The sequence below is a fragment of the Streptomyces sp. NPDC048142 genome (assembly GCF_043202835.1).
Taxonomy (GTDB): domain Bacteria; phylum Actinomycetota; class Actinomycetes; order Streptomycetales; family Streptomycetaceae; genus Streptomyces.
The window spans coordinates 110448-153752 of the sequence record NZ_JBIDBC010000017.1 but is presented as its reverse complement, the minus strand read 5'-3'; the positions used below and the strand labels follow the sequence as shown (position 1 = coordinate 153752).

General features: G+C 72.6%; 36 protein-coding genes and 1 pseudogene (1 of these 37 cut by a window edge). 13 read left to right on the top strand and 24 right to left on the bottom strand.

Translation table 11 applies throughout. From position 1 onward, the window contains the following. Positions 1-473: 473 nt before the first annotated feature. From proC to ACGF2Y_RS22080, 5 genes are all read right to left on the bottom strand, one after another. Entirely contained in the window at positions 474-1283 is an 810-nt protein-coding gene (proC, locus tag ACGF2Y_RS22100) for a pyrroline-5-carboxylate reductase (RefSeq protein ID WP_392950029.1), read from the bottom strand. A 100-nt stretch (positions 1284-1383) separates the two neighbouring features. Beyond that, positions 1384-2181 (bottom strand): ABC transporter permease, encoded by a 798-nt coding sequence (locus ACGF2Y_RS22095; RefSeq protein ID WP_392950027.1) that lies wholly within the window; start codon positions 2179-2181, stop codon positions 1384-1386. Beyond that, a complete protein-coding gene (locus ACGF2Y_RS22090; RefSeq protein ID WP_392950026.1) occupies positions 2178-3020 on the bottom strand; it encodes an ABC transporter ATP-binding protein in 843 nt (280 codons plus the stop codon). The genes ACGF2Y_RS22095 and ACGF2Y_RS22090 overlap by 4 nt, the downstream gene beginning before the upstream one ends. 437 nt (positions 3021-3457) lie before the next feature. Next, positions 3458-4015: a hypothetical protein gene (locus ACGF2Y_RS22085; RefSeq protein ID WP_392950025.1), complete on the bottom strand. Its 558-nt coding sequence runs from the start codon at positions 4013-4015 to the stop codon at positions 3458-3460. Positions 4016-4465: 450 nt separating this feature from the next. Beyond that, positions 4466-4837, bottom strand: coding sequence for an SH3 domain-containing protein (locus ACGF2Y_RS22080; RefSeq protein WP_392950023.1), 372 nt, complete (start codon positions 4835-4837; stop codon positions 4466-4468). 133 nt (positions 4838-4970) lie between these two features. Between ACGF2Y_RS22080 and ACGF2Y_RS22075 the strand changes: the two genes are divergently transcribed. Next, a complete protein-coding gene (locus ACGF2Y_RS22075; RefSeq protein WP_392950052.1) occupies positions 4971-7139 on the top strand; it encodes a protein kinase in 2169 nt (722 codons plus the stop codon). A gap of 327 nt (positions 7140-7466) precedes the next feature. On the opposite strand, the gene ilvD is transcribed toward ACGF2Y_RS22075, so the two are convergent. The 4 genes from ilvD to ACGF2Y_RS22055 form a co-directional block, all read right to left on the bottom strand. Further along, positions 7467-9317: a dihydroxy-acid dehydratase gene (ilvD, locus tag ACGF2Y_RS22070; RefSeq protein ID WP_392950022.1), complete on the bottom strand. Its 1851-nt coding sequence runs from the start codon at positions 9315-9317 to the stop codon at positions 7467-7469. Positions 9318-9499: 182 nt separating this feature from the next. Next, positions 9500-10117: a TetR family transcriptional regulator gene (locus tag ACGF2Y_RS22065; protein ID WP_392950020.1), complete on the bottom strand. Its 618-nt coding sequence runs from the start codon at positions 10115-10117 to the stop codon at positions 9500-9502. A gap of 64 nt (positions 10118-10181) precedes the next feature. Further along, on the bottom strand, positions 10182-11012 hold the full coding sequence (locus ACGF2Y_RS22060; protein ID WP_392950049.1) for a sugar phosphate isomerase/epimerase family protein: 831 nt from the start codon (positions 11010-11012) through the stop codon (positions 10182-10184). Positions 11013-11148: 136 nt separating this feature from the next. After that, positions 11149-12099, bottom strand: coding sequence for a Ppx/GppA family phosphatase (locus ACGF2Y_RS22055; protein WP_392950017.1), 951 nt, complete (start codon positions 12097-12099; stop codon positions 11149-11151). Positions 12100-12138: 39 nt separating this feature from the next. On the opposite strand from ACGF2Y_RS22055, the gene ACGF2Y_RS22050 reads away from it, so the two are divergent. After that, positions 12139-12999 (top strand): hypothetical protein, encoded by an 861-nt coding sequence (locus tag ACGF2Y_RS22050; RefSeq protein WP_392950014.1) that lies wholly within the window; start codon positions 12139-12141, stop codon positions 12997-12999. A gap of 132 nt (positions 13000-13131) precedes the next feature. Here ACGF2Y_RS22050 and ACGF2Y_RS22045 read toward each other — a convergent pair whose 3' ends face one another. Beyond that, positions 13132-15189, bottom strand: a complete 2058-nt coding sequence (locus ACGF2Y_RS22045; protein ID WP_392950012.1) for a hypothetical protein — start codon at positions 15187-15189, stop codon at positions 13132-13134. A gap of 157 nt (positions 15190-15346) precedes the next feature. Between ACGF2Y_RS22045 and radA the strand changes: the two genes are divergently transcribed. After that, entirely contained in the window at positions 15347-16768 is a 1422-nt protein-coding gene (gene radA / locus ACGF2Y_RS22040) for a DNA repair protein RadA (RefSeq protein WP_392950009.1), read from the top strand. 80 nt (positions 16769-16848) lie between these two features. Continuing rightward, positions 16849-17973: a DNA integrity scanning diadenylate cyclase DisA gene (disA, locus tag ACGF2Y_RS22035; protein ID WP_003968311.1), complete on the top strand. Its 1125-nt coding sequence runs from the start codon at positions 16849-16851 to the stop codon at positions 17971-17973. A 263-nt stretch (positions 17974-18236) separates the two neighbouring features. On the opposite strand, the gene ACGF2Y_RS22030 is transcribed toward disA, so the two are convergent. Continuing rightward, positions 18237-18968 carry a hypothetical protein gene (locus ACGF2Y_RS22030; protein ID WP_392950005.1) on the bottom strand — a complete coding sequence of 244 codons (732 nt, stop codon included), beginning with the start codon at positions 18966-18968 and terminating at the stop codon, positions 18237-18239. A 292-nt stretch (positions 18969-19260) separates the two neighbouring features. Here ACGF2Y_RS22030 and ACGF2Y_RS22025 point away from each other — a divergent pair, with 292 nt between their 5' ends. The 5 genes from ACGF2Y_RS22025 (at position 19261) to cseC (ending at position 24184) form a co-directional block, all read left to right on the top strand. Further along, a complete protein-coding gene (locus ACGF2Y_RS22025; RefSeq protein WP_392950003.1) occupies positions 19261-20175 on the top strand; it encodes an A/G-specific adenine glycosylase in 915 nt (304 codons plus the stop codon). A gap of 216 nt (positions 20176-20391) precedes the next feature. After that, entirely contained in the window at positions 20392-21063 is a 672-nt protein-coding gene (locus tag ACGF2Y_RS22020) for a SigE family RNA polymerase sigma factor (RefSeq protein WP_392950000.1), read from the top strand. Positions 21064-21218: 155 nt separating this feature from the next. Then, complete coding sequence (locus tag ACGF2Y_RS22015) at positions 21219-21887, top strand: hypothetical protein (RefSeq protein WP_392950046.1); 669 nt, start codon at positions 21219-21221, stop codon at positions 21885-21887. Positions 21888-21951: 64 nt separating this feature from the next. After that, on the top strand, positions 21952-22665 hold the full coding sequence (gene cseB / locus ACGF2Y_RS22010; RefSeq protein ID WP_392949997.1) for a two-component system response regulator CseB: 714 nt from the start codon (positions 21952-21954) through the stop codon (positions 22663-22665). A gap of 181 nt (positions 22666-22846) precedes the next feature. Then, complete coding sequence (cseC, locus tag ACGF2Y_RS22005) at positions 22847-24184, top strand: two-component system sensor histidine kinase CseC (protein WP_392949993.1); 1338 nt, start codon at positions 22847-22849, stop codon at positions 24182-24184. 323 nt (positions 24185-24507) lie between these two features. Here the strand turns inward: cseC and ACGF2Y_RS22000 are convergent, their stop codons facing one another. Beyond that, a complete protein-coding gene (locus ACGF2Y_RS22000; RefSeq protein ID WP_392949990.1) occupies positions 24508-25224 on the bottom strand; it encodes a M23 family metallopeptidase in 717 nt (238 codons plus the stop codon). A gap of 456 nt (positions 25225-25680) precedes the next feature. Between ACGF2Y_RS22000 and ACGF2Y_RS21995 the strand changes: the two are divergent. Together ACGF2Y_RS21995 and ACGF2Y_RS21990 are read left to right on the top strand one after the other, a co-directional pair. After that, positions 25681-26040, top strand: a pseudogene (locus tag ACGF2Y_RS21995) (trypco2 family protein); the annotation flags it as partial. 143 nt (positions 26041-26183) lie between these two features. Beyond that, positions 26184-29492 (top strand): NACHT domain-containing protein, encoded by a 3309-nt coding sequence (locus ACGF2Y_RS21990; protein WP_392949987.1) that lies wholly within the window; start codon positions 26184-26186, stop codon positions 29490-29492. A gap of 105 nt (positions 29493-29597) precedes the next feature. Here ACGF2Y_RS21990 and ACGF2Y_RS21985 read toward each other — a convergent pair whose 3' ends face one another. Beyond that, positions 29598-32126, bottom strand: coding sequence for an ATP-dependent Clp protease ATP-binding subunit (locus ACGF2Y_RS21985; protein WP_392949984.1), 2529 nt, complete (start codon positions 32124-32126; stop codon positions 29598-29600). Between the two features lie 450 nt (positions 32127-32576). On the opposite strand from ACGF2Y_RS21985, the gene ACGF2Y_RS21980 reads away from it, so the two are divergent. Continuing rightward, the gene (locus ACGF2Y_RS21980; protein WP_392949981.1) at positions 32577-33179 is read left to right on the top strand and encodes an SCO3374 family protein; all 603 of its coding nucleotides are present in this window, start codon (positions 32577-32579) and stop codon (positions 33177-33179) included. Here ACGF2Y_RS21980 and ACGF2Y_RS21975 read toward each other — a convergent pair. The 10 genes from ACGF2Y_RS21975 to ACGF2Y_RS21930 all read right to left on the bottom strand — a co-directional run bounded on the left by ACGF2Y_RS21975 (position 33158) and on the right by ACGF2Y_RS21930 (position 41762). After that, complete coding sequence (locus ACGF2Y_RS21975) at positions 33158-33493, bottom strand: Lsr2 family protein (RefSeq protein ID WP_003968298.1); 336 nt, start codon at positions 33491-33493, stop codon at positions 33158-33160. The two genes, ACGF2Y_RS21980 and ACGF2Y_RS21975, sit on opposite strands and share 22 nt — an antisense overlap. 144 nt (positions 33494-33637) lie before the next feature. Continuing rightward, positions 33638-34207 carry an amino-acid N-acetyltransferase gene (locus tag ACGF2Y_RS21970; RefSeq protein ID WP_392949979.1) on the bottom strand — a complete coding sequence of 190 codons (570 nt, stop codon included), beginning with the start codon at positions 34205-34207 and terminating at the stop codon, positions 33638-33640. Between the two features lie 9 nt (positions 34208-34216). Then, entirely contained in the window at positions 34217-34699 is a 483-nt protein-coding gene (locus ACGF2Y_RS21965) for a BlaI/MecI/CopY family transcriptional regulator (RefSeq protein ID WP_392949976.1), read from the bottom strand. A gap of 131 nt (positions 34700-34830) precedes the next feature. Next, a complete protein-coding gene (locus ACGF2Y_RS21960) occupies positions 34831-35010 on the bottom strand; it encodes a hypothetical protein (protein ID WP_392949974.1) in 180 nt (59 codons plus the stop codon). An 81-nt stretch (positions 35011-35091) separates the two neighbouring features. Continuing rightward, positions 35092-35676 carry a hypothetical protein gene (locus ACGF2Y_RS21955; protein ID WP_392950044.1) on the bottom strand — a complete coding sequence of 195 codons (585 nt, stop codon included), beginning with the start codon at positions 35674-35676 and terminating at the stop codon, positions 35092-35094. Between the two features lie 159 nt (positions 35677-35835). Continuing rightward, positions 35836-36633 (bottom strand): type III pantothenate kinase, encoded by a 798-nt coding sequence (locus ACGF2Y_RS21950; protein WP_392949972.1) that lies wholly within the window; start codon positions 36631-36633, stop codon positions 35836-35838. Then, complete coding sequence (gene nadC / locus ACGF2Y_RS21945; protein WP_392949969.1) at positions 36633-37712, bottom strand: carboxylating nicotinate-nucleotide diphosphorylase; 1080 nt, start codon at positions 37710-37712, stop codon at positions 36633-36635. Before nadC ends, ACGF2Y_RS21950 begins: the two co-directional genes overlap by 1 nt. Before the next feature lie 153 nt (positions 37713-37865). Further along, positions 37866-39548: an L-aspartate oxidase gene (locus tag ACGF2Y_RS21940; RefSeq protein ID WP_392949966.1), complete on the bottom strand. Its 1683-nt coding sequence runs from the start codon at positions 39546-39548 to the stop codon at positions 37866-37868. Beyond that, positions 39545-40606 carry a pantoate--beta-alanine ligase gene (panC, locus tag ACGF2Y_RS21935; RefSeq protein WP_392949963.1) on the bottom strand — a complete coding sequence of 354 codons (1062 nt, stop codon included), beginning with the start codon at positions 40604-40606 and terminating at the stop codon, positions 39545-39547. The genes ACGF2Y_RS21940 and panC overlap by 4 nt, the downstream gene beginning before the upstream one ends. 205 nt (positions 40607-40811) lie before the next feature. Next, entirely contained in the window at positions 40812-41762 is a 951-nt protein-coding gene (locus tag ACGF2Y_RS21930; RefSeq protein ID WP_392949961.1) for a Rossmann-like and DUF2520 domain-containing protein, read from the bottom strand. A gap of 179 nt (positions 41763-41941) precedes the next feature. Here ACGF2Y_RS21930 and ACGF2Y_RS21925 point away from each other — a divergent pair, with 179 nt between their 5' ends. Beyond that, positions 41942-43099, top strand: coding sequence for a threonine aldolase family protein (locus ACGF2Y_RS21925; protein ID WP_392949958.1), 1158 nt, complete (start codon positions 41942-41944; stop codon positions 43097-43099). A gap of 147 nt (positions 43100-43246) precedes the next feature. Here ACGF2Y_RS21925 and ACGF2Y_RS21920 read toward each other — a convergent pair whose 3' ends face one another. After that, positions 43247-43305 carry the end of a hypothetical protein gene (locus ACGF2Y_RS21920; RefSeq protein WP_392949955.1) on the bottom strand. Its footprint extends 127 nt past the window's final position, so the window shows 59 of its 186 coding nt (coding positions 128-186); the start codon falls outside the window, past its right edge; the stop codon is at positions 43247-43249.

Below are 43305 nucleotides of genomic sequence, written 5' to 3'. Positions count from 1 at the left end.
TGTGTCCTGCTGTCTTGCGTTTCCGACTCTATCAGACTCTTTCGTGTCCGATTCCCGGTCGAAGCGGGTCAAGCAGTTTTCGCTTTCCAGGTCCTTCGCTTTCGCGTTTTCCCTTTCCGGCGAGTCCGACTCTATCAGATCCTTTCGGGCCTGATTCCCAGTCAGCGGGGTTTGTCTTCCCGGCCGTTGGGCCGTTCCGACGAGTGAGACTTTAGCGGATTCCTGCCCCCCGACGCTAATCGGGGTGCGTCCCTTCGAACGCGGATTCCTCATTTCGCGCAGGCACACGAAAAGGCATGCGACACGAGGTCGCGCGTCCTGTCGTGGTTACTGCGGAATGGCTGTCCGGGGACCGACCGGGGTCGGCGCTCACGTCGGACAACTCGGAGCACACTACGGCCGTGTCCGGGGTGTGTCAACCCCCGGCCGGTGGTGTCGGGTGACCGGGGGTCGATGGGGGCCCTGGCTGGGCTTCAGCCGTTGCCGGAGGCCAGTTCGCGGCTGCGGTCGCGGGCCGCCTCCAGGGCTGCGATCAGTGCCGCGCGCACGCCGTGGTTCTCCAGTTCACGGATGGCGCTGATGGTCGTGCCGGCCGGGCTGGTGACGGCCTCGCGGAGCTTGACCGGGTGCTCACCGCTGTCCCGGAGCATGACGGCGGCGCCGATCGCGGCCTGGACGATGAGGTCGTGGGCCTGGGCGCGGGGCAGGCCGAGCAGGATGCCCGCGTCGGTCATCGCCTCGACCAGGAAGTAGAAGTAGGCGGGGCCGGAGCCGGAGAGGGCGGTCGCCGCGTCCTGCTGGGACTCCGGGACGCGCAGGGTCTTGCCGACGCCGCCGAAGATGTCCTCGGCGGTGGCGAGGTGCGCGCCGGTGGCGTGGCTGCCGGCCGAGATGACGGACATGCCCTCGTCGACGAGGACCGGGGTGTTGGGCATGACCCGGACGACCGGGGTGTCCTGGGTGAGCCGGTCCTCGATGAACGCGGTGGTGATGCCCGCCGCGGCACTGATGACGAGGCGGTCGGCGATGACGTGCGGTGCGAGTTCGTCCAGGAGCTTGCCCATGTCCTGCGGCTTGACCGCGAGGATGAGGATGTCGGCGCTCTTGGCCGCCTCCGCGTTGGTGACGGACTCGACCCCGTACCGCGTGTGCAGTTCCTGGGCCCGGTCGCCGCGGCGGGTGGTCACCAGGAGGTCGGCCGGTCGCCAGCCCGCCCGGATCATTCCGCTGAGCAGGGCCTCGCCGATCTTGCCGGTGCCGAGGACTGCGACTGTCTGGGTCATGCGTTCACCCTCCGGGCGGTGCTGGGCTGGGCTGGGCGTTGCTGGGCTGTGAGCCGGCTCTTGGTTCGGGCCGTCTCCCGTCATCCTCGCATCGGGGTTCTCACGGCGTACGGCGGCGGAGGGTGATCGCGCCGAGGCAGAGGACCAGGAGCGCGCTTCCCGCGACCACGGCCACGTCGCGGACGAAGTCGCCGGTGATGTCGGTGTGGTGGAGGACCTCGTTCATACCGTCGACGGCGTACGACATGGGCAGCACGTTCGAGATCGCCTCCAGCACGGGGTGCATCGCCTCGCGCGGGGTGAACAGGCCGCACAGCAGGAGCTGGGGGAAGATCACCGCCGGCATGAACTGGACCGCCTGGAACTCGGACGCGGCGAACGCGGAGACGAACAGGCCGAGCGCGGTGCCGAGCAGGGCGTCGAGCAGGGCGACCAGGAGCAGCAGCCAGGGCGAGCCGATGACGTCCAGGCCCAGCAGCCAGAGGGAGACGGCCGTCGCGAGCACCGACTGGACGACCGCGACCGCGCCGAACGCGAGGGCGTAGCCCGCGATCAGGTCGCCCTTGCCGAGGGGGAGGGCGAGGAGGCGTTCGAGGGTGCCCGAGGTGCGTTCGCGCAGGGTCGCGATCGAGGTCACCAGGAACATCGTGATCAGCGGGAAGATGCCGAGGAGGGAGGCTCCGGTCGCGTCGAAGGTCCCGGCCGCGCCGTCGAAGACGTAACGGAGCAGCGTGATCAGCAGGACCGGGACGATCACCAGGAGCGCGATCGTGCGGGGGTCGTGGGCCAGCTGGCGCAGGACGCGGCCCGCGGTGGCGGTCGTGCGGGACGGGGTGAGCGGGCGGGCCGGGGCGCCTTCGCTCGCGGGCGGGGACGGGGTGGTGGCGGTGGCCGTCATCGGGATGCCTCCGGGTCGGTGGGCGGGGTGGGTGGCGCGGCCTCGTCGACCAGGTGGAGGAACGCGTCCTCGACGGTCTCGGTGCCGGTGCGGCGGCGCAGGGCGTCCGGGGTGTCCTCGGCGAGGATGCGGCCGTCCCGCATCAGGAGGAGGCGGTGGCAGCGTTCGGCCTCGTCCATGACGTGGGAGGAGATGAGGAGGGCGACGCCCCGGTCGGCGGCCAGGCGGTGGAAGAGGTCCCAGAGGTCGCGGCGGAGTACGGGGTCGAGCCCGACGGTCGGTTCGTCCAGGACCAGCAGTTCCGGGGTGCCGAGGAGGGCGACGGCCAGCGAGACGCGGCTGCGCTGGCCGCCGGAGAGCGCTCCGGCGAGGGCGTCGGCGTGGCTGGTGAGGTCGACGTCTCCGATGGCGCGGGTGACGGCGTCGCGGCGGGCGGCCCGGTGGGAGCGGCCGGGGTGCAGGACGGCGGCGAAGTAGTCGAGGTTCTGCCGGACGGTGAGGTCGGTGTAGACGGAGGGCGCCTGGGTGACGTACCCGATCCGGGGGCGCAGGGCCGGGTCTCCGGCGGGGTGCCCCAGGACGTCGAGGGTGCCGGTGACCTTGGCCTGGGTGCCGACCACCGCGCGCATCAGGGTGGTCTTGCCGCAGCCCGAGGGGCCGAGGAGGCCGGTGATGCTGCCGGGGCGGACGGTGAAGTCGAGGGTGCGCAGGACGGTGCGGCTGCCTCGTACGACGGTGAGACCGCGGGCCTCGATCGCCGGAGACGGGTCCTGTGCCGGGGATGTGTCCATGGGGTTTGTGGGGTCGGCCGGCGCCGGCCCGGCCTCGTAATTCATCATGTGATGAATTCTTCGCCCGATGACGCCGTCCGTCAAGGGGGAGAGGGAGGGGAGGCGGACAGACGACTCAGCCCGCCGACGGTGTCGGCGGGCTGAGTCGTCTGTGGGGCGGGCGGCCCAGGGCGGGTCCGCAGCGGGTCCGGCGGATCAGGGCGGACAGGCCGCGGTGTCCGGTCGGCGCGTCGCAGGACGCCGGAACGTCCTCGTCGCCGGAGCGATTCGGGCGTTCTGGAGGCGTCGCGAGGAATGGGGCCTTCCCCTGCCCGAGCGAGCCGAGAGCTTGGGGAAGGGGAAGACGAAGGGAAAGGGGAAGGGGCCGGGCGTCGCGGGTCCGGGCGTGATCTGCCGGACGTGCCCTGGATGGCCTAAGTGCGCCAGGTGCGCTTGGGGTGCCAGGGGTGATTGGTGCGCTTGGGGTGCCAGGGGTGCTCGGTGCGCTAGAGGCGCTTGGGGCGCTTGGGGCCGGAAGACTTGCGAGCCGCCGGGTTGCCGGTGCGGGTCGAGCGGCGCTTCTCGAACTGGACGCGGGCCTTCTCGTACTCGGTGCGGCGCAGCTTCTCGCCCGGGGCCTCGGTGAGCGAGCGGACGAAGTAGGCGAGGAGCGAGCCGATGAAACCGATCGACTTCAGTCCGCGCAGTGCGTCCTCGCGGGCCGGGTCCTTCGGGCGGGCGCCGAAGCCCTCCCAGGTCTTGCGGAACGCGATGGCGCTGCAGATCGAGAACATCGCGATCACCAGCATCCCGATGAGGCTCCCGACCTCCGCGATCTCCAGCCCCTGGTAGGCGAAGCGCAGGACGAAACAGGCGGCCACGGCTGCGGCCAGCGAGCCGACGGCGACGCCGGCGCGCCGGAGCCCGTAGCCGCCGTCGTGGTCGACCCACGTCGTGCCGAAGAAACGGATGGGCTCGGGCTGGGGACCTGGGGCCGTGGGGGCGCCGCCGGAAGGTGTCGCTCCGGCGGGCGGGGTGCCGGGGGCTGCGCTGTTCTCGCTCACGGGGTCGATTATCCCCCGTTACCCCGGGCACCTGGGGAACCCGTACCCCGGATGTCTGGGACCCGTGCTTCTGGACTCCCGGGGACCCGGACCTCCGGCCCCCCCGGCCCCTCGGACACCCGGGCACTCGGACACCCGGGCACCCGGGCACCCGGGCACTCGGACACCCGGGCACCCGGGCACCCGGGCACCCGGGCACCCGGACACCCGGACACCCGGACACCCGGACACCCGGACACCCGGACACCCGGACACCCGGACACCCGGACACCCGGACACCCGGGCACTCGGGCACTCGGGCACTCGGGCACTCGGGAGATCCGTACCGGGCTCCCGGAGTCCCGGAGTCCGTACCCCGGACGCCCTGGGGCACGGGCCCCTGAACGCCCGGACACCCGGGACGTACCCCGGACGCCGGGGGACCAGTTACCCCCGGACGCCCGGGGCCCGTCAGTCGCAGCGCGGTGCGATGTAGCCGTCACGCCCCGTGTAGACGTACGCGTCGGAGACGAACTGGCCGTTGGCGATGTTGTCCCAGAGGTTCGACGTGCCGTACGGGCCGGTGACCCACTCGCCCGGCTTCTGGCAGTAGATCGGGATCTTCTGTCCGTACGGCATCGTCCTGACGATGCGGTAGCTGGTGCCCGGTCCGGTGCGGACGTTGACCCGGTAGCCCGGGGCTATCGGATAGCGGGTGCCGGTCGCGGCGACGGCGGCGGTTTCCGCTGTCGCCATGGCCGTCGCCCCTTCCGCTTCTTCCACCCCGTCCACCCGGTCCACCCCGTCCTGGATGGGCTCCGCGGTGTGCTCTTCAACGCCCATGTGGGCCTCCCCCGTTGAGAAACGCGTACGCGAGATCGCGTACGACGCGCAGGCTAGCAAGCCCCGTGCCTCTCGTACGTACCATCGACTAGGCTCCGTGCGTCGCATGCGCACGAGCACACGGGGGTGGGCGATGCCGCCGCTGCGAGGAGCCGGAGTGCATCCGGAAGCGGAGTTTCCGCAGTACGCCGGCGCCTACCGCCTTGAGGCCTGTCTCGGCTCGGGCGGCATGGGGGTCGTACATCTGGCGCGCTCGGCATCGGGGATGCAGCTCGCGGTGAAGGTGGTGCACGCGCCGTACGCGGCGGATCCCGAGTTCAGGGCGCGGTTCCGGCAGGAAGTGGCGGCCGCGCGGCGGGTCAGCGGGGCGTTCACCGCGCCCGTCGTCGACGCCGACCCGGAGGCCGGGCGGCCCTGGATGGCCACCCTCTACATTCCCGGGCCCACGCTCGCCGAGCAGGTGAAGCGGAACGGTCCGATGTCCCCCGCCGGGCTGCGCAGGCTGACCGCCGGGCTGGCCGAGGCGCTGCGGGACATCCATCGGGCGGGCGTGGTCCACCGCGATCTGAAGCCGAGCAACGTGCTGCTGACCGACGGGGGCCCCAAGGTCATCGACTTCGGGATCTCCCGTCCGTACGACAGCGATCTGCGCACCGAGACGGGCAAACTGATCGGCTCGCCGCCCTACATGGCTCCCGAACAGTTCCAGCGGCCGCGTGAGGTCGGGCCGCCGGCCGATGTGTTCGCTCTGGGGGCCGTGATCGTCCACGCGGCGACCGGCCGGGGGCCCTTCGACTCGGAGAGCCCGTACATCGTGGCGTACCAGGTGGTGCACGACCAGCCGGACCTCGGCGGGGTGCCGGAGGATCTCGCGCCGCTGGTCGCCCGGTGCCTGGCGAAGGACCCGGCCGGGCGGCCCACGCCGGACGAGGTGATGGAGGCGCTGCTGCCCCCGTCGTACGACGCCGACGCGTTCGTTCCGGCGCAGCGGCGCGGGGCGGTGGTCGCGGCGGCGGTGCCGTCGGCTGCGGAGCGGGACGGTTCTGAGGCGGCAACCCACGTGCGTGCCGCGCCCGTGGTCCGGCGCCGGCGGCTGCCGCGCGCCCGGCTGGTCGTGGCGGCGGCGCTGCTGGTGGCGGGCGCGGGGGTGGGGGCGTACGCCGTGTGGGGCGGCGGTACGGGCGTGAGCCGCCCGGAGCCGGGGCGCGCCGCCGAGGGCGGGGAGGGCAAGGACGCCGGGGCCGTCACGCCGTGGCGTACCGGGCTGCGGACGTCCGGCAGCGCCACACCTGTCTGCTCCACCGCCGGGTCGGGGGCCGCGCTGTACTGCTCGGTGGCCGGGACCGGCACGGCCAGGATCGACCCGGCGGACGGGCGCGTGGTGTGGTCGGCGCGGTCGTCCTCGACGCGGGCCGACCACGCTCCGATCGTCTCGGGCGGGGTCGTGCTGTCCACCGGGCCGGACGGGAGGCTGCGCGCGTTCGACCCGGTGAAGGGCACCGCCGTCCGGGACACCACGCTGTCCGCGAGCCCCGGTGGCGCGTTCCCGGCGGGCGACACGCTGCTGGCCGTCGCGGACGACGGCACGGTGACGGCGCTGGACGGCGCGAGCGGGACGCACCGATGGAAGGGCCCGCTGGCAGGGCACACGCGGCCCGGCTTCGCCCTGTACGACGGGGCGTCCGGGCTCGCCTACGCCTTCGAGCACGCGCCCTCGGGCGGGTCGACCCTCGTCACGGCGGTGGACGCCGTGAGCGGCCGGGCGTCCTGGCAGCGGCGGCTGGACGGGGTGCTCACCCCGGTCGGCACGGCCGGCGCCGGGGAGCTGGTGCTGACGGTGATGGACGAGAACTCGGACACCGCCGAGCTCGTCCGGTACGCCCCCGGAACCGGCGCGTCCGCCCGGGTCGCGCTGCCCTTCACGCTGGACGGGCCGCAGGTGGTCCTGGCCGGGGACATCGCGTACCTGCTGGCGCGGGGCGGGTCGCTGCTCGCCGTCGACACCGCGGCGGACGGTGCGAAGGCGGACCTGTGGCGGCTGGAGACGGGGGTCGGGCGGGCTTCCGCTCCGGTGCTCGGGGAGGGCGGGCACCTGTACTTCTCCGCCGCGGACGGGAGGCTGCTGGCCGTCGACACGGTCCGGGGTGCGCTGGTGGGGCAGACCCGGGCGCGGCTGAGCGGCGGGAAGCTCGCCCACGCCTCGGACCTGCCCGCGCCGGTGACTGCGGGGCGGCTGGTGGTGGGGACGGCTCCGGACGGGTCGGTCTTCGCGGTGGACGGGCTGGCGCCGGGGGGCTGGTGAGGTCCGCCCGGGGCATGCCGGGCCGGGGGTGCCCCGGAGGGTGCCCGGGGGCTCTGGGGGGGTGCCCCGGGGCCGGTGGCGTCCCTCCGGGGACGGCCCTGGGGCCGGTGAGAGCGGGGACCGGCCCGAGGCCGGTGAGAGCCGGGCCGACCCGAGGCCGGTGAAGACGGGGCGCCCGAGGCCGGTGAAGGCGGGGCGCCCGAGGCCGGTCAGCGCCAGGCCGGCCCGAGGCCGGTGAGAACGGGGCTGCCCAGGGGCTGCCCCTGGGCAGCCCCGGACCCCCGCTCCTCGAACGCCGGAGGGGCTGGACATGTCGGCCCAGCGATGTCAGCCCAGCTTGGAGACGTCGCGGACCGCGCCCCGGTCCGCGCTCGTCGCCATCGCCGCGTAGGCGCGCAGTGCGGCCGAGACCTTGCGGTCGCGGTTCTTCGGCGCGTACACACCGTTCAGCGCCTCGCGGCGGGTGGCCAGTTCGGCGTCGTCGACGAGCAGCTCGATGGAGCGGTTCGGGATGTCGATCCGGATCCGGTCGCCGTTCTCGACGAGCGCGATGGTGCCGCCGGAGGCCGCCTCGGGCGAGGCGTGGCCGATGGAGAGGCCCGACGTACCGCCGGAGAAGCGGCCGTCGGTGACCAGTGCGCAGACCTTGCCGAGGCCCCGGCCCTTGAGGAACGAGGTGGGGTAGAGCATCTCCTGCATGCCGGGGCCGCCGCGCGGGCCCTCGTAGCGGATGACGACGACGTCGCCCGCCGTGATCTCCTTGCGGAGGATCTTGTCGACGGCCTCGTCCTGCGACTCGCAGACGACGGCCGGGCCCTCGAAGGTCCAGATCGACTCGTCGACGCCCGCCGTCTTCACGACACAGCCGTCCACGGCGAGGTTGCCCTTGAGGACCGCGAGGCCGCCGTCCTTGGAGTAGGCGTGCTCGACGTCGCGGATGCAGCCGCCCGCCGCGTCCAGGTCGAGGGTGTCCCATCGCTCGGACTGCGAGAAGGCGGTCGCGGAGCGGACGCAGCCGGGGGCCGCGTGCCACAGCTCGATGGCCTCGGGCGACGGGGAGCCGCCGCGCACGTCCCAGTTCTTCAGCCACTCGGCGAGGGTGTCGGAGTGCACCGCGTGCACGTCCTCGTTCAGCAGACCGCCGCGGTGGAGCTCACCGAGGAGGGCGGGGATGCCGCCGGCGCGGTGGACGTCCTCCATGTAGTACGTACCGCCGGGGGCGACGTTGGGGGCGACCTTGGAGAGGCACGGGACCCGGCGCGAGACCTCGTTGATGTCGTCGAGGTCGTACGCCAGCTCCGCTTCCTCGGCCGCGGCCAGCAGGTGCAGGATCGTGTTGGTCGAGCCGCCCATCGCGATGTCCAGCGCCATCGCGTTGTCGAACGCGGCGCGGGTGCCGATGGCGCGCGGCAGGACCGTCTCGTCGTCCTGCTCGTAGTAGCGCTTGGTGATCTCGACGACCGTGCGGCCGGCGTCCTCGTACAGTGCCCTGCGGGCGGTGTGCGTGGCGAGGACCGAGCCGTTGCCGGGGAGGGAGAGGCCGAGGACCTCGGTCAGGCAGTTCATCGAGTTGGCGGTGAACATGCCGGAACAGCTGCCGCAGGTGGGGCAGGCGTTCTCCTCGATACGGAGGATGTCCTCGTCGGAGATGCTCTCGTCGACCGCGTCGCTGATCGCGTTGACCAGGTCGAGCTTGCGCACCGTGCCGTCGACGAGGGTGGCCTTGCCGGCCTCCATCGGGCCGCCGGAGACGAAGACGGTCGGGATGTTGAGCCGCATGGCGGCCATCAGCATGCCCGGGGTGATCTTGTCGCAGTTGGAGATGCAGATCAGCGCGTCCGCGCAGTGCGCCTCGACCATGTACTCCACGGAGTCGGCGATCAGATCGCGGGAGGGCAGGCTGTAGAGCATGCCGCCGTGGCCCATCGCGATGCCGTCGTCCACGGCGATGGTGTTGAACTCGCGCGGGACCGCGCCCGCCGCCAGGATCGCCTCGGAGACGATCCGGCCGACCGGGGCGAGGTGGGTGTGGCCGGGGACGAACTCGGTGAACGAGTTGGCGACCGCGATGATCGGCTTGCCGATGTCCGCGCTCGCTACGCCCGAGGCGCGCATAAGGGCGCGCGCGCCCGCCATGTTGCGTCCGTGGGTGACCGTGCGGGACCTCAGCTGCGGCATCGTCGCTCGCTCCTTCGGCAGGGGAACTGCCTCCGACAGATAAGAAAAGACTGTCTTCGAGCGTACGCCCCGGATCCAAGATCTGGACAGGCTGTCCGGTATACGGGACGCGATGGTCGCTGGGTGGGCATCACGGCGTGGACCCTCGGCGGATGCGCCCAGCTCTCCGTCAAGCTATCCGCTCAGCTCTCCGTCAAGTATCTCTGGAGCGTCGGCGCCACCATCGCGACGATGTCCTCCGGGTCGGCCGACGCGAGCGGCTCGGCGCGGATCACGTACCGCAGCATCGCGATGCCGATCATGTGCGACGCGGCGAGCTCCGCGCGGAACGTCGCGTCCGGTACGTCGAGTTCCGCCGCGATCCGCACCAGCAGCCGCCGCAGGACGAAGCCGCGCAGCACCTTCGCCGCCGCCTCGTGGGTGAGCGCCGAGCGCAGGATCGCCAGGAGCTGGGCGCGGGTGGCCGGGTTCTCCCATACGGAGAGGAAGTAGCGGGCCAGCCGCTCCCCCAGGCCCTCCCGGGGACCGCCGAGGATGGCGGGGATGACGAGGGCCGGTTCGAAGGAGAGCTCGACCGCGGCCGCGAAGACCTCGTCCTTCGTACCGAAGTAGTGGTGGACGAGAGCCGCGTCGACTTCGGCGGCCTTGGCGATGCCCCGGATCGACGTCTTGTCGTAGCCGCGCTCGGCGAACTCCGTACGGGCCGCCTCCAGGATGCGCGTACGGGTGTCGGGGCCTTCGGCGGCGGCCCGGCGGGAGGGGCGGCCCCGGCGCCGGGGGCCGGGTGCGTCCTCGGTCACGGGCGGTCCTCGGTCATGGCCGGTCCTCGGCCACCAGCGGTTCTCGGCCACGAGCGGTCCTCGGTCACGGGCGGCGGATCTCGGAGGCCGGGTCGGCGGCGGATGCGGAGGCCAGGTGGAGGCGGGTGAAGGCCAGCGCCTCCGCGAGGTCGGCCTCGCGTTCGGCGGAGGACATCGCGCGGCGGGTGTTGACCTCGATGACGACATGGCCGTCGAATCCCGTACGGGCCAGGCGCTCCAGCAGCTCCGCGCACGGCTGGTCGCCCCGGCCGGGCACCAGGTGCTCGTCCTTGGCCGAGCCCTTGCCGTCGGCGAGGTGGACGTGGGCGAGCCGGTCGCCCATCCGGTCCACCATGGCGAGCGCCTCGGTGCGGGCGGTCGCGGTGTGCGAGAGATCGACCGTGAAGTGGCGGTAGTCGTCGTTGGTGACGTCCCAGTCGGGGGCGTACGCGAGCATCTCGCGGTCCCGGTAGCGCCAGGGGTACATGTTCTCGACGGCGAACCGGACGTCCGTCTCGTCGGCCATCCGCCAGATCCCGGTCACGAAGTCCTTGGCGTAGTTGCGCTGCCATCGGAACGGCGGGTGCACGACGACGGTGGACGCCCCGAGCTTCTCGGCGGCGGCCCTGGCCCGCTGGAGCTTGACCCAGGGGTCGGTGGACCAGACCCGCTGGGTGATCAGCAGGCAGGGGGCGTGCACCGCGAGGACCGGCACTTGGTGGTAGTCGGAGAGCCGGCGCAGGGCCTCGATGTCCTGGCTGACGGGGTCGGTCCAGACCATGACCTCGACGCCGTCGTACCCCAGGCGCGCGGCGATCTCGAAGGCCGTCGCGGTGGACTCGGGGTAGACCGAGGCCGTTGACAGGGCGACCTTCGCATCGGGGATGCGCACCACTGGTTCTGCCACCTGGACAGCGTACGGGCAGTGGCGCGCCACACCGAGGGGCCCTGGCGGAAAGTGATCAGGGCCATGGGCGTACGTACGGCCTGCCCTGTCGGCACCCGGGCAGGGCGACCCGCTCCGCCGCGCGTCACCCGGGCAGGGCGGCCCGTTCCGCCGGGAGGTGGTCCAGGCGGCGCAGGATGACGCCCTCGCGCAGGGCCCAGGGGCAGATCTCCAGCTCCCCGACGCCGAACAGGTCCATCGCCCCCTCGGCCACCATCGCCCCGGCGAGCAGCTGGGCGGCCCGCCCCTCGGAGACTCCGGGGAGCCTGCCGCGCTCCTCGACGGTCATCGCCGCCAGCTTGGGCACCCAGTCCTCCAGCGCCTTGCGGCTCAGCGAGCGCTGGACGTACAGGCCCTCGGTGGAGCGGGCCGCGCCGGCGATCCTGGCGAGCTGCTTGAAGGTCTTGGAGGTGGCGACGACGTGGTCGGGGCGGCCGGCCCGGCTGAACTCGCCCACGGTCCGCGCGATGCTGGCCCGTACATGCCGGCGCAGCGCCCTGACCTGCTCGGGATCGGCCGGGTCGTCCGGCAGCCAGGCGCTGGTGAGGCGGCCCGCGCCGAGCGGCAGGGACACGGCGGTGTCCGGCTCCTCGTCGATGCCGAAGGCGATCTCCAGGGAGCCGCCGCCGATGTCCAGGACCAGGAGCTTCCCCGCCGACCAGCCGAACCAGCGGCGGGCGGCCAGGAAGGTCAGCCGGGCCTCCTCCTCACCGCTGAGGACCGCGAGGTCGACGCCGGTCTCGACCCGTACGCGGTCGAGCACCTGGTCCGCGTTGGTCGCCTCGCGCACCGCGGAGGTGGCGAAGGCGAGCACGTCCTCGCACCCCTTGTCCTCGGCCGCCTGGACCGCTCCGGCGATCGTCGCCACGAGCCGGTCCACGCCGAGCGGGCCGATCGCACCGCCCTCGTCGAGCAGTTCGGCCAGCCGGAGCTCCGCCTTGTGCGAGTGCGCGGGCAGCGGGCGCGCGCCGGGGTGGGCGTCGACCACCAGCAGATGAACCGTGTTCGATCCCACGTCGAGGACTCCGAGTCTCATACGGGAACGCTACTGCTCCATCGGACTTACTCTGGGCGCGTGCCAAAGACGAAAAAGGCTAAGCAGGACAAAGCCACGAAGAAGCAGAAGACGAACAGGGAGACATCACAGTCGGAGGCGAGCGGCCCCGGCCCGTCCGACGAGAAGGGTGTCGACTTCGCACGGGCCTGGGTGGAGTTCCCCGACCCGGCCGACGACGAGCAGATCTTCCGCTGCGATCTGACCTGGCTGACCTCCCGGTGGACCTGCATCTTCGGCAGCGGCTGCCAGGGCATCCAGGCGGGCCGCGCGGACGACGGCTGCTGCACGCTGGGGGCGCACTTCTCCGACGAGGACGACGAGAAGCGGGTCGCGGGGCACGTGGCCCGGCTCACTCCCGAGCTGTGGCAGTTCCACGACGTCGGTGCGGAGACGGGCTGGGTCGGCGTCGACGAGGACGGTGAACGCCAGACGCGCCGCTGGGAGGGCTCCTGCATCTTCCAGAACCGGCCGGGGTTCCCCGCCGGGGCGGGCTGCTCGCTGCACATCCTGGCGCTGCGGGAGGGCAAGGAGCCCCTGGAGACCAAGCCGGACGTGTGCTGGCAGCTGCCGGTGCGGCGGACGTACGACTGGATCGACCGGCCCGACGACACCCGGGTCCTCCAGGTGACGATCGGGGAGTACGACCGCCGGGGCTGGGGCCCCGGCGGGCACGACCTGCACTGGTGGTGCACCTCGGCCACCTCGGCGCACGGGGCCGGTGACCCGGTGTACGTGTCCTATCGCCCGGAGCTGATCGAGCTGATGGGCAAGGAGGGCTACGACCGGCTGGTCGAGCTGTGCGAGGAGCGGCTGTCCTCACTGCTTCCGATGGCCCCGCACCCGGCGGACCCGCTGCCCGCGCCGGGGAAGAAGCACTGAGGCGTACCGGGGCGCGCTGAGGCGTACGGGGCGACGGAGACGTACGGAGACGACGGAGGCATACGGAGGCGTACGGGCGGAGCCTCCGCCCGTCGGCGCCCAGGTGCATCACCCCGTCGGGGCCCGGGGGCCTCAGTCCGTCGGGGCCGGGTCGGAGGGGCCCGGGTCGGTCGGGGCCGGGTCCGTGGGGCCCGGGTCGGTCGGGTCGGTGGGGTCCGGTGTCGGGTCGGGCGGGTCCGTGGGGTCGGGCGGATCGGTCGGGTCCGGCGGGTCCGTGGGATCGGTCGGGCCGGGGTCCGTGGGCCCGGGGTCCGTGGGCCCGGGGTCGGTGGGGCCGGGACCGGTGGGGTCGGGGCCCGGATCGGTCGGGGCCGGGTCGGTCGGGCCGGGATCCGTGGTGCCCGGGTCCGTGGGGCGGGGCGATTCCGTGCCGGGGCGCGTGGGGCGCGGGCCGCCCGTCGTCGGGGACGTCACCCCGTGACCGTCGATGATCACGGTGGCGCCCGAGGGGGCCAGCGAGATCCGGGCCCGCCACGCCCCGCCCGGCTGTGCGTCCCGGATCACCGAGACCGCGATCGTGGTGCTCTGCCCGGCCGCGAGCGTGCCGGACGTACGGCTGAGGCGCAGCCACCGGGCGTCCGTCGCCGCCGACCAGCTGACCGGCCCCCGGACCGAGGCGGTCAGCGTGAGCGTCGTGACGGCCCCGGAGGTCCGGGCCGTCACCGTCATCCGGGCGTCGCCCCGCTGCGCGCCGTCGGTGCTGACGACCGAGGCGGTGACGTCCGGGACACGGGCGCCGAAGCGGTCGCCGGGGCGGCCGCTGCCGGTGTTCTCGTAGGGGGCGTACGGGTCGCCGCTCATGCCGCCGGCGTCCTCCACCTCCGTGGCGGTGACCGAGGTGCCGTCGTGGCCCTCGCCGGTCTGCGGCGCTCCCCGGTACGCGGCCCACAGGGCGATCACCGGGGCGGCGACCACCGTCGCGACGACCGTGGTCGTCACGACCCGGGCGCGCAGCCGGTCCCGGCGGGCGGCCTGGTCCTTGGGGTCGAGCGGATACCCGGCCCGGTCGAAGCGCGGGCCTGCGGCGCGGGAGCGCTGGGCCTGGGCCATCGCCACGTACACGGAGGGGCGGGGGGCGCCGACGACGGGCAGGGCGGCGACCGGGGCCAGGGCCGCTCCGGGCCAGGGGCCTGCGGCATCCGCCCGCTCGGCGGCACGACGGCAGCGGGGGCAGTCGTCGACGTGCCGGACGAGCTCGCGGCGCAGGGCGGCGGAGAGCAGCACCTGGTGGTCTCCGGTGAGCCGGGCGACGGTGGGGCAGTCGCCGGTCTCGACGACGGCGAGGGCCGCGCGGGTGCGCTCCACCTCGCAGGCCGCGCCGGCCAGCAGCTCCCGGGCGGATGCGGGCTCCAGGCCGAGCACGGCGGCGACGGCGCTCGGAGTGAGCCGGTGGCGTACGGCCAGTTCGAGGGCTTCGCGCTGCTCCGGGGTGGTGCCCGCGGCCTCGGGCCAGGCGAGCGTGGCGAGCTCCCGGCGGCGGGCTTCGGCGGCCGGCGACTCGGCGGGGACGGGGACGGCGGCGTCCTCGGGGGTGGCGGGCGAGGTGTGCTCCGGCGTGCGCTGAGTGGTGTGCGCCCCCTGGTGCCGGGGCGGCGCGGAGGTCTTGGACGCCTTGGAGCCCTTCCCCGTACCGGAGGCCCAGGACGCCTTCCGCGCATCGGAGGGTTTGGACGCCTTCTCCGTATCGGCGGGCTTGGAGTCCTTCCGCGTATCGGTGGCCTTGGCCGTGCGGGGCGGCTTGACCGTCCCGGAGGCCCGGCGGTGGGCCTGGCGGCCGCGCTTGCGCTCGGCGAGGGTGCGGAGGCAGGTCCACCGGGCCAGCGCGTACAGCCAGGATTGACGTTCCTCCTCGGCCGTGGGGCCCCGGGCGTCCTGCCGGTCCGCGATCGACAGGACGGCACCGAGCGCCTCGGTGGCCGCGTCGTGATCGCAGAGCACGGAGAGGCAGTAGGTGAAGAGTCCGTCGAGATACGGCTCGTAACGTGCGGGCGGTCGCGGTGCCGGGGCGTGGGGTGCTCGGCGATGCGCCCGGTGTGCGCCGGTGGTGTGCGTGGGGGTCTCCAGCCTGCTGCTCGTCACCCGGCGACCGTAGGCAAAGGAGCGCATGCCCCAAGTGCCCCTTGAGCACATTTAATCCTTACGGGTGAATGTATCCCTCGAAAGAGGACAGAGATCATGGATTCGGGTGAGTGCGCCCGGGAGTGCTTCCGTGCGCCCTGCGTGCGGACGGGCCGCGCACGCCGACCGTGCGGGCGGCGTTGTCGTACCCCACCTATACGGTGACGCCATGGCTGCCCGTACGAAATCCGCGAAGGACCGGCCGTCCTACCGCTGTACCGAATGCGGCTGGACCACCGCCAAGTGGCTCGGCCGTTGCCCCGAGTGCCAGGCGTGGGGGACGGTCGAGGAGTTCGGCGGCGCCCCCGCCGTGCGCACCACCGCGGCCGGCCGGGTCTCCACGGCGGCCGTGCCGATCGGCCAGGTCGACAGCCGGCAGGCCACCGCCCGTTCGACCGGCGTCGGTGAGCTGGACCGGGTGCTCGGCGGCGGGCTCGTGCCGGGCGCGGTCGTGCTGCTGGCGGGCGAGCCCGGTGTCGGCAAGTCGACACTGCTCCTGGACGTGGCGGCCAAGGCGGCGAGCGACGACCACCGCACGCTCTATGTGACCGCCGAGGAGTCCGCGAGCCAGGTCCGGATCCGGGCCGACCGGATCCGGGCGATCAACGACCACCTCTACCTCGCGGCGGAGACCGACCTGTCCGCGGTGCTCGGCCATCTGGACGCGGTGAAGCCCTCGCTGCTCGTCCTGGACTCGGTGCAGACGGTCGCCTCGCCCGAGATCGACGGCGCGCCCGGCGGGATGGCCCAGGTCCGGGAGGTCGCCGGAGCGCTGATCCGGGCGTCCAAGGAGCGCGGGATGGCCACGCTGCTCGTCGGTCACGTCACGAAGGACGGCGCGATCGCCGGGCCCCGGCTGCTGGAGCACCTGGTGGACGTCGTGCTGTCCTTCGAGGGCGACCGCCACGCCCGGCTGCGGCTGGTGCGCGGCGTCAAGAACCGTTACGGGGCGACCGACGAGGTCGGCTGCTTCGAGCTGCACGACGAGGGCATCACCGGTCTCACCGACCCCTCGGGGCTCTTCCTGACCCGCCGCGACGTGGCGGTGCCGGGCACCTGCCTGACGGTGACCCTGGAGGGCAAGCGGCCCCTGGTCGCCGAGGTGCAGGCGCTCACCGTCGACTCGCAGATCCCCTCGCCCCGGCGTACGACCTCCGGTCTGGAGACCTCCCGGGTCTCGATGATGCTCGCCGTGCTGGAGCAGCGCGGCCGGATCACCGCGCTCGGCAAGCGGGACATCTACAGCGCGACGGTGGGCGGTGTGAAGCTCACCGAACCCGCCGCGGACCTGGCGATCGCGCTCGCGCTGGCCAGTGCCGCCAGCGACACCCCGCTCCCGAAGAACCTGGTCGCGATCGGCGAGGTGGGGCTCGCGGGCGAGGTCAGGAGGGTCACCGGGGTGCAGCGGAGACTGGCCGAGGCACACCGTCTGGGCTTCACCCACGCGCTCGTTCCGACCGACCCGGGAAGGGTCCCGGCCGGTATGAAGGTCACGGAAGTCGCCGACATGGGCGATGCTCTGCGGGTCCTCCCGCGCCGGTCTCGTCAAGAGGCGCCGCAGCCTCGTCAGGAAGACAACGCGCGCCGGTAGACTTTGCCCTGGTCTCGCCCGCCCGTGGACACCGCATGGTGGACGCAAGGGCACCGCAAACCTGTGACCGGAGGAGTGCAGTGGCAGCCAACGACCGGGCGACGACGCCCGGAAAGTCCGGCCAAGGCACCGGCAACGAGGCGTTGATGCGCGCCTCGTTGAGCGCGGTCGCGCCCGGTATGGCCCTGCGGGACGGCCTGGAGCGCATTCTCCGGGGCAATACCGGTGGGCTGATCGTGCTGGGCATGGACAAGACCGTCGAGTCGATGTGCACCGGCGGATTCGTGCTGGACGTGGAGTTCACGGCGACGCGCCTGCGCGAGCTGTGCAAGCTCGACGGGGCGCTGATCCTCGACAAGGACATGACCAAGATCCTGCGGGCCGGGGTGCAGCTGGTCCCGGACGCCTCGATCCACACGGAGGAGACGGGCACCCGGCACCGTACGGCGGACCGGGTCTCCAAGGCGTGCGGCTTCCCCGTCGTCTCGGTCTCCCAGTCGATGCGGCTCATCGCGCTGTACGTGGACGGGGAGCGGCGGGTCCTGGAGGAGTCCTCCGCGATCCTGTCCCGGGCCAATCAGGCGCTCGCCACGCTGGAGCGGTACAAGCTCCGGCTGGACGAGGTGGCCGGCACGCTGTCCGCGCTGGAGATCGAGGACCTGGTCACCGTCCGGGACGTGACGGCGGTGGCGCAGCGGCTGGAGATGGTGCGGCGGATCGCGACCGAGATCGCGGAGTACGTGGTCGAGCTCGGCACCGACGGACGTCTGCTCTCCCTCCAGCTGGACGAGCTGATCGCCGGCGTGGAGCCGGAGCGGGAGCTGGTCGTCCGGGACTACGTGCCCGAGCCGACGGCGAAGCGGTCGCGCACGGTGGCCGAGGCGCTGACCGAGCTGGACGCGCTGAGCCACACGGAGCTGCTGGAGCTGCCGGTGGTGGCGCGGGCGCTGGGCTACAGCGGCTCGCCCGAGACGCTGGACTCGGCGGTCTCCCCGCGGGGCTTCCGGCTGCTGGCGAAGGTGCCGCGGCTGCCGGGGGCGATCATCGAGCGGCTGGTGGAGCACTTCGGCGGCCTGCAGAAGCTGCTGGCGGCGAGCGTGGACGACCTCCAGACGGTGGACGGCGTCGGCGAGGCGCGGGCGCGGAGCGTGCGGGAGGGACTTTCGCGGCTGGCGGAGTCGTCGATCCTGGAGCGGTACGTCTGACGTTGCGCGACGGGTCGGGAGGGCGCCCTGGTGGGCGCCCTCTTTGCGTGCCGCCCACCGGGTCGCCCTCCCGGTCGTCCACCGGGCCGTCCTCGGAGGCCGGACGGGCAGGGTTCACGGGCCCGCCCGGACCGGACGGGCTGGGTTCACGGGCCCGCCCGGACCCGTCGGCGCATCGCCCGCCCGCGCTGAGCGTTCCGTCCTCAAACGCCGGACGGGCTGGAGATGGCCGGGCCGGCCGGATGCGGGCGGGTGCGGGCCGGTCAGTCCTTGGACAGGACGAAAGAGGCTCGCTGGACCGGTTCGCCCGGGGTCTTCGCCTCCAGGAGGTACGTTCCCGGGCCGGCCTTGCCTGCCGGTGGGGTCGCGCAGCCCGGGGCGGACCGGGTGCGGTTCCAGTCCACCGTGTGGATCACGGTCGCGCCCGCCGGGACCTCCAGGAACAGCGGACCGGCCGCGGCGGGGCAGTCCTTCGAGGACCAGATCGGATCGTCGTCGTCGCCACCGGCCTCGGTGACCGTGAGGACCGCGTTCTTCGGCCCGAAGTCGGCCTTGCACGTGGTCGACGAGGTGTTCTTCGCGATCAGTTCGAACTTCGGCCTGTCATCGGGGCCGTAACTGACCTTCGTCCGCAGGCTCAACTGCACCGCGGCGGGCTTGCACTCGGGGAGCGGGGAGCCTGCCGGGACCTGCCGGCCCGCCGTGCCGCCGCCGCCCGCACCCGAACCGGCCGTGTCCGCACCGCCTGTTGACGCCCCGTCGGACGAGGCGCCGTCGGACGAAGCGCCGCCGTTCGCGCCTCCGGAGGACGCACCCGTGCCTCCCGACCCGCCGTCCTCGCCCGACTCGTCGCGGCCGCCCGGCTGTTGGCTGATCGCGGGGCCGGTGCGCGACGGCCCGGGGTCGATCGACCTGGCCGGGTCGGAGCCGCCGGCCTTGCCGTCGTTCCGGCTCCCCCCGCCGCCTCCGGACGTCACCGCCCAGGCGATCAACACGGCGAGCAGCGCAACCAGAAGCCCCGCTACCGCCCTTCGTCGCCAGTAGATGCTGGAGGGAAGCGGACCGACCGGATTGCGCATAGATCCCACGGTCCGAACTCTACGAGAGATCCGGGCCGACTCCGGCCCCACCCGCCGCTCCGGACGCAAGTTTTGCCGATCATCATCACGGGGATCCGGTCACAGGGGACAGAACGGGTGGCGTTGTCCCCTCCTGGGCCGCCGCGCGGGCCGACACCCCCGCGCCCGCGACCACCGCTCCCTCTTCCGTGCCAGGATCGTCAGTGCGATGACTGCCATGACTTCGACTTCAGCCCAGACGCCCCCCGCCGCCGCCTCTCTCCACACCCCCGTCATCGGGTGGTTCGAGCAGCATGCCCGCGATCTGCCCTGGCGCCGCCCCGAAGCGGGCGCCTGGTCCGTGATGGTCAGCGAGTTCATGCTGCAGCAGACCCCGGTGAGCCGGGTCCTCCCGGTGTACGAACAGTGGATCGCCCGCTGGCCCCGCCCCGCCGACCTGGCCGCCGAGGCGCCCGGGGAGGCGGTCCGCGCCTGGGGCCGGCTCGGCTACCCGCGCCGTGCGCTGCGGCTGCACGGCGCCGCGCAGGCGATAACGGAACGGCACGGCGGCGATGTGCCGAGCGAGCACGCCCAGCTGCTGGCGCTGCCCGGGATCGGCGAGTACACGGCGGCGGCGGTGGCCTCGTTCGCGTACGGGCAGCGGCACGCGGTGCTCGACACGAACGTCCGCCGGGTGTTCGCCCGCGCCGCCTCCGGGGTCCAGTACCCGCCGAACGCGACCACGGCCGCCGAGCGCAAGCTCGCGCGGGCGCTGCTGCCCGAGGAGGACGAGCGGGCGGCGCGCTGGGCGGCGGCCACGATGGAGCTGGGCGCCCTCGTGTGCACCGCGCGCAACGAGGACTGCGACCGGTGCCCGATCGCCTCGCGGTGTGCCTGGCGGCTGGCCGGGAAGCCCGCGCACCAGGGGCCGCCGCGCAAGGGCCAGACGTACGCCGGTACCGACCGCCAGGTGCGCGGGCGGCTGCTCGCGGTGTTGCGGGACGCGCTGAACCCCGTACCGCAGGCCGCGCTGGACGCGGTGTGGGAGGAGCCGGTGCAGCGGGCCCGTGCGCTGGACGGGCTGGTGGCGGACGGGCTGGTCGAGCCGATGGCCGATGGCCGGTACCGGCTGCCGCTGACCTGATCGCCCCGCCCCGGCCCGGCACTCCCCAGCCCGGCCCGGGGAGTGCGGTGCCCCGCGCTGTTACACAACCGATGGACAGCCGTGCACCGGCCTACGGCTGCTCCGCACATCGCCGTGACAACGCCTCCGTAGCGTCTTCGACAGCAGGCTGGCCGGACCGCGGAACACCCGCGGCCCGCCGGTACACGGGGACGTTCGGGGACGGAGGCGGTTGTCATGGCGCAGGGCGAGGTGCTCGCGTTCGAGGACTACGTACGCACACGGCAGGAGGCGCTGCTGCGCAGCGCGCGCCGTCTGGTTCCCGACCCGGTGGATGCCCAGGACCTGTTGCAGACCGCCCTCGTGCGCACCTACGGCCGCTGGGACGGCATCGCCGACAAGTCCCTGGCCGACGCCTATCTGCGCCGCGTCATGATCAACACCCGTACGGAGTGGTGGCGGGCGCGCAAGCTCGACGAGGTGCCGACCGAGCAGCTGCCCGACGCGAGCGTCGAGGACGGCAGCGAGCAGCGCGCCGACCGCGCCCTCCTGATGGACATTCTGGGCATTCTGGCTCCCAAGCAGCGCAGCGTCGTCGTCCTGCGACACTGGGAGCAGATGAGCACGGAGGAGACGGCCGCGGCGCTCGGCATGTCGGCCGGTACGGTCAAGAGCACGCTGCACCGGGCCCTGGCGCGACTGCGCCAGGAGCTGGAGAGCCGCGAGCTGGACAGCCGCGAGGCGGTCGCCCGGGAGACCGGGGGCCACCGGAGCGCGGCGCCGGTCACCTCCGCCCGTGTCCCCGCCCAGCGGTCGCCGGTCACGACGGTGCCGGGGGCGAGGGCGCACACACCGGCGCAGCGGAACGGGCGTCACGACGAGCGGGGGATGGAGCGGTGCGCGGCCTGAGCGGAAGCAGCGGCGGGGACGGCTTCGGGGACGGCTCCTTGGGCGGCTCGGACGGATTCGGGGACGGCCCCTTGAGCGGCTCGGACGACGGCGACGCCCCGAGGAGATCGGGCGGGAGCCGGAGCGGGATCGGGAGCCGGGGCTTCCGGAGCGGTATGGCGGCGAGCGGCACGGCCTTGGCCGGACTCGTCGCCTTCGGGCTGTTCGGCGTCGGCTGCTCCACTGGGGGCAACGGCACCCGGGACGAGGGCCCGGCCGGCAGTCAGCCGGTCGCCCGGATCACCCCGCAGGCCAGCCCTTCCGGTACGACCCCGCCCGTCAGACGGGTCGACGCCGTGCGGCTCCTCAAGGAGGATCCCAAGGTGGGCGAGCAGGTCAGGACCGAGCTCAGGCCCTGCGTGGGCAAGGCCTATCCGATCGACACCTCGTACGGGTCGATGACCGGCGGCCGGGCCGCCGACGTGGTGGTCAACGTGATGAGCTGCGCCGATTCGGTCGGCGTCGGAACGTATGTGTACCGGGCGGACGACGACGGCTCGTACGAGAACGTCTTCGCGGCCGAGGTCCCCGCCGTCTACGGAACGATCGACCGGGGCGACCTGGTGGTGACGACCCAGGTCTACGGATCGAAGGATCCGCTGGCCTATCCGTCCGGCTCGGTGGTGGTCACCTACCGTTGGGCGAGCGACCGCTTCACCGAGCACGACCGGGTGCACAACGACTTCAGCCGTGCCGTCGAGGGTGCGGACGGTGAGCTGCCCGTGCAGTCGGAGCCGGTGGAGTCGGTTCCGTCGGACGAACCGGTGGGGCCGGGCCGGGACTGAACCCGGTCAGGAACGCAGTCGTGCCGGTGGAACCGGGCAGGAACGGAAAGCGAGAAGCAGTCCCATGGCCGAGACCCACGTCCTCTTCGTCGAGGACGACGACGTCATCCGCGAGGCCACCCAGCTCGCCCTGGAGCGGGTCGGCTTCACGGTCACCGCGATGCCCGACGGGCTCTCCGGTCTGGAGGCGTTCCGCGCCGACCGGCCGGACATCGCCCTGCTCGACGTGATGGTGCCGGGCCTGGACGGGGTGAGCCTGTGCCGCCGTATCCGGGACGAGTCGACCGTCCCCGTGATCATGCTCTCCGCGCGGGCCGACTCGATCGACGTGGTGCTCGGCCTGGAGGCCGGGGCCGACGACTACGTCACCAAGCCCTTCGACGGCGCGGTCCTGGTCGCCCGCATCCGGGCGGTGCTGCGTCGCTTCGGCCACGCGGCCGGGCCGGACGGCCTGGGCCAGGGCGGTACGGAGGGGGACGCCGAGGCGCTCGGCGGGGTGCTCGTCTTCGGCGATCTGGAGGTCGACACCGACGGCATGGAGGTGCGGCGCGCCGGTGAGCAGGTGGCGCTGACGCCCACCGAGATGCGGCTGCTGCTGGAGTTCTCGTCCGCGCCGGGTACCGTCCTGTCGCGCGACAAGCTCCTGGAGCGGGTCTGGGACTACGGCTGGGGCGGTGATACCCGGGTGGTGGACGTCCACGTCCAGCGGCTGCGCACCAAGATCGGCCAGGACCGGATCGATACGGTCCGCGGCTTCGGCTACAAGCTGCGCGGATGATGCGGCTTACGCGAATGACATGGCTTGCGCGGACGACGCGGCTTGCGGGGATGCGGTCTGCGCGGATGCGGTCTGCGCGGATGCGGTCTGCGGGGATGCGGTCTGCGGGGATGCGGTCTGCGGGGATGCGGTCTGCGGGGATGAAGCGACCGGTGGGGAACAAACGGCCGGTGGGGCGGGGATGAAGCGACTGGCCCTGCGGACCGGTGTCCGCTGGAAGATCAGCATCGCCATCGCGGCCGTCGGCGCGCTCATCGCGGTGGCGCTGAGCCTCGTGGTGCACAACGCGGCCCGCGTCTCGATGATCGAGAACGCCCGCGAGGTGCAGCTGGAACGGCTGCTGGGCGCCCAGCGCTTCTACGAGGCGACGAGCATGCAGAAGGGCGGGCCGAAGTTCGGGGCGAAGCTCAACGACCCGGCGATCCCGCCGAGCCTGCGCGACGAGGTCCGCAAGAACCGCCGGGCCACCCATGTGGCGCAGGGCCCCGACGGGGTCCCCCAGGTCTGGGCGGCGGTTCCGCTGGCGGGCGGGGACGTGCTCTCGCTGCACACCCGGTTCGCGGACCGTTCCGCCACGATCATGGACGACCTCGACCGGGCCCTGATCATCGGCTCGGTCTCGGTGGTCTTCGGCGGCTGCGCGCTCGGGGTGCTCATCGGCGGCCAGCTCTCGCGCCGGCTGCGCAAGGCGGCGGCCGCGGCGGGCCGGGTCGCCCAGGGGCAGACGGACGTACGGGTCAGGGAGGCCGTCGGCGGGGTCGTCCGCGACGAGACCGACGAGCTGGCGCGGGCGGTCGACGCACTGACCGACGCGCTGAACGAACGGATCGAGGCGGAGCGCCGGGTCACCGCGGACATCGCCCATGAGCTGCGTACCCCGGTGACCGGACTGCTCACCGCGGCCGAGCTGCTGCCGCCGGGCCGTCCCACCGAGCTGGTACGGGACCGGGCCCAGGCGATGCGCACGCTGGTCGAGGACGTCCTGGAGGTGGCCCGTCTGGACAGTGCGTCGGAGCGGGCGGAACTCCAGGAGCTGCCGCTCGGCGAGTTCGTCAGCCGCCGGATCGGGCTGCTGAACCCCGAGGTGACCGTCCAGGTGGTGCACGAGTCCTGGGTCTCCACCGATCCGCGCCGGCTGGAGCGCATCCTCGGCAATCTGCTCGGGAACGCCGCCAAGCACGGCTCCACCCCGGTGGAGGTCACGGTCGAGGGCCGGGTGGTGCGGGTCCGCGACCACGGTCCGGGGTTCCCGGAGGCGCTGCTGCGGGACGGGCCGAGCCGGTTCCGTACCGGAAGCATGGACCGGGCCGGGCACGGACACGGTCTTGGCCTGACGATCGCGGCGGGCCAGGCAAGGGTGCTGGGGGCCCGGCTGACCTTCCGCAACGCGGCGCCCTCGGGCGCGGCGGAGGGCACGGGCGGGGCGATCGCGGTGCTGTGGCTGCCGGAGCACGCGCCGACGGTGACGGGGAGCTTCCCGGTGCTGCGGATGGCGGACCAGCGGCAGGCGTCGGACTGAGCCGCGGGTCGGTCCGTCGCACTGAGCCGTGGCAGGCATCGGGCTGAGCCGAGGCGGGCGGCTGCGGACGGCGGACCAGCGGCTGGTCGTCGGACTGAGCCGGGGCGGGCATCGGACCGAGCGCCGGGTCGGGCCCCGTCGGGCAGGGTGACGGAACGCCGACGGCGACCCCGAGGAGTGAGCCGTGAGGCTGTCCTCGACGTCGCCGTCGGTCGGGTGACCCGGGCGCACGCCCCAGGTACCGGGGTGTAACGGGTCCACTGACTCTTTTCGGTTGTACCGCGCGCCCGCCGGTCCCGGCGGGCACCCTTACTCCGGCCGGATCAGATGGAGACGTGCACCGAGCGGAGGAACGCGGCCGGGTTCAGCGCCGAGCCGTAGTTCGGGGTGGTGCGGATCTCGAAGTGAAGGTGCGGGCCGCTGGAGTTGCCGGTGTTGCCGGACAGGGCGATCTTCTGGCCGGTCTTCACGTGCTGGCCGATCTTCACGTTGACCTTCGACAGGTGCGCGTACTGCGAGTACTTGCCGTTGGAGTGCTTGATCACGACGGCGTTGCCGTACGCGGGGCCGTCGCCGGCGCCGTTCGGGCCGGCCTTCACCACGGTGCCGGTGTGGACGGCCACGACGCTGGTGCCGACCGGCACGGCGAAGTCCTGGCCGGAGTGCTTGGCGGCCCAGCGGGCGCCGCCGGTGCCGTAGCTGGCGCTCAGCGTGTACTTCTTGACCGGGGACTTCCAGGAGGCGGCGTTCTTCTTCGCGGCCTTCTTCTTGTCCTCGGCCTTCTTCTTCGCGTCGGAGGCCTTCTTGGCGGCCGCCTTCTTGGCCGCCTCGGCGGCCTTGCCCTGCGCGGTCGCCTGCTGGGCGACCGAGTCGGCGACCGTGCTCGCGGCGAGGGGAGCGGCGGCAGCACCGGTGCTGCTGGAGGCGAACGCCGTACCGGCACCCAGCACCGCGGACGCCCCCAGGCCGGCGGCCAGGACGGCGCCACGGACGCGGAGGGCGGACGGGCGGATGGTGTGCTGGTTCGTTGCGCGCTTCATACGAGGAAGTCCTCCGAAGGTGAGTGGACCCGGCGTGCTGTCCGGGCTTGCTCCACCTTGGTAACCCGCGCACCCATCGGTGCTCAAACACCCCATCTACGAAGAAAAGCCGTAGAGGAAGCCGGCGGAATTCGTCGCGCTTGTCCCTTACGAGGAGTCGGTGCGGGCTACGAAATCCTTCGTGCGGAAGACGTTTAGCGCCTGCTCCATGGGGGCTTTTCCGGACACAGCACCGTGAAACACCTGTATCGCCCACAGCCTCGAAGGGACCTGCCGATGCCGGGCCGAAGGTCCCGCGGCCGATCATGCCCCTTTCTCCTAGTCCGGGTAGTACACCCGTTTCGGGCTGTGCGCCTTGTCACCGCCGGTGGGACCTCGGTCTGTCCGATTCGGGACCTTCGGCCTGCTCCTTCACTACGCTGACGGGAAAGCGGCACCGCACCCCGGGGGGACACCATGACGGCCGAGAACACCCACGCCCACGCGCTGGACGGCATCGAGCTCGCCGATGCCGTCGCGTCCATCCGCAGCCAGCTCATCGACGCGGCGACCCGGGCCACCGACCACCCCGTCTCCTTCGCGGTGGGCGACATCCAGATGGAGTTCACCCTCGAACTGCGCCGGGAGGCCGGAGCGGGCGGCAAGGTGAAGGCCTGGGTGATCGAGGCGGGCGCGGACGCCACCCGCACCACGGGCCGCACGCACAAGGTGGCCTTCACCCTGACCCCGCGCAACGCCGCGACGGGCGAGGCGTGGGAGATCGGTACGGAGGACGACGGGTCGACGGCCGGATTCGGCGGGAGTACGGCCGAGTCCGGCGGGAACACAGCAGAGTCCGGCGGAAGCACAGCCGGGTCCGGCGGGAACACCGCCGGATTCGGCGGAAGCACAGCCGGGGCGCGCGGCGCATCCCGCCCGGGTGACGGCCCGGCGGGCGTCGGCGGCGGGCTCGTACGCCCGTGAGCGCGCCGGCCCCGCCGAGCCCGCCCGTCCTCCACCCCGCCGACCGCACGGTGGTCGTCTCCGGCGCCCTCCAGGGCAGCGGGGTCCTCCTCACCGACCTGCTGATCCTGACCTGCGCCCATGTGGTCAAGACCGGGTCCGTCCACGTGGCCCACCCGGGCAGCCCGGAGCGCACCCGGGCCACGGTCGCCTGGATCGACTACCGCCTGGACGTGGCGCTCCTCCAGGCCGTCGAGCCGGTGCGGCCGGTCCCTCCCGTGCGGCTCGGCGTGGTCGACACCCGCCAGGCGATCCCCGGGTGCGAGATCATCGGCTTCCCCCGCGTCCAGCGCTACGGCCGCGACCAGCGCCTGGAGGCCGACCAGTACACGGCGACGGTCCTGCCCATGGCGGGCCGCGTCCGCGACCTGCTGGTCTGCGACCTCGACGGGCCGCCCGCCGCGCGCCCGGACGACGAGCCCGCCGCCCTGTCCGGGCTCTCCGGCGGCCCGGTCTTCATGGGGGACGTGCTGCTCGGCGTCGCCCGGCAGGTCCCGCGCCGGCGCGACGGCCGCCGGGTCGAGTGCGTCCCGCTCGCCCCGGTCCTGGCGGCGAAGCCCTTCCGCCTCGTCTGTCAGCGGACCGGGATCGACCTGCGCCAGGAGCGTGTCCACGGCAGCTTCCCGAGAGACCTGCGGTACGAGGCGGAGTACGCGCAGGCGCTCGGTGTCGCGTACCGCCGTACGAAGATCTTCGGCCTGGACGAGCTGAGCCGGCACGACGCCGAGTGGGACCTGGACACCGCCTACCTCAGCCTGGAGGCCCAGGCCCAAGCCCAGGACCGGGCGCAGGACCGGACCGCTCCCGCTCCCGCGCCCGCCTTCGCCCCGCCCCTCCCCCAGCGCATCGACGCCCTCCTCGCCGACCGCCCCCGGGTCCTGCTGCGCGGCGAGGCGGGCGCGGGCAAGACGACGCTGCTGTGGTGGCTCGCCGCGCACGCCTCGGCCCGCACCCTGGGCGACGCGCCGGCCCCGCTGAACGGCCTGATCCCCTTCGTGGTGCCGCTGCGCACCCTGCGGGCCCGTGGCGGTACGTTCCCGGGACCGGCCGGCCTGTCCGTCGCGGCGGGCCTGCCGATCGATACGGCCCCGGAGGGCTGGGCGGGCCGGGTCCTGGAGTCCGGGCGGGCGCTCCTGCTGGTGGACGGCCTGGACGAGGTGCCGCCGCAGGAGCGTGAGCAGGCGCATTCCTGGCTCTCGCAGCTCCTGGCCCGCTACCCGGACACCCGGTGCGTCGCGACCGTACGACCGCTCGCCGTCGAGCCGGACTGGCTGCGCTCCGAAGGCTTCGGGGAACTGCGGCTGCTGCCGATGCGGAACGAGGACATCCAGGCGTTCGTGGCCTCCTGGCACCGGGCGGCCCGGCTGTCCGAGGACGACCACGAGCGGCTGGACGAACTCGAACACGACCTGTCCCGCCAGTTCGACCAGAACGCCACGCTGCGCGACCTGGCTCGTACGCCCCTGCTCTGCGCGGTCATCTGCGCCCTGCACCGCCGCCGCGACGGCTTCCTCCCCGAGACCCGCTGGAAGCTGTACCGCTCGGCCCTGGAGATGCTCCTCGGCCACCGCGACCACCGCCGCCGGATCGGGGACCCCGAGGGCATCGAACTCGGCGTCGAGGAATCCACCCAGCTCCTCCAGCGGATCGCCGTCTGGCTGGTCCGCGAGGGCCAGTCGGAGTTCACCCGGGAACAGGCACTGCGCCAACTCGGCCGCGCGCTGGCAGGAATGGAGCGGGTGAGCGCGCAGGGCCCGCCCGAGAAGATCCTCACCCACCTGCTCAACCGCAGCGGCCTGCTCCAGGAACACACCGACGACACCTACCAGTTCATCCACCGGACGTTCCAGGACTACCTGGCCGCGAAGGAACTCGTCGAGGACGACCACCTCAACGAACTGCTGCGGCACGCGGACGAGGAACCCTGGCAGGACGTGATCCTGCTGGCGGCGGGGCACTGCGGCCGCCGCGAACTGGCGGTGCTGGTGGACGGTTTGCTGGACGCGGGCCTGAAGCACGAGGACGGGGCGACGGAGCGCGTCGACCTCCACGTGCTGGCCGCGCTGTGCGCGCAGCACGCGGCGTGGCTGGAGGACCGGGTACGGGAGCGGGTCCGCCGGAGTACGGCGGCGCTGTACCCGTTGCTGGACCACGACCAGGCCAAGTCGGTGGCACGGCTGGGACCGGCGGCCCTGGACGGACTCCCCGCGCCGGAGAGCCTGCCGCCCGACGACCCTTCGATCCGGTACATGGCGAACCTGATCGCCGAGATCGGCGGAAGCGAGGCGCTGGCCCACGCCCGCACCTGGACCCTCGCCCACCCCCAGGCCGCCCATGAGTTCACCCACAGCTGGAAGAGCTTCCCTCCCGAGGCCTACGCCACCGAGGTTCTGGCCCACTGCGACCTCGCCGCTTCCGTGTTGTTGATCAGCGACCGCGAACGGCTCAGGGCCGTTCGGCATCTCCCGTCCCCTCACGCCCTGTCCCTGAGCAGGGATCTGCCGGAGTCGGAGATCAGCGAGGCACTGGCGGGGAAGCACGAGCTGGAGAGCCTCTACATCAGCGACAATCAGCGGCTCGCCGATCTCTCCTGCCTCTTTCCCGTACGCGAGTGGCTGACGCTGCTGTCCATCGGAGGGTGCCCGGACATCAGGGATCTGCGGCCGCTCACGGAGTTCACCGCGCTGAACGTCCTGTTCCTGGATGTCGCGCACGTGCCGCCCGCACACTGGGAGCAGGTCGCGGGCCTGCCCGACCGCCTGGCCCTGCTGGATCTGGAGAACCTCCCGGAGGACGGGCTGGGTCTCATCCCCGCTCACCCCGGGGTCACCCATCTCGGTCTGGCAAGTGACCGCCCGTTCGTTCTGGCCGGGCTCGGCGCCTGGTCGTCGCTGACGTCGCTGAAGGTGTCCCGGCTCAAGAACGTCGATGAGGCGCTCGCCGAGCTGCGTGCGCACTCCGGGATCAGCGACATCGAGTTCAGGTCCTTCCCCCGGCCGGGGCGGCCCGGCGAGGCTGTGCCCGTCCCGTCCATCGAGAGCCTGACCGTGCCGTCCCCGGCGCACGGCACGGACCTGTCGCTGCTCCGCACCCTCTTCCCGGAGGCCTCCCACCTCACCCTGCAGGCCTCGGACCACACCGGGAAGCTGGACCTCACCTCGCTCCACGACTGGCCGGAACTCACGGTGGACGTCCGGGGACAGGAGCACCGCGCGCTTCTCGGAGCGGACGGACTGGGCGATCGCCTCACCGTCGTCCGCTACTGATCCACGGACCGTCATCCGCTGCTGATCCACGGAAAAAAGGGGCTGCCCCGGACCGGCCGTCAAGCCGATTCCGGGGCAGCCCCTCAGTGGTGCTCTACGCGGGTGTCACGCGTCCTTCGTCAGGTTCGGGCCGGCGCCGCCTGCCGCCTGCTCGATCGGCGGGACGTCGGGCAGTGCCGACTTCTCCTCGCCGCGGAAGGTGAACGTCTTCGCGTCACCCTCGCCCTCGGTACCCACGACCACGATGTGACCGGGACGCAGCTCACCGAAGAGGATCTTCTCGGAGAGGATGTCCTCGATCTGCCGCTGGATCGTCCGGCGCAGCGGCCGGGCGCCCATCACGGGGTCGTAGCCCTTCTTCGCCAGCAGCATCTTGGCCTCGGCACTGAGCTCGATGCCCATGTCCCGGTCCTTGAGCCGCTCGTCGACCTTGGCGAGCATGAGGTCGACGATCTGGATGATGTCTTCCTCGGTCAGCTGGTGGAAGACCACCGTGTCGTCGACACGGTTGAGGAACTCCGGCCGGAAGTGCTGCTTGAGCTCTTCGTTGACCTTGACCTTCATCCGCTCGTAGTTCGTCTTGACGTCGCCCTGGGCGGCGAAGCCCAGGTTGAAGCCCTTCGAGATGTCCCGGGTCCCGAGGTTGGTCGTCATGATGATGACCGTGTTCTTGAAGTCCACGACCCGGCCCTGGGAGTCGGTCAGGCGACCGTCCTCCAGAATCTGGAGCAGGGAATTGAAGATATCGGGGTGGGCCTTCTCGACCTCGTCGAAGAGGACGACGGAGAACGGCTTGCGGCGCACCTTCTCGGTGAGCTGGCCGCCCTCCTCGTAGCCCACGTAGCCGGGGGGCGAACCGAAGAGGCGGGAAACCGTGTGCTTCTCGCTGAACTCCGACATGTCGAGGGAGATCAGCGCGTCCTCGTCGCCGAAGAGGAATTCGGCGAGCGTCTTGGAGAGCTCGGTCTTACCGACACCGGACGGGCCGGCGAAGATGAACGAGCCACCGGGGCGCTTCGGGTCCTTCAGACCGGCTCGCGTACGGCGGATCGCCTGCGAAAGGGCCTTGATGGCGTCCTTCTGCCCGATGACGCGCTTGTGGAGCTCGTCCTCCATGCGCAGCAGGCGGGAGGACTCCTCCTCCGTCAGCTTGAAGACCGGGATGCCGGTGGCCGTGGCCAGGACTTCGGCGATGAGCTCGCCGTCGACCTCGGCGACGACGTCCATGTCGCCGGCCTTCCATTCCTTCTCCCGCTTGGCCTTCGCCGCCAGCAGCTGCTTCTCCTTGTCGCGGAGGGAAGCCGCCTTCTCGAAGTCCTGGGAGTCGATGGCCGACTCCTTGTCGCGGCGGACGCCCGCGATCTTCTCGTCGAACTCGCGGAGGTCCGGCGGCGCGGTCATCCGGCGGATGCGCATCCGGGATCCGGCCTCGTCGATCAGGTCGATCGCCTTGTCCGGCAGGAAGCGGTCCGAGATGTACCGGTCGGCCAGGGTCGCGGCCTGGACGAGGGCCTCGTCCGTGATGGAGACCCGGTGGTGGGCCTCGTAACGGTCGCGCAGACCCTTGAGGATCTCGATGGTGTGCGGCAGCGACGGCTCCGCGACCTGGATGGGCTGGAAGCGGCGCTCCAGGGCCGCGTCCTTCTCCAGGTGCTTGCGGTACTCGTCGAGCGTGGTGGCGCCGATGGTCTGGAGCTCACCGCGCGCCAGCATGGGCTTCAGGATCGAAGCCGCGTCGATGGCGCCTTCCGCGGCACCCGCACCGACGAGCGTGTGGAGCTCGTCGATGAACAGGATGATGTCGCCGCGGGTGCGGATCTCCTTGAGGACCTTCTTCAGGCGCTCCTCGAAGTCACCCCGGTAGCGCGAACCGGCGACCAGGGCGCCGAGGTCCAGGGTGTAGAGGTGCTTGTCCTTGAGGGTCTCGGGCACCTCGCCCTTGACGATCGCCTGGGCCAGGCCCTCGACGACCGCCGTCTTGCCGACACCGGGCTCGCCGATGAGGACCGGGTTGTTCTTGGTCCGGCGGGACAGCACCTGCATGACCCGCTCGATCTCCTTCTCGCGCCCGATGACCGGGTCGAGCTTGGACTCACGAGCGGCCTGGGTGAGATTCCGGCCGAACTGGTCGAGCACCAGGGACGTGGAGGGCGTGCCCTCGGCGGGACCGCCTGCGGTGGCCGCCTCCTTGCCGCCCGAATACCCGGAAAGCAGCTGGATGACCTGCTGCCGGACCCGGTTCAGGTCGGCGCCCAGCTTCACGAGGACCTGGGCGGCGACGCCCTCGCCCTCGCGGATCAGGCCGAGCAGGATGTGCTCGGTGCCGATGTAGTTGTGGCCCAGCTGAAGAGCCTCGCGGAGCGACAGCTCCAGGACCTTCTTGGCTCGCGGGGTGAAGGGGATGTGCCCGGAAGGAGCCTGCTGCCCCTGCCCGATGATCTCCTCCACCTGCTGGCGGACCGCCTCGAGCGAAATCCCGAGGCTCTCCAGGGCCTTAGCGGCGACACCCTCACCCTCGTGGATCAGGCCCAGGAGGATGTGCTCGGTGCCGATGTAGTTGTGGTTGAGCATCCGGGCTTCTTCCTGAGCCAGGACGACAACCCGCCGCGCGCGGTCGGTGAACCTCTCGAACATCGTTAATCGCTCCTCAGAGCGGTCGGTCAGTGAGGGGTCGGTCCCCTCCCAGTCCTTCCGCATGCTAGTCCCGCAGGACGGGACAGCTCATTCCAACTGCCGACATCCGTCCGGATCACCCCGCACCGGCGGGGATTCTTACTGCCGAAACAGCTGACAACTGCTCCAACCCGATGGTGCGAGACGATGTTCCCGCAGGCCAGGCAGATACCCCTTTCGCCAGTACGCCGATGGCGAACGTGAGACGCCTCGGCCAGCGTGTCGCCCCTTCCCACTAGGAAAGTCTTACCCGCAATCACTGACAGTCCATGCGGCGCGCCCCGGTTCCCTCCGCTACGGGCGAACAACCTTGCGCTGGTGAACGCTCTCGCGCGCCCCCATGGGCGGCACGCACCGTGATGCGGCGCGAACCCTTCGTAACCCCAGGGGTGGTTCGGCGGTTCATCGGGCATGACCCCCACCGTCCCGCAGCCCCGATCGTCACCCGATGCCGCTCCGGGTTCCGCCGACGCCACTCTCGCCCGGCGGTACGCGGGGGAGCTGGGCTGGGCGACCGCGGGACGTGCTCCGCTGCGGCTGCTCACCGGGGTGCGCTTCGATGTGCTGGAGCTGCCCGCCGAGGCCGGTCACGCCGTGCTGCGGCGCGGGGTGCGCACCGGTCCCGTGCTGCTGTCCGGTGCGCGGATGGGGCTGCTGGTCGCCGCGGGCGGCGCCGATGAGCTGCCGGGGCTGCTCGACTGGCTGGAGTGGGGCCCGGTCCCGCTGGACCTGACCGCCGTGGGTGCGGGGGGCCGCGTCACGGCCCCGCCTCTCCCGGGCGCCCCGGGGGACTCGCCGGGGGCCGCCCTCTGGCTGCGGCCCCCAGAGCCGAGAGATGCGTCCGAGCCGGCACTGCCGGCCCTCGCGGGCTTCGGGAGCAGCGGTGGGGATGCCCCCGATCTCGTACGCCTGGTGGACGCCGCGGCTACGGAATGCCATCGGGTCCGGCTGTCACGCGCCCGTTCCGGGGTGCTGACAAGGGGTAGTGCGGATCAGCCGTTGGCCTTCTCGTAAGCCTCACGGATCTCGGCGGGAACGCGGCCGCGGTCATTCACATTGTGGCCGTTCTCCCGCGCCCACCGGCGGATTTCCGCGGTGTCCTTGTTGCCTCCGGCCACGGCGCGGCCCTTGCCGCGGCCCGTGGCGGCACGGCCACCGGTACGGCGTCCACCCTTGGTGTAGGGCTCGAGAAGGCCGCGAAGCTTGTCCGCGTTGGCCGTGGTGAGGTCGATCTCGTACGTCTTGCCGTCAAGAGCGAACGTGACGGTCTCGTCGGCCTCGACACCGTCGAGGTCATCGACAAGAAGGACCTGAACCTTCTGTGCCACGGGATATCCTTTCATCGAAAATGGAGTACGCGGAAAGGAAACCGCTTTTCTCTCGAAAACACAAACCCCCGGGAGAGGTTCAGCAGCCCGAGAAGACGGGAAACGTACGCGATTCGGACATAGGGTTGCAGGTTCTTCCGCAGATCACAGGTGCAGAAGCATCCGACTGTTACCCAAGGTGTTCGGCTTCACTCGTTCGAGACCGAGGAACTCCGCGACACCCTCGTCGTAGGAACGCAGCAGCTCACTGTAGACATCGGTGTCGACGGGCGTCTCTCCGATCTCGACGAAGCCGTGCTTCGCGAAGAAGTCCACTTCGAAGGTGAGACAGAAAACCCTGCGGACACCGAGCCATCGCGCGGTCTGCAGGAGCTTGTCCAGTACGTGGTGCCCGACTCCCGCGCCCTTGACGCGGGGGTCGACGGCAAGGGTCCGTACTTCCGCCAGGTCTTCCCACATGACATGAAGTGCGCCGCAGCCGATGACCGTCGCGTCCTCGTCGCGTTCCGCGACCCAGAACTCCTGGATGTCCTCGTAAAGGGTGACGGTCGCTTTGTCGAGCAGGATGCCCCCGGACGCGTACCCGTCGAGGAGTCGTCGCACCGACGCGACATCACTCGTCCTGGCCCGCCGGACGGTGATGGCGGGCTTATTTACCGACGGGTCGGTATGGAGTTCGGTTTCCGGATCGCTTTGCGGCTGCTCTGAGGACATGCCCCGACGCTATCGCCCGCTCTCCGGCGTCGCGCCATCGGCCGGGGCGTCATCTCCGGTGGTGCCGGCGGGTGGTTCCGCGGGGTTGCCGGGGGCAGTTTCGGCGGGAGTGCCGGGGGCGGTTCCCGCGGGGTTGGGGGAAACCATGCGAACGGCATCCTCCAGCGCTTCGCGCTGCTCGGCGGACATCATGCCGAAGAACGCGACAAGTGCGGCGGCGGGGTTGTCACTGCGTGACCAGGCTTCGTTCATCAGGGCGGCCGAGTAGGCGGCCCTGGTGGAGACGGCCGTATATCGATAGGCGCGGCCGTCGACTTCCCTGCGTACCCAGCCCTTCTGATGAAGATTGTCCATTACCGTCATCACGGTCGTGTAGGCGATGGACCGTTCCCGCTGAAGGTCCTCAAGGACTTCCCGCACGGTGACCGGCCGGTTCCATTGCCAGACGCGTGTCATCACGGCGTCTTCCAGGTCTCCCAATTGACGGGGCACGAGATCATTTTAGTGCTAGATGCCCCAAATGTTGGGGTATTTACACAGCAAAAGAGCGCACAGCTCTGATGAGCCGTGCGCTCCGGGGACGTACGCCGGGAAGGCGCGGTGCGGGCGGGCCGCTCCCGCGGTCAGACATTCTCCGGACGAGCGGTCTGCTTTGCGGTTTCCGCGCGGGCGAGCGCCGCGTCCACCGCGCCGTCCTCCTTGGTCTTGTTCGGACCACCCTGACTCTTGACGATGATCACGATCAGAGCGATGAAGAAGACGGCCATCACCACGGGGGGCACGAGCGCGGATACATAGTCCATGCCGTCCAGAGTAGCGAGCCGCGGACGGCCCGACGCGGCGGCCTCCCGGTGGATGCCGCCGCGTCGGATGCCGCTGGGAAGTCAGCCGGCCGCCCGCTCCTCGGGCGGCGGCGGCGCGGGCCGGCGGCGCGGCGGGAAGACCTCCGAGGGCTTGGGCATCGGGCGGTCGCCGGGCTTCTGCGGGTGGCCCGGGGCGGCCGGGGTCCTGGGCCGGTCCGGTTCCCGGTCGGCGGCGCGGCCACCGGGCAGGGCGAGCAGCCGGCTGCGGGGGCCGGGCGCCGTGAGCCCGACGGAGCGGCCGGCGAGCCGGGCCCGTACGGAACGTTCGGCGAGCACCTGGCAGCGCTCCAGGAGGGCCGCCGCGAGCCGCCCCCCGCGCAGGGCCCGCAGGGCGGCCAGATCGTCCGGGCGGGGGTCGTAACCGGCCGCCAGGGCGTCCTGGAGCAGTTCCAGGTAGCCGGCGGCGGAACCGGGGAGGGCGTTGCGGTAGCGGGCGAGGTCGGCGAGAAGGAACGCTCGCAGCCGACCCGCCTCGCCGACCGCCTCGTCCACGGAGCCCGCGAGCCGCAGGCAGTCCTGGACATCCTCGTCGGACAGGGGCATGGGATGGAGGGCGATGGCGAGGGCACGTCGGAGCACCCGCAGCTCGTCCGCGCTGAACGCCATGCCGCCTCGTGAACCGTAGGGCGTGGGCATAACGCGACAATACGTGCTAAATGGACAAAATCCGTTTAACTGGTCGCCGGTGGCGCGGCGTGCCCGAACGGCGCCCCGGCCCCGCCCCCGGCCGCTCCCGCAGGTACGCCGGGCTCCCGCACGGCGCCGCTACGACCGGGACACGTTCCGCTCGTACACCAGGCGCAGCCCGATGAGCGTCAGCCACGGCTCGTGCTCGTCGATGACCGAGGACTCCCCCAACACCATCGGAGCAAGGCCGCCCGTCGCGATGACGGTGACCTCGTCCGGGTCGGCGGCCAGCTCCTTCTTCATCCGGGTCACCACCCCGTCGACCTGGCCCGCGAAGCCGTAGACGATGCCGGACTGCATGGCCTCGACGGTGTTCTTGCCGATCACGCTGCGCGGCCGGGCCAGCTCGATCTTGCGGAGCTGCGCGCCCTTGACGCCGAGCGCCTCGACCGAGATCTCGATGCCGGGGGCGATCACCCCGCCCGCGTACTCGCCGCGCGGGGAGACCGCGTCGAAGGTGGTGGCGGTGCCGAAGTCGACGACGATCGCCGGGCCCCCGTACAGCTCGACGGCGGCGACCGCGTTGATGATGCGGTCCGCGCCGACCTCCTTGGGGTTGTCCATCAGGATCGGCACGCCCGTCTTGACGCCGGGCTCCACCAGGACGGCGGGTACGTCGCCGTAGTAGCGGCGGGTGACCTCGCGCAGCTCGTGCAGGACCGAGGGGACGGTGGCGCAGATCGCGATGCCCTCGATGCCGTCGCCCAGCTCCATGCCGAGCAGCGGGTGCATGCCCATCAGGCCCTGGAGCAGGACGGCCAGCTCGTCGGCGGTGCGGCGGGCGTCGGTGGAGATCCGCCAGTGCTCGACGATCTCCTCGCCGTCGAAGAGGCCGAGGACCGTGTGGGTGTTGCCGACGTCGATGGTGAGCAGCATCAGGCGTCGGCCCCGTCGGCGGAGGTGGACGCGTCCACGGCCGCGGACGCGTCGCGGAAGTCCAGGCCGATGTCGAGGATCGGCGAGGAGTGGGTGAGCGCCCCGACCGCGAGGTAGTCGACGCCGGCGTCCGCGTAGGCGCGGGCCGAGTCGAGGGTGAGGCGGCCGGAGGACTCCAGGATCGCGCGGCCGGCGACCAGGGCGACCGCCTCGGCGGTCTCGGCCGGGGTGAAGTTGTCCAGCAGGATCAGGTCGACGCCCGCGTCCAGCACCTCGCGGACCTGCTCCATCGTGTCGACCTCGACCTCGATGGGCAGCTCGGGGAACTCGGCGCGGACCCGCTTGAACGCCTCGGCGACACCGCCCGCCGCGACCACGTGGTTGTCCTTGACCAGGGCCGCGTCGGAGAGCGACATCCGGTGGTTGACGCCGCCGCCGCAGCGCACCGCGTACTTCTCCAGCGCGCGCAGGCCCGCCGTCGTCTTACGGGTGTCGCGGACCTTGGCCCTGGAGCCCTCCAGCACGTCCGCCCAGGCGCGGGTGGCGGTCGCGATGCCCGAGAGACGGCAGAGCAGGTTCAGCGCGCTGCGCTCGCCGGTCAGCAGGTCCCGGGTGCGGGTGGTGACGGTCAGCAGCTTCTGGCCGGGGACCACCCGGTCGCCGTCCTCGACGTGCCGCTCGACCTCGAACTCGTCGGTGCAGACGATCGACAGGACCGCCTCGGCGACCCGGAGCCCGGCGACCACGCCCGCCTCGCGGGCGGTGAAGTCACCGGTGACCGTGGCGTCCTCGGGGACGGTCGCCACGGTCGTGACGTCCACCCCGCCGTCGAGGTCCTCCTCGATCGCCACATGGGCGACGTCCTCGACCTGGACGGGATCGAGCCCCGCCTGGGCCAGCAGCAGGGCGAGCGCGGGATCCAGGCCGCACTCCAGGGCTTCGGGGTCGAATCCATCGCCGCCGCAGCCGCAGCCGTCGCCGCAGCCGCCTTCCGCCGGCACGGACGATGCGGGCGCGCCGACGCTGATCAGCGGTACGTCCACGGGTGTGGGGCGCGGATTCTCTTCGGGCGTGCTCACGGTGACGGCTCCTCGGGGGCGTGGCGGGTGGTGCGGGTAGGGCTGGTGCTTCTCGTGCTGCCGTGCCGCCCTGTGGTGTCCGGCGGTACGGCTGCTTCCCAGCGGTCTGTCTCCAGCGGTCTGTCTCCGGCGGTGTGCCTACCGGCAGTCTGCTCAATCCGGCGGGCGTACGGGCCCGAACGCGGCGGTCTCCGTACGGTGGACGACCGGGGTGCGGTCCGGCGCGATACGGACGACCAGGTGGCGGCGGCCGTGGGCGTCGTCGCGGTCGGGCCGGTCCTCGCGCCAGTGGCAGCCGCGGGTCTCCTCGCGTTCCCGGGCGGCGGCGACCAGGACCCGGGAGACCAGGAGCAGATTGGTGACCTCCCAGGCGTCGACCCCGGGGACCACCGCCTTGGAGCCGTCCGTGTCGGCGGCGGCTTCGCGGTGCAGGGCCTCCAGCTCCTCGGCGGCGGCGGCCAGGCTGTCGGCGGAGCGCAGGACTCCGGCGCCCCGGGTCATGGTGCGCTGGATCGCCGTACGGGCCTCGGGGGCCAGCAGCGGGGCGGGATCATCGGCGTCCGGACCCACGGCCGGCCCGGTGCGGGGCGGGCGGGCCCCGGCGATGTCGGCGGCGATGCGCTCGGCGAAGACCAGACCCTCCAGGAGGGAGTTGGACGCCAGACGGTTGGCCCCGTGCACACCGGTGCAGGCGACCTCGCCGCAGGCGTACAGGCCGGGGACGGTGGTGCGGCCCCGCAGGCAGGTGCGGACGCCGCCGGAGGCGTAGTGCGCGGCCGGGGCGACCGGGATCGGCTCGGTGACCGGGTCGATGGAGTGGGCCCGGCAGGCGGCCAGGATGGTGGGGAAGCGCTGCTCCCACATCTGTGCCCCGAAGTGCCGGGCGTCCAGATACATGTGCTCGGTGCCGTGCTCGTGCATCCGGCGGGTGATGGCCTTGGCGACGATGTCGCGGGGCGCCAGCTCGGCCAGCTCGTGCTGCCCGAGCATGAAGCGGACGCCGTCGCCGTCGACGAGATGCGCCCCCTCGCCCCGTACGGCTTCGGAGACCAGCGGCTGCTGGCCCTCGGAGTCCGCGCCGAGGAACAGGACGGTCGGGTGGAACTGGACGAACTCCAGGTCGGAGACCTCCGCCCCGGCCCGCAGCGCGAGCGCCACCCCGTCGCCGGTGGAGACGGAGGGATTGGTGGTGGCGGAGAAGACCTGGCCCATGCCACCGGTGGCGAGGACGACCGAGGGGGCCCGGACCGCGCCGACGCCGTCGTGCTGGCCCTCGCCCATGACATGCAGCGAGACGCCCGCCGTACGGCCTTCGGCGTCCGTGAGCAGGTCCAGGACCAGGGCGTTCTCGATGGTGTGGAGGGCGGCCTCGCGGACCGCCCCGACCAGGGCGCGGGAGATCTCCGCGCCGGTCGCGTCGCCGCCCGCGTGGGCGATGCGGCGGCGGTGGTGGCCGCCCTCGCGGGTCAGCGCGATGTCGCCGCTGTCCGTGGTGTCGAAGTGCGCGCCCGTGCCGATCAGCCGGCGTACGGCGTCGGGGCCCTCGGTGACCAGGGTGCGCACGGCCTCCTCGTCGCAGAGGCCCGCGCCCGCGACCAGGGTGTCGTCGAGGTGCTGCTCGGGGGTGTCGCCCTCGCCGAGTGCGGCGGCGATGCCGCCCTGGGCCCAGCGGGTCGAGCCGTCGTCGAGGCGGGCCTTGGTGACGACGACGGTGTCCAGACCGGCGGCGGCGCAGCGCAGCGCCGTGGTGAGCCCGGCGACGCCGGAGCCGACCACCACGACGTCCGCGTCGATGGCCCAGCCGGGGGCGGGGGCGGTCAGCCGTATTCCGGTCACGTCAGGGCTCCGAAGGTGAGGGGGATGTTGTCGATGAGGCGGGTGTTCCCGACCCGGGCCGCGACGGCGAGGATCGCCTCCCCGCTCTCGCGGTCGTCCGGGATCTCGGTGAAGTCCGCCGGGTCCACCAGGGCCAGGTAGTCCAGGGCGAGCGGCAGCCGGTCCCGGGCGGCGGCCTCCTCCAGCACGGTCCGGGCGGCGGCACGGACGGCGGCGGGCGCCCCGTTGGGCCGGGCCAGCGCCACGGCCTGGGCGTCGGCGGCGGCGCGGGCCTCGCCGAGCCGGTTCAGCCCGGCGGCCCGGTCGCCGCCGGGTGCGGTGGCACGGGCCCGCTCGTGCAGGGCCTGCTGGGCGGCGAGCCGGTCGCGGGCCGCGAACAGGGCGCGGGGCAGGGCGAGCGCGGTGTGCCGCTCCTCGGCGGAGAGGAAGCGGTTACGGCTGGAGAGCGCGAGACCGTCCGCGTCCCGGACGGTGGGGACGCCGGTGATGCGGACGCCGAAGTTCAGGTCGCGGACCATGCGGCGGATCAGGGCGAGCTGCTGGGCGTCCTTCTGCCCGTAGAACGCCTCGTCGGGGCGGGTGAGGTGGAGGAGCTTGGCGACGACGGTGAGCATCCCGTCGAAGTGTCCGGGCCGGGCCGCGCCTTCGAGGCGCTCGCCCATGGGGCCGGCGGTGATCCGGACCTGGGGCTCGCCGCCCGGATAGACCTCGTCCGCACCGGGGGCGAAGACCGCGTCGGCCCCCGCCGCCGCGGCGATCTCCAGGTCGGCGTCCAGGGTGCGCGGATAACGGTCCAGGTCGGCGGCCTCGCCGAACTGGAGCGGGTTCACGAAGACGGTGACCACGACCTGGCCGTCCGCACCGGCGGCCGCGCGGGCGGCGCGGATCAGCGCGGCGTGGCCCTCGTGGAGCGCGCCCATGGTCATGACGACGGCCCGCTCGGCCCCGGCGGGGCGGGGCAGCGCGTCCAGCTCGGCGGCGGTACGCAGGAGGGCGGGGGCCGGGGCGGCCCGGCGGGGGGCGAGGCCCTCGTCCCCCGTACGGCTGGTGGTCGTCATCGGGTCTCCCCGGGTCCTGTACGGCTGATGGTGGTCGTCATCGGGTCTCCCCCGGGTCCCGTACGGCTGAGATCGTCGTCATCGGGTCTCCCCCGGGTCCCGTACGGCTGAGATCGTCGTCATCGCGTCTCCCCCTGGATCCCGTACGGCTGATGATCGTCGTCATCGCGTCTCCCCCTGGATCCCGTACGGCTGATGATCGTCGTCATCGCGTCTCCCCGGGTCCGGCGCCGCCGGGGCGGCGCTCCTGGTCGGCCAGGACGACGAGCAGGTCCTCGGCCGACTCGGCCTTGAGCAGGCCGTGGGCGAGCGCCCGGTCGGCCGTGGCGCGGGCCATCGCGAGATAGCCGGCCACCGCCTGCGGGGCGTGCGTGCGCAGCTCGCCGATGTGGGCGGCGACCGTGCCCGCGTCCCCCCGGGCGACCGGGCCGGTCAGCGCGGCGTCGCCGGAGCGCAGGGCGTTGTCCAGGGCCGCGCCGAGCAGCGGGCCGAGCATCCGGTCGGGGGCGGTGACCCCGGCCTTGGTCAGCAGCTCCATCGACTGGGCGACCAGGGTGACCAGGTGGTTCGCGCCGAGGGCGAGGGCCGCGTGGTAGAGCGGGCGGGACTCCTCGGCGATCCACTCGGGCTCGCCGCCCATCTCGATGACCAGGGCTTCGGCGGCGAGCCGCAGCTCCGCGGGGGCGGTGACGCCGAAGGAGCAGCCCGCGAGCCGCTGGACGTCGACGGCGCTGCCGGTGAACGTCATCGCGGGATGCAGCGCGAGCGGCAGGGCCCCGGCCCGCAGCGCGGGGTCCAGCACCCGTGCCCCGTACCGCCCGGAGGTGTGGACGAGCAGCTGGCCGGGCCGTACGGCGCCGGTCTCGGCGAGGCCCTCGACCAGGGTGGGCAGCACATCGTCGGGGACGGTCAGCAGCACCAGCTCGGCGCGGGCCAGCACCTCGGCGGGCTCCACCACGGGCACGCCGGGGAGCAGGTCGGCAGCGCGCCGCCGGGAGGCGTCGGAGACGCCGGACACGGCGACCGGGCGGTGCCCGGCGAGCTGGAGGGACACGGCGAGGGCGGGTCCGACCCGGCCCGCGCCGACGACGCCGACCGTGAGGCGGGCGGGGCGGTCCCTCGGGTCGAGGGGTTCCTTCGAAACTGGTGCGTTCACGCGGCGATGGCCTTCCGTTCCAGTCCGCGGGGGGTACCGGACGATTTCTCTGCATGCTACGCCAGCGTTTCGGGGAAGCCTCCCCGCCGCCCACAGCCTGTGGATAACTCCGCTGGACAACTCCGCGAACCGGGAAAACCCATGGGCGCGCTGTCAGAGGTCCGGGTGATGATCGTCCCATGGCGACGATCGATGAGCAGGAGCAGCGGCGGCGCAGGCTGACCGCGTGGCGGGGGTCGCGGCGGGTGCTGGCCCGGGTGGGCGCGGACGGCACGCTGGGCGAGCGGCTGGCGGCGCTGGCGGCCGGCGCCGCTTCCGTACACGATCCGGAGGACTGGACCGATGTGTACGGGGGCGGGGTCGTCGCCGTTCTGGAGCGGCGGGTGGCCGGACTGCTGGGCATGGAGGCGGCGGCGTTCTTCCCGACCGGGACGATGGCCCAGCAGGTCGCGCTGCGGTGCTGGGCGGAGCGTACGGGCGTCGCGACGGTGGCGCTGCACCCGCTGTCCCACCCGGAGCTGCACGAGGGCGGAGCGCTGGGCGCGGTGAGCGGGCTGCGCACGGTGCATCCGACGTCCGGGCCGGGACTGCCGAGCGCGGAGGAGGTCCGGGAGTTCCCGGAGCCGTTCGGCACGCTGATGCTGGAGCTGCCGCTGCGGGACGCCGGGTTCGTGCTGCCGTCCTGGGAGGAGCTGACGGAGGTGGTGGAGGCGGCCCGGGAGCGGGACGCGGTGGTCCACATCGACGGGGCGCGGCTGTGGGAGTGCGGCCCGCACTTCGGGCGGGAGCTGCCGGAGATCGCCGGTCTCGCGGACAGCGTGTACGTGTCGTTCTACAAGTCGCTGGACGGGCTGTCGGGAGCGGTGCTGGCCGGTCCGGAGACGCTGGTGGAGGAGGCGCGCGTGTGGCGCCACCGGTACGGGGGCCAGGTCTTCCAGCAGTACCCGGCGGCGCTGTCCGCGCTGCTGGGCCTGGAGCGGGAGCTGCCGAGGCTCCCGGACTACGTGGCGCACGCGAAGGTGGTGGCCGGGGCGCTGGCGGAGGGGTTGGCGGCGTCGGGGGTGCCGTGGTTCCGGGTGCGTCCGGAGCCGCCGCACACCCATCAGTTCCAGGTCTGGCTGCCGTACGGGAGCGAGGTGCTGGACGAGGCGTCGGTGCGGCAGGCCGAGGAGACGGGTGTGACCCTCTTCCGGCGCTGGTTCGCGGGGGCGGGCGGGACGGGGCTGCCGCCCGGGGTCTCGGTCACGGAGGTGACGGTGGCGGCGGACGGCCTGGAGTGGACGGCCGAGGACGTACGGGAGGCGGTGGCGGGGTTCGTGGGGTACCTGGCGCGGTAGGGCCGGGGCTGCCTGGCGCGGTAGGGCCGGGGCTGCCTGGCGCGGTGGGCCGGGGCTGCCTGGTGGCGAGGGCCTTGCCGGGTGGCCGGCGTCCCGCGCGCGTGGGGCCCTGTCCTGTGGTCGGCCCCCGGCGTCGGGGTTCCGTCCTCACACGCCGGACGGGCCGGAAGGGCCGTCCGGCCCCGGGGCGTGGCGCGTCGGTGGGT

Excerpts from the sequence above, each read along its gene's own strand:
- ilvD (WP_392950022.1), bottom strand. The coding sequence starts at position 9,317 with ATGCCGCAGCTGAGGTCCCGCACGGTCACCCACGGACGCAACATGGCG.
- cseB (WP_392949997.1), top strand. The coding sequence starts at position 21,952 with ATGGCCGAGACCCACGTCCTCTTCGTCGAGGACGACGACGTCATCCGC.
- ACGF2Y_RS22025 (WP_392950003.1), top strand. The coding sequence starts at position 19,261 with ATGACTGCCATGACTTCGACTTCAGCCCAGACGCCCCCCGCCGCCGCC.
- ACGF2Y_RS22075 (WP_392950052.1), top strand. The coding sequence starts at position 4,971 with ATGCCGCCGCTGCGAGGAGCCGGAGTGCATCCGGAAGCGGAGTTTCCG.
- panC (WP_392949963.1), bottom strand. The coding sequence starts at position 40,606 with ATGACGACCACCAGCCGTACGGGGGACGAGGGCCTCGCCCCCCGCCGG.
- ACGF2Y_RS21955 (WP_392950044.1), bottom strand. The coding sequence starts at position 35,676 with ATGGCGTTCAGCGCGGACGAGCTGCGGGTGCTCCGACGTGCCCTCGCC.
- ACGF2Y_RS22000 (WP_392949990.1), bottom strand. The coding sequence starts at position 25,224 with ATGAAGCGCGCAACGAACCAGCACACCATCCGCCCGTCCGCCCTCCGC.
- proC (WP_392950029.1), bottom strand. The coding sequence starts at position 1,283 with ATGACCCAGACAGTCGCAGTCCTCGGCACCGGCAAGATCGGCGAGGCC.
- ACGF2Y_RS22080 (WP_392950023.1), bottom strand. The coding sequence starts at position 4,837 with ATGGGCGTTGAAGAGCACACCGCGGAGCCCATCCAGGACGGGGTGGAC.
- ACGF2Y_RS21980 (WP_392949981.1), top strand. The coding sequence starts at position 32,577 with ATGACCCCCACCGTCCCGCAGCCCCGATCGTCACCCGATGCCGCTCCG.
- cseC (WP_392949993.1), top strand. The coding sequence starts at position 22,847 with ATGAAGCGACTGGCCCTGCGGACCGGTGTCCGCTGGAAGATCAGCATC.
- ACGF2Y_RS22045 (WP_392950012.1), bottom strand. The coding sequence starts at position 15,189 with ATGTGCTCAAGGGGCACTTGGGGCATGCGCTCCTTTGCCTACGGTCGC.
- ACGF2Y_RS22055 (WP_392950017.1), bottom strand. The coding sequence starts at position 12,099 with ATGAGACTCGGAGTCCTCGACGTGGGATCGAACACGGTTCATCTGCTG.
- ACGF2Y_RS21950 (WP_392949972.1), bottom strand. The coding sequence starts at position 36,633 with ATGCTGCTCACCATCGACGTCGGCAACACCCACACGGTCCTCGGCCTC.
- ACGF2Y_RS22090 (WP_392950026.1), bottom strand. The coding sequence starts at position 3,020 with ATGATGAATTACGAGGCCGGGCCGGCGCCGGCCGACCCCACAAACCCC.
- ACGF2Y_RS21960 (WP_392949974.1), bottom strand. The coding sequence starts at position 35,010 with ATGGACTATGTATCCGCGCTCGTGCCCCCCGTGGTGATGGCCGTCTTC.
- radA (WP_392950009.1), top strand. The coding sequence starts at position 15,347 with ATGGCTGCCCGTACGAAATCCGCGAAGGACCGGCCGTCCTACCGCTGT.
- ACGF2Y_RS21985 (WP_392949984.1), bottom strand. The coding sequence starts at position 32,126 with ATGTTCGAGAGGTTCACCGACCGCGCGCGGCGGGTTGTCGTCCTGGCT.
- ACGF2Y_RS21970 (WP_392949979.1), bottom strand. The coding sequence starts at position 34,207 with ATGTCCTCAGAGCAGCCGCAAAGCGATCCGGAAACCGAACTCCATACC.
- ACGF2Y_RS21925 (WP_392949958.1), top strand. The coding sequence starts at position 41,942 with ATGGCGACGATCGATGAGCAGGAGCAGCGGCGGCGCAGGCTGACCGCG.
- ACGF2Y_RS22015 (WP_392950046.1), top strand. The coding sequence starts at position 21,219 with ATGGCGGCGAGCGGCACGGCCTTGGCCGGACTCGTCGCCTTCGGGCTG.
- ACGF2Y_RS22020 (WP_392950000.1), top strand. The coding sequence starts at position 20,392 with ATGGCGCAGGGCGAGGTGCTCGCGTTCGAGGACTACGTACGCACACGG.
- ACGF2Y_RS22095 (WP_392950027.1), bottom strand. The coding sequence starts at position 2,181 with ATGACGGCCACCGCCACCACCCCGTCCCCGCCCGCGAGCGAAGGCGCC.